Annotated in this window: 51 protein-coding genes, 1 tRNA gene and 1 pseudogene (1 of these 53 running past the window's edge); 29 read left to right on the forward strand and 24 right to left on the reverse strand. The window is 67.5% G+C overall.

Annotation, left to right across the window (positions count from 1 at the left end):
* The first annotated feature begins 417 nt into the window (after positions 1–417).
* From LGY53_RS33345 to LGY53_RS33355, 3 genes are all read left to right on the forward strand, one after another.
* Positions 418–1,440: a hypothetical protein gene (locus tag LGY53_RS33345; protein ID WP_225730683.1), complete on the forward strand. Its 1,023-nt coding sequence runs from the start codon at positions 418–420 to the stop codon at positions 1,438–1,440.
* 76 nt (positions 1,441–1,516) lie between these two features.
* Positions 1,517–2,803: a hypothetical protein gene (locus LGY53_RS33350; RefSeq protein ID WP_225730684.1), complete on the forward strand. Its 1,287-nt coding sequence runs from the start codon at positions 1,517–1,519 to the stop codon at positions 2,801–2,803.
* An 85-nt stretch (positions 2,804–2,888) separates the two neighbouring features.
* Positions 2,889–4,064, forward strand: coding sequence for a PLP-dependent aminotransferase family protein (locus LGY53_RS33355; protein WP_225730685.1), 1,176 nt, complete (start codon positions 2,889–2,891; stop codon positions 4,062–4,064).
* Positions 4,065–4,223: 159 nt separating this feature from the next.
* On the opposite strand, the gene glpK is transcribed toward LGY53_RS33355, so the two are convergent.
* On the reverse strand, positions 4,224–5,723 hold the full coding sequence (glpK, locus tag LGY53_RS33360) for a glycerol kinase GlpK (RefSeq protein WP_225730686.1): 1,500 nt from the start codon (positions 5,721–5,723) through the stop codon (positions 4,224–4,226).
* Between the two features lie 153 nt (positions 5,724–5,876).
* Here glpK and glpD point away from each other — a divergent pair, with 153 nt between their 5' ends.
* Complete coding sequence (glpD, locus tag LGY53_RS33365; RefSeq protein WP_167472361.1) at positions 5,877–7,610, forward strand: glycerol-3-phosphate dehydrogenase; 1,734 nt, start codon at positions 5,877–5,879, stop codon at positions 7,608–7,610.
* Positions 7,611–7,613: 3 nt separating this feature from the next.
* Here the strand turns inward: glpD and LGY53_RS44275 are convergent, their stop codons facing one another.
* The 6 genes and pseudogenes from LGY53_RS44275 to LGY53_RS33395 form a co-directional block, all read right to left on the reverse strand.
* Positions 7,614–8,858 carry a HAMP domain-containing sensor histidine kinase gene (locus tag LGY53_RS44275; RefSeq protein ID WP_225730687.1) on the reverse strand — a complete coding sequence of 415 codons (1,245 nt, stop codon included), beginning with the start codon at positions 8,856–8,858 and terminating at the stop codon, positions 7,614–7,616.
* 41 nt (positions 8,859–8,899) lie between these two features.
* Positions 8,900–9,559 carry a response regulator transcription factor gene (locus tag LGY53_RS33375; protein WP_225730688.1) on the reverse strand — a complete coding sequence of 220 codons (660 nt, stop codon included), beginning with the start codon at positions 9,557–9,559 and terminating at the stop codon, positions 8,900–8,902.
* Between the two features lie 95 nt (positions 9,560–9,654).
* On the reverse strand, positions 9,655–9,861 hold the full coding sequence (locus LGY53_RS33380; protein WP_225730689.1) for a hypothetical protein: 207 nt from the start codon (positions 9,859–9,861) through the stop codon (positions 9,655–9,657).
* Between the two features lie 94 nt (positions 9,862–9,955).
* Positions 9,956–10,579 carry a helix-turn-helix domain-containing protein gene (locus LGY53_RS33385; RefSeq protein WP_308103031.1) on the reverse strand — a complete coding sequence of 208 codons (624 nt, stop codon included), beginning with the start codon at positions 10,577–10,579 and terminating at the stop codon, positions 9,956–9,958.
* Positions 10,576–11,943 (reverse strand): annotated as a pseudogene (gene hpnE / locus LGY53_RS33390) (hydroxysqualene dehydroxylase HpnE); the annotation flags it as partial. The gene LGY53_RS33385 and the pseudogene hpnE, both read right to left, overlap by 4 nt.
* Positions 11,944–12,079: 136 nt before the next feature.
* On the reverse strand, positions 12,080–12,250 hold the full coding sequence (locus LGY53_RS33395; RefSeq protein WP_225730691.1) for a hypothetical protein: 171 nt from the start codon (positions 12,248–12,250) through the stop codon (positions 12,080–12,082).
* Between the two features lie 182 nt (positions 12,251–12,432).
* Between LGY53_RS33395 and LGY53_RS33400 the strand changes: the two genes are divergently transcribed.
* Positions 12,433–13,005, forward strand: a complete 573-nt coding sequence (locus tag LGY53_RS33400; RefSeq protein ID WP_225730692.1) for a dihydrofolate reductase family protein — start codon at positions 12,433–12,435, stop codon at positions 13,003–13,005.
* A 50-nt stretch (positions 13,006–13,055) separates the two neighbouring features.
* Here the strand turns inward: LGY53_RS33400 and LGY53_RS33405 are convergent, their stop codons facing one another.
* Complete coding sequence (locus LGY53_RS33405) at positions 13,056–13,835, reverse strand: DNA-formamidopyrimidine glycosylase family protein (RefSeq protein WP_225730801.1); 780 nt, start codon at positions 13,833–13,835, stop codon at positions 13,056–13,058.
* 321 nt (positions 13,836–14,156) lie between these two features.
* A complete protein-coding gene (locus LGY53_RS33410; protein WP_225730693.1) occupies positions 14,157–18,977 on the reverse strand; it encodes an ATP-dependent helicase in 4,821 nt (1,606 codons plus the stop codon).
* 107 nt (positions 18,978–19,084) lie between these two features.
* Between LGY53_RS33410 and LGY53_RS33415 the strand changes: the two genes are divergently transcribed.
* Entirely contained in the window at positions 19,085–19,630 is a 546-nt protein-coding gene (locus LGY53_RS33415; protein WP_167472370.1) for a histidine phosphatase family protein, read from the forward strand.
* On the opposite strand, the gene LGY53_RS33420 is transcribed toward LGY53_RS33415, so the two are convergent.
* Entirely contained in the window at positions 19,625–20,266 is a 642-nt protein-coding gene (locus tag LGY53_RS33420; RefSeq protein ID WP_225730694.1) for a TetR/AcrR family transcriptional regulator, read from the reverse strand. The two genes, LGY53_RS33415 and LGY53_RS33420, sit on opposite strands and share 6 nt — an antisense overlap.
* Positions 20,267–20,334: 68 nt before the next feature.
* Between LGY53_RS33420 and LGY53_RS33425 the strand changes: the two genes are divergently transcribed.
* Entirely contained in the window at positions 20,335–21,282 is a 948-nt protein-coding gene (locus tag LGY53_RS33425; protein WP_225730695.1) for a patatin-like phospholipase family protein, read from the forward strand.
* Positions 21,279–22,115 (forward strand): SDR family oxidoreductase, encoded by an 837-nt coding sequence (locus LGY53_RS33430; RefSeq protein ID WP_225730696.1) that lies wholly within the window; start codon positions 21,279–21,281, stop codon positions 22,113–22,115. Before LGY53_RS33425 ends, LGY53_RS33430 begins: the two co-directional genes overlap by 4 nt.
* A 106-nt stretch (positions 22,116–22,221) precedes the next feature.
* Here LGY53_RS33430 and LGY53_RS33435 read toward each other — a convergent pair whose 3' ends face one another.
* Entirely contained in the window at positions 22,222–22,626 is a 405-nt protein-coding gene (locus LGY53_RS33435; protein ID WP_225730697.1) for a MerR family transcriptional regulator, read from the reverse strand.
* Positions 22,627–22,685: 59 nt separating this feature from the next.
* On the opposite strand from LGY53_RS33435, the gene LGY53_RS33440 reads away from it, so the two are divergent.
* Both LGY53_RS33440 and LGY53_RS33445 read left to right on the forward strand, forming a co-directional pair.
* Complete coding sequence (locus LGY53_RS33440) at positions 22,686–23,567, forward strand: NAD(P)-dependent oxidoreductase (protein WP_225730698.1); 882 nt, start codon at positions 22,686–22,688, stop codon at positions 23,565–23,567.
* 258 nt (positions 23,568–23,825) lie between these two features.
* Complete coding sequence (locus LGY53_RS33445) at positions 23,826–27,299, forward strand: indolepyruvate ferredoxin oxidoreductase family protein (protein ID WP_225730699.1); 3,474 nt, start codon at positions 23,826–23,828, stop codon at positions 27,297–27,299.
* 150 nt (positions 27,300–27,449) lie between these two features.
* Here the strand turns inward: LGY53_RS33445 and LGY53_RS33450 are convergent, their stop codons facing one another.
* Complete coding sequence (locus LGY53_RS33450; protein ID WP_225730700.1) at positions 27,450–29,105, reverse strand: hypothetical protein; 1,656 nt, start codon at positions 29,103–29,105, stop codon at positions 27,450–27,452.
* A gap of 17 nt (positions 29,106–29,122) precedes the next feature.
* Between LGY53_RS33450 and LGY53_RS33455 the strand changes: the two genes are divergently transcribed.
* The 5 genes from LGY53_RS33455 (at position 29,123) to LGY53_RS33475 (ending at position 32,990) form a co-directional block, all read left to right on the forward strand.
* On the forward strand, positions 29,123–29,503 hold the full coding sequence (locus tag LGY53_RS33455; protein WP_225730701.1) for a hypothetical protein: 381 nt from the start codon (positions 29,123–29,125) through the stop codon (positions 29,501–29,503).
* Positions 29,504–29,721: 218 nt separating this feature from the next.
* The gene (locus tag LGY53_RS33460) at positions 29,722–30,378 is read left to right on the forward strand and encodes a hypothetical protein (RefSeq protein ID WP_225730702.1); all 657 of its coding nucleotides are present in this window, start codon (positions 29,722–29,724) and stop codon (positions 30,376–30,378) included.
* 31 nt (positions 30,379–30,409) lie between these two features.
* Positions 30,410–30,658 (forward strand): DUF2283 domain-containing protein, encoded by a 249-nt coding sequence (locus LGY53_RS33465; protein ID WP_225730703.1) that lies wholly within the window; start codon positions 30,410–30,412, stop codon positions 30,656–30,658.
* Positions 30,659–30,816: 158 nt separating this feature from the next.
* Positions 30,817–31,128 carry a type VII secretion target gene (locus tag LGY53_RS33470; protein ID WP_225730704.1) on the forward strand — a complete coding sequence of 104 codons (312 nt, stop codon included), beginning with the start codon at positions 30,817–30,819 and terminating at the stop codon, positions 31,126–31,128.
* Positions 31,125–32,990 (forward strand): hypothetical protein, encoded by a 1,866-nt coding sequence (locus LGY53_RS33475; RefSeq protein ID WP_225730705.1) that lies wholly within the window; start codon positions 31,125–31,127, stop codon positions 32,988–32,990. Before LGY53_RS33470 ends, LGY53_RS33475 begins: the two co-directional genes overlap by 4 nt.
* Before the next feature lie 308 nt (positions 32,991–33,298).
* Here LGY53_RS33475 and LGY53_RS33480 read toward each other — a convergent pair.
* Positions 33,299–33,372, reverse strand: a tRNA-Met gene (locus LGY53_RS33480).
* 61 nt (positions 33,373–33,433) lie between these two features.
* On the reverse strand, positions 33,434–34,960 hold the full coding sequence (locus LGY53_RS33485) for an aldehyde dehydrogenase family protein (RefSeq protein ID WP_225730706.1): 1,527 nt from the start codon (positions 34,958–34,960) through the stop codon (positions 33,434–33,436).
* 85 nt (positions 34,961–35,045) lie between these two features.
* Between LGY53_RS33485 and LGY53_RS33490 the strand changes: the two genes are divergently transcribed.
* The 3 genes from LGY53_RS33490 (at position 35,046) to LGY53_RS33500 (ending at position 38,301) form a co-directional block, all read left to right on the forward strand.
* Positions 35,046–35,498 carry an Lrp/AsnC family transcriptional regulator gene (locus tag LGY53_RS33490; RefSeq protein ID WP_167472388.1) on the forward strand — a complete coding sequence of 151 codons (453 nt, stop codon included), beginning with the start codon at positions 35,046–35,048 and terminating at the stop codon, positions 35,496–35,498.
* Positions 35,499–35,564: 66 nt separating this feature from the next.
* Positions 35,565–36,914, forward strand: coding sequence for an L-lysine 6-transaminase (lat, locus tag LGY53_RS33495; protein ID WP_225730707.1), 1,350 nt, complete (start codon positions 35,565–35,567; stop codon positions 36,912–36,914).
* Between the two features lie 208 nt (positions 36,915–37,122).
* Positions 37,123–38,301, forward strand: coding sequence for a beta-propeller fold lactonase family protein (locus LGY53_RS33500; protein ID WP_225730708.1), 1,179 nt, complete (start codon positions 37,123–37,125; stop codon positions 38,299–38,301).
* A gap of 91 nt (positions 38,302–38,392) precedes the next feature.
* On the opposite strand, the gene LGY53_RS33505 is transcribed toward LGY53_RS33500, so the two are convergent.
* Positions 38,393–38,728 (reverse strand): hypothetical protein, encoded by a 336-nt coding sequence (locus tag LGY53_RS33505; RefSeq protein ID WP_225730709.1) that lies wholly within the window; start codon positions 38,726–38,728, stop codon positions 38,393–38,395.
* Positions 38,728–39,216, reverse strand: coding sequence for a DUF1707 domain-containing protein (locus LGY53_RS33510; protein WP_225730710.1), 489 nt, complete (start codon positions 39,214–39,216; stop codon positions 38,728–38,730). Before LGY53_RS33510 ends, LGY53_RS33505 begins: the two co-directional genes overlap by 1 nt.
* Positions 39,217–39,409: 193 nt before the next feature.
* Between LGY53_RS33510 and LGY53_RS33515 the strand changes: the two genes are divergently transcribed.
* On the forward strand, positions 39,410–41,062 hold the full coding sequence (locus tag LGY53_RS33515; protein ID WP_225730711.1) for a serine/threonine-protein kinase: 1,653 nt from the start codon (positions 39,410–39,412) through the stop codon (positions 41,060–41,062).
* 76 nt (positions 41,063–41,138) lie between these two features.
* On the opposite strand, the gene LGY53_RS33520 is transcribed toward LGY53_RS33515, so the two are convergent.
* From LGY53_RS33520 to LGY53_RS33530, 3 genes are all read right to left on the reverse strand, one after another.
* Positions 41,139–42,104: a patatin family protein gene (locus LGY53_RS33520; RefSeq protein WP_225730802.1), complete on the reverse strand. Its 966-nt coding sequence runs from the start codon at positions 42,102–42,104 to the stop codon at positions 41,139–41,141.
* 135 nt (positions 42,105–42,239) lie between these two features.
* On the reverse strand, positions 42,240–44,036 hold the full coding sequence (locus LGY53_RS33525; RefSeq protein WP_225730712.1) for an acetyl/propionyl/methylcrotonyl-CoA carboxylase subunit alpha: 1,797 nt from the start codon (positions 44,034–44,036) through the stop codon (positions 42,240–42,242).
* Between the two features lie 161 nt (positions 44,037–44,197).
* The gene (locus tag LGY53_RS33530; RefSeq protein ID WP_225730713.1) at positions 44,198–45,112 is read right to left on the reverse strand and encodes a sulfurtransferase; all 915 of its coding nucleotides are present in this window, start codon (positions 45,110–45,112) and stop codon (positions 44,198–44,200) included.
* Positions 45,113–45,278: 166 nt separating this feature from the next.
* On the opposite strand from LGY53_RS33530, the gene LGY53_RS33535 reads away from it, so the two are divergent.
* A complete protein-coding gene (locus LGY53_RS33535; protein ID WP_225730714.1) occupies positions 45,279–46,064 on the forward strand; it encodes a metalloregulator ArsR/SmtB family transcription factor in 786 nt (261 codons plus the stop codon).
* Here LGY53_RS33535 and LGY53_RS33540 read toward each other — a convergent pair.
* From LGY53_RS33540 to LGY53_RS33550, 3 genes are all read right to left on the reverse strand, one after another.
* Complete coding sequence (locus LGY53_RS33540) at positions 45,990–46,628, reverse strand: nucleoside triphosphate pyrophosphatase (RefSeq protein ID WP_225730715.1); 639 nt, start codon at positions 46,626–46,628, stop codon at positions 45,990–45,992. The genes LGY53_RS33535 and LGY53_RS33540 overlap by 75 nt on opposite strands.
* A 3-nt stretch (positions 46,629–46,631) precedes the next feature.
* On the reverse strand, positions 46,632–46,955 hold the full coding sequence (locus LGY53_RS33545; RefSeq protein WP_374111266.1) for an acyl-CoA carboxylase subunit epsilon: 324 nt from the start codon (positions 46,953–46,955) through the stop codon (positions 46,632–46,634).
* Between the two features lie 200 nt (positions 46,956–47,155).
* Positions 47,156–48,796 carry an acyl-CoA carboxylase subunit beta gene (locus tag LGY53_RS33550; RefSeq protein WP_225730717.1) on the reverse strand — a complete coding sequence of 547 codons (1,641 nt, stop codon included), beginning with the start codon at positions 48,794–48,796 and terminating at the stop codon, positions 47,156–47,158.
* 257 nt (positions 48,797–49,053) lie between these two features.
* Here LGY53_RS33550 and LGY53_RS33555 point away from each other — a divergent pair, with 257 nt between their 5' ends.
* Complete coding sequence (locus LGY53_RS33555) at positions 49,054–49,215, forward strand: hypothetical protein (protein ID WP_225730718.1); 162 nt, start codon at positions 49,054–49,056, stop codon at positions 49,213–49,215.
* A gap of 148 nt (positions 49,216–49,363) precedes the next feature.
* Positions 49,364–50,164, forward strand: coding sequence for a biotin--[acetyl-CoA-carboxylase] ligase (locus LGY53_RS33560; protein WP_225730719.1), 801 nt, complete (start codon positions 49,364–49,366; stop codon positions 50,162–50,164).
* Positions 50,165–50,314: 150 nt separating this feature from the next.
* Here the strand turns inward: LGY53_RS33560 and LGY53_RS33565 are convergent, their stop codons facing one another.
* Positions 50,315–51,268, reverse strand: coding sequence for an acyl-ACP desaturase (locus LGY53_RS33565; RefSeq protein ID WP_225730720.1), 954 nt, complete (start codon positions 51,266–51,268; stop codon positions 50,315–50,317).
* A gap of 170 nt (positions 51,269–51,438) precedes the next feature.
* On the opposite strand from LGY53_RS33565, the gene LGY53_RS33570 reads away from it, so the two are divergent.
* From LGY53_RS33570 to LGY53_RS33580, 3 genes are read left to right on the forward strand one after another with little or no spacing between them, the layout of a single operon-like run.
* Positions 51,439–51,987: a PH domain-containing protein gene (locus LGY53_RS33570; RefSeq protein WP_225730721.1), complete on the forward strand. Its 549-nt coding sequence runs from the start codon at positions 51,439–51,441 to the stop codon at positions 51,985–51,987.
* 40 nt (positions 51,988–52,027) lie between these two features.
* A complete protein-coding gene (locus LGY53_RS33575; RefSeq protein WP_167472401.1) occupies positions 52,028–52,705 on the forward strand; it encodes a response regulator transcription factor in 678 nt (225 codons plus the stop codon).
* A gap of 1 nt (position 52,706) precedes the next feature.
* Positions 52,707–54,014, forward strand: a complete 1,308-nt coding sequence (locus LGY53_RS33580; protein ID WP_225730722.1) for a HAMP domain-containing sensor histidine kinase — start codon at positions 52,707–52,709, stop codon at positions 54,012–54,014.
* A 1-nt stretch (position 54,015) separates the two neighbouring features.
* On the opposite strand, the gene LGY53_RS33585 is transcribed toward LGY53_RS33580, so the two are convergent.
* Entirely contained in the window at positions 54,016–54,555 is a 540-nt protein-coding gene (locus LGY53_RS33585; RefSeq protein ID WP_167472403.1) for a GtrA family protein, read from the reverse strand.
* A gap of 39 nt (positions 54,556–54,594) precedes the next feature.
* Here LGY53_RS33585 and LGY53_RS33590 point away from each other — a divergent pair, with 39 nt between their 5' ends.
* The 4 genes from LGY53_RS33590 to LGY53_RS33605 all read left to right on the forward strand — a co-directional run.
* Positions 54,595–55,815 carry a 5-(carboxyamino)imidazole ribonucleotide synthase gene (locus LGY53_RS33590; protein WP_374111267.1) on the forward strand — a complete coding sequence of 407 codons (1,221 nt, stop codon included), beginning with the start codon at positions 54,595–54,597 and terminating at the stop codon, positions 55,813–55,815.
* Positions 55,808–56,311 carry a 5-(carboxyamino)imidazole ribonucleotide mutase gene (gene purE / locus LGY53_RS33595; RefSeq protein ID WP_225730724.1) on the forward strand — a complete coding sequence of 168 codons (504 nt, stop codon included), beginning with the start codon at positions 55,808–55,810 and terminating at the stop codon, positions 56,309–56,311. The genes LGY53_RS33590 and purE overlap by 8 nt, the downstream gene beginning before the upstream one ends.
* Positions 56,312–56,356: 45 nt before the next feature.
* Entirely contained in the window at positions 56,357–57,022 is a 666-nt protein-coding gene (locus LGY53_RS33600; protein WP_225730725.1) for a TetR family transcriptional regulator, read from the forward strand.
* A gap of 137 nt (positions 57,023–57,159) precedes the next feature.
* Positions 57,160–57,671 carry the beginning of an acyl-CoA dehydrogenase gene (locus tag LGY53_RS33605; RefSeq protein WP_225730726.1) on the forward strand. Its footprint extends 646 nt past the window's final position, so 512 of the gene's 1,158 nt are visible here — the first part of the coding sequence; the start codon lies at positions 57,160–57,162; the stop codon falls past the right edge of the window.

Raw genomic sequence — 57,671 nt, forward strand, 5'->3', positions numbered from 1 at the left:
GCGTCTCAGCGGTCGAGACTCGCGCCTGCGGCGCATGCGCTTCGACCGCTGAGACGCGAGACGGGCCGCGAACGTCGTTCGTAAGACTCGCTCCCGACGACTTGGCCAATCATCGGACTGTGGCCTTGTTTTCGAGGGCTTGCGATCGAGTCCGATTGTAATTGAGTACGTTTCGTTCACATTGCCTATAAGACGTACTTGTGGTTCACTTCCCGCAGAGATGCGATCGGCGGGCGGTCGCGTAGTTGTCGTTTTGGGGGAGTCGTTCTTTTCCAATAACGGGAGCGCGGCGGCCCATGGGTCGCCCTGCGACCGAGCGTCTCGACAGGGACGACTGAGCGCGGCCGGTTCGGTCGCCGCTCGGGAAAGGGATAGCGAAAAGTGAAACATCGTAAGCCAACTCGGGTGGAGCGAGCGATGGCGAGCACATCGTTGCCACTGGCCACCGCGGCCGCCGTGGCCACCCTGTTCGCGGCGCCGGCGGGGGCGGCGCCGCAGGATACGCCGACCGTACCCCCGACCGTTCCGCCGACGCCCGCACCGCAGCAGCCGGGTAGCGATGTGCCGACCTCGGAGACGCCGGCGCCCAAGGCGGACAACACGCCGACGCCCGCACCGAGCCAGACGCCGAATCCGAGCCCCAGCCAGCCGGGCGTCACCACGCCGGATCCGAATCAGGTTCCGCCGAAGCCGCAGTCGCCGACTCAGCCGGGTGTGACCACGCCGCGCATCGCGCCGCTGCCGGTGCCGGGTCAGCAGGGCGGCGATATGCCCGCGGTGATGCCGGATCAGCCGGGCGTCCAGCAGCCGAAGCAGCCGGGCACCCAGCCGCAGCAGCCGGGCGGCACCCAGCCGCAGCAGCCGGGTCAGGCCAAGCCGCAGCAGCCGTCGGGCGACGCCAACAACGCCCAACCCAAGCCGCCGGCCGACACCCTGGTGCAGCCGCCGCAGCAGCCGCGCTGGCAGTCGCCGCACCTGGAGGCCGCCCCGCAGGCCCCGGTCGTGGAGATGACCGGACCGCATCTCGAGATCGGCGCGAACGTCGACGGTGGCGCGGTGCTGCCCGGATTCGTGGCGAACACCCACCACTTCAGCAATAAGGACGGTTACGTCGGCACCGTCGGCTACCACACCCCGACCGGTCAGGGTGAGGCCGGCATCTCGGTGGAGTTCGTCGACATCAACACCGTCAAGGTCACCAGCTACACCGGTGGCGAGGGCCTGGCCGACAGCAAGAACACCACGGTCATCGACACTACACAGGCGAATATCGCCAAGGCGGCGGTCGAGCACTGGATCGAATCCCAGCCGGGCGGCGCCGCGGCGCTGGAGGCGGCGAGGCATGCGGTCCCGCCGGTGCTGCCGCCGGGCGACATCGCACCGCAGACGGCCGATGTGGGTGGCGTCACCACCCAGTGGGGTGGTTCACTCCAGTACTGACACGTGCTGGTTCCATGGGTGGGGCGGTCGTTCGCGACCGCCCCACCCGTGTGTCCCGGGGAGAAAGGATGTGGGCTTGGCCACCGAGGGTGACGCGAAGGGTGACGAGCCGGATCGGCCCGCGTCGGCATTCGGTCCGCCCGTCTCCGACTCCACCGGTTCGGCTCCCGGATCGACCGGTCCGGAGGGCGAATTCGGTCCGCCCGTAGGCGAATTCGGTCCGCCGGTGAGCGAGTTCGGGCCACCGGTCGGTGAATTCGGTCCGCCGATGGGTGAATTCGGTCCGCCGGTCGGCGAGTTCAGGCCGCCGGTCGGCGAGTTCGGTCCGCCGATGGGTGACTTCGGCCGACCCATGGCTGAATTCGGCCCGCCCGCAACCGAATTCGGGCGACCCATGGCCGAGTTCGGCCCGCCCGCAACCGCATCCGGCCCATCCGCAACCGAATCCGGCCCGTCCGCAGCCGAATCAGGGCACCCGACAACGGAATCCGGCCAGCCCGGAGCCGAGTTCGGGCCGCCCACCGCGGAATTCGGCGCCCCGGTGGCCGAATCCGGTGCCGCCGAACATCCCGAGCTCATCTGGCGGCCCGCCGACGGTACGCCCGCGCCGCCGCCGCAGTACCGCGCTCCGGATTCGTCCGGGTATCCGACGCCGCCGCAGGATCAACCCGACGAGACCGAGCGGGAGCGGTGGTGGCAGAGCTCGACCGATTCGGGTGGTGTGCCGGTTCCGCCGCCGCCCGCTGCGCCGCAGTCGGGGCTGTCCTGGTCCGATGATCCGATCGCGCAGCGGCTCGCGCCCGGTTTTCAGAAGCCGCCCCCGGCTCAGCAGCGGCCGAAGAAGCGCACCTGGTTGATCGTGCTCGGCACCGCCGCCGCGCTGGCGGTGATCGTCGGCCTCGCCTTCACCATCGTCGCGGTGACCCGCAGCGGCGGCGGCACCGAGACGACCGCCGCTCTCGTGCCGACCAGCACCAAGGCCGAGCTGAGCTGCCCGCCGATCAAGGACGGCAAGGTGACGCAGAGCAACGGTCCCGGCGATACCGCCTCCGGTCCCGGCGCCATCCTCGGCTTCCAGTACGCGTTCTACGTGCAGCGCAGCGGGGAGCAGGCCAGGAAGTTCGTCGCGCCGGACAATGTGAACGTTTCGACGGCCGACATCATCCAGAAGGCCATCGACGAGCAGATCCCGGTCGGCACCACGCACTGTCTGCGGATCGTGGAGACCGCGCCGGAGACCTACGACGTCGACCTCACCGAACATCGGCCGGACGGCGCGACCCGGGTATATCTGCAGACGGTGAATACGGCGAACCGGGACGGCAAGGAGCTGGTCTACTCGATCAAGAACCGGGGCGAGTGACCGTTCCCAACATTTGGGAAATTGATTTCATATCCTGGTAGCGGTGTGCCAAAGTGGAGTATTCGCGTCTCCCTCGGAGGTACCCATGTCGCCGACCATCCCATCGCTCGCGGGCAAGCTCGGCGGACTACAGAGCTCGGCGATTCGTGACCTGCTGAAGCTCACCGTCCGCCCCGACATCATCGGGCTGGCCGGTGGCCTGCCGGATGCGGAACTGATGCCGAGGGAACGGATCGCCGTCGCGGCGGATGCGGCGCTGCGCGACAGCGCCTGCCTGCAGTACACCGAATCGCCGGGGTGGGCGCCGCTGCGCGCGGTGCTCGCGGAGCGGGAGTCGGCGCGGCTCGGGCGCACGGTCGAGCTGTCCGAGGTTTTCGTGACCCACGGTTCGCAGCAGGCGCTTTCGCTGCTCGCCGAGGTGCTGCTCGATCCGGAGGCGCTGGTGATCGTCGAGGATCCGGCGTATGTCGGTGCGCTGCAAGTGTTCCGGGCCGCTGGGGCGCGGATCGTCGCGGTGCCGCTCGACCGCGAAGGCATGCGGATCGACGCGCTGACCGAGCTGCTCGAGCGCGGGGAACGCCCGGCGCTCGTGCACACGGTCAGCAATTTCCACAACCCCGGTGGGGTGACGATGGCCGAGCACCGCAGGCGTGAACTCGCCGAACTCGCACAGCGGTACGGCTTTTGGGTGATCGAGGACGATCCGTACGGCGAGCTGTGGTTCGACCGGCCCGCCCCGGCACCGATCGCGTCCTACTCGCACAACGTGATTCGACTATCCAGTGCGTCCAAGATCCTCTCGCCCGCGCTGCGCGTCGGCTGGTTGATCGCGCCGGACGCGGTGTGCCGCGGCGTCGAGTTGCTGAAACAGGGCGCCGATCTTTGTGGTTCGGCGCTCACCCACCAGATCGCCGCCGATCTGCTTGCCGACGAGAGCTGGCTGGCCGGACACGTCGACTCGGTGCGCACCGCCTACGGCGCCCGCGCCAAGGCGCTGGTGCACGCGTTCCGCGCGACCTTCGGCGACCGGGCGAGCTGTACCGATGCCGCGGGCGGGATGTTCGTCTGGGCCGATTTCACCGACGGCACCGATACGGCAGACCTGCTGCCGCGCGCGCTGGAGCACGGCGTCGCATATGTGCCCGGTTCGGCCTTCGCCGTCGATGGCGGCTACCGGAATTCGCTGCGCATGTGCTTCACCACCTCCGACGAGGCGACGCTCACCGAGGCGATCGACCGGATGGCTCGCGCCGTCGGCTGAGGGGCGTGCCGCGCGCGGGAATTCGGCTCGGCGCGGGCAGAGGTCGGCTGCGCCCAAAAGCGGCCATGGTGAGTGCCGGGCGACCGAGCTCGACCCGGCGCAAGGCACGGGCGGCAGCGCTTATCGGGCGTGAAAGCCCTTGTCGCGCAACAGGTTTGCTCAGTCGACCCAGTTGTAGGTGCGTTCGACGGCCTTGTTCCATGCGGTCAGGTAGTTGTACCGGTCGGCCTCGGACATGGTCGGCTCCCATGTTTTGTCGGCGGTCCAGTTGGCGCGGATGTCGTCGGTGCCGGACCAGTAGCCCACCGCGAGCCCGGCGGCGTAGGCGGCGCCGAGCGCGGTGGTCTCGTTGACCACCGGGCGCACCACCGGCACGTCGAGGATGTCGGACTGGAACTGCATGAGCAGTTCGTTGCCGACCATGCCGCCGTCCACCTTCAGCGTGGTCAATTCCAGTCCGAGGTGCTGGGATTCGGCGTCGGCGCGCATCGCGTCGACCACCTCGCGGGTCTGGAACGCGGTGGATTCCAGCACCGCCCGCGCCAGGTGCGCCTTGTTCACGAACCGGGTGAGTCCGGCGATCACGCCGCGCGCGTCCGGACGCCAGCGCGGCGCGAACAGGCCGGAGAACGCGGGCACGATGTACGCGCCGCCGTTATCGGCGACACTGCTTGCCAGCGGCTCGATTTCGTCCGCGGACCCGATGAGGCCGAGGTTGTCGCGGAACCACTGCACCAGTGATCCGGTGACCGCGATGGAACCCTCCAGCGCGTAGACGGCCGGTTCGTAGCCGAGCCGGTAGCACACGGTGGTGAGCAGTCCGTGGCTGCTCGGCACGGGCGTGGTCCCCGTATTCAACAGCATGAAATTGCCTGTGCCGTAAGTATTCTTGGCTTCCCCGGGGGTGAGGCAGGCCTGGCCGAAGGTGGCCGCCTGCTGGTCGCCGAGTATGCCCGCGACCGGAATGCCGGCCAGCGGTCCCGAGTTGATCTCCGCGTATACCTCGGAGGAACTGCGAATCTGCGGCAGTATCGAGGACGGCACCCCGAATTCCGCGCACAGCTCCGAATCCCATTGCAGCGTACGAAGATTCATCAACATGGTGCGTGAGGCATTGGTGACGTCGGTGATGTGCTGCCCGGTGAGATTCCACAGCACCCAGCTGTCCATGGTGCCGAAGCACAGCTCGCCCGCCTCGGCGCGCTCCTTGGCGCCGTCGACGTGGTCCAGGATCCAGCGCAGCTTCGGCCCGGCGAAGTAGGTGGACAGCGGCAGCCCGGTGCGCTCCTGGTAGCGGTTCGGGCCGTATTCGCCGCCGAGCTCGATGGCCAGCCGGTCGGTGCGGGTGTCCTGCCAGACGATGGCGTTGTGAATCGGCTTGCCGGACTTGCGATCCCACACCACGGTGGTCTCGCGCTGATTGGTGACGCCGACCGCGGCGATCTCGTCGGCCCGCACGCCCGCGCGCTCCAGGACCTCGCCGAGCACCGATTCGGTGTTGCGCCAGATGCTTTCGGGATCGTGCTCGACCCAACCCGGGCGCGGGAAGATCTGCTCGTGCTCCCGCTGGGCGACGCCGACGAGGTGTCCACGCCGGTCGAAGACGATGCACCGGCTCGAAGTCGTGCCCTGATCGATGGCGGCCACATAGCGACGCATTCGTGCAGGTTACTAAACCGGATGCGCCGAAGACGGCATATCGGGCCGCCCCGCGCCGGGCGACACGGCCCGGACGCGGTCGGGGCGAAACGCGGCGTTTCGCATAGCCTGTACCAGAAAGCTCGATCACACACCCGGCTGGAGGAGTCGAGCATGACCAAGAAACCGGAATCGCAGGCGCTCGGTCCGGAGCAGCGGCGGGCGGCGTGGGAACGGTTCGGTAAGGATCACTTCGACGTGGTCGTCATCGGGGGCGGCGTGGTCGGCGCGGGTATCGCCCTCGACGCGGCCACCCGTGGCTTGCAGGTGGCCCTGGTCGAGGCCCGCGATCTGGCCTCCGGGACGTCCAGCCGGTCGTCGAAGATGTTCCACGGCGGCCTGCGGTATCTGGAACAGCTGGAGTTCGGGCTGGTGCGCGAGGCGCTGCGGGAGCGCGAACTGGCGCTGTCGATGCTGGCCCCGCACTTGGTGAAGCCGCTGCGTTTCCTCTACCCGCTCACCCACCGGGTGTGGGAGCGGCCGTACGTCGCCTCCGGGCTGGTGCTCTACGACACCATGGGCGGCGCGAAATCCGTTCCCGGACAACATCATCTGAGTCGGCACGGGGCGCTTCGGCTGGCCCCCGGGCTCAAGCGGAGCGCGCTGATCGGCGGCGTCACCTACTACGACACCGTCGTCGACGATGCCAGGCACACCATGACCGTCGCCCGCACCGCGGCGCACTACGGCGCGGTGATCCGCACCTCCACCCAGGTGGTCGGCTTCCTGCGCGAGGCGGACCGGGTGGTCGGGGTGAAGATCCGCGACAGCGAGGACGGCCGCACCGGCGAGGTCCGCGCGCATGTGGTGATCAACGCGACCGGCGTGTGGACCGACGAGGTGCAGGCGTTGTCGAACAATCGGGGCCGGTTCCACGTGCGCGCCTCCAAGGGTGTGCACATCGTGGTGCCGCGCGACCGCATCGTCAGCGATGCGGCGATCATCCTGCGCACCCCCACCTCGGTGCTGTTCGTCATCCCGTGGGGCGCGCACTGGATCATCGGCACCACCGACACCGACTGGAATCTGGACCTCGCGCATCCGGCGGCGACCAAGGCCGATATCGACTACCTGCTGGACCGGGTGAACCAGGTGCTGGTCACCCCGCTCACCCACGACGATATCGACGGCGTCTACGCGGGCCTGCGCCCCCTGCTGGCCGGTGAGAGCGACGAGACCTCCAAACTGTCCCGCGAGCACGCGGTGGCCAGGGTCGCGCCCGGACTGGTCGGCATCGCGGGCGGTAAGTACACCACCTATCGGGTGATGGCCTACGACGCGATGGACGAAGCGGCGCAAGACATTCCGGCCCGGGTCTCGCCATCGATCACCGAGAAGGTGCCGCTGCTCGGCGCCGACGGCTATTTCGCGCTGGTCAACCAGACCGTGCAGCTGGCCGAGGCGTACGGCGTGCACCCCTACCGGATCAAGCATCTGCTCGACCGCTACGGTTCGCTGATCGACGAGGTGATGGCCATGGCGGCGGGCAAACCCGAACTGCTGCAACCGATTACCGACGCCCCGTCGTATCTGCAGGTGGAGGTGGTGTACGCGGCGGCGGCCGAGGGCGCGCTGCACCTGGACGACATCCTGGCCCGCCGCACCCGCATCTCGATCGAATACTCGCACCGCGGCTCGCACTGCGCCGAGCAGGTCGCGCAGTTGGTCGCGCCGGTGCTCGGCTGGGACGAGGACGAAATCGACCGCGAGGTAAGGACTTATCAGGCGCGGGTGGACGCCGAGGTGCGCTCGCAGACCCAGCCCGACGACGCCTCCGCCGACGCGCTGCGCATCGCCGCGCCCGAACCGCGCCCGGAGATCCTGGAACCGGTGCGGGCCGAGGGCTGAGGTTCAGCCGCCGAGCCCGGGCGGCGGGAGGGTGATGGTCGCGATGGTGCCGCCGCCCGGCGCTGGCTCCATTGTCGCTGTGCCGCCGTGCAATTCGGCGATCCAGGCGACCAACGACAGCCCGATGCCGCTGCCGCGTCCGCTGGTGACGCCGCGCTGGAACGGATTGCTGGACAGCTGCGGGTTCAGCCCGGCGCCGTGGTCGCGCACGCTGACCCGGCCCTCGGCCACGTAAACCTCCACCGGCGCATGCGGATTCACCGCGCCGTGGGTGATGGCGTTCTCGATCAGATTGCGAATGGCCAGGCTCAGCAGCGCCGGATCGCCGACGATCACCGACGGATTGGCTTGTACCACAACGTTTTTGCCGGTGAATTCGTCGGCGACCGATTCGGTGAGCTGGTCGAGCAGCAGCTGCACCCGCTCCATGGTGGTGACGCCCGCCTGCATCCTGGCCCTGGCCAGCAGCCCGGCCACGATCCGCTCCATCCGGTCACCGAGTGCGCGGGCATCGGCCAGCGCCCGCTCCAATTCGTGCGGGTTGCGCCGCCGTGGCTCGCTGACCAGCCGCAGCGTCGCCAGCGGCGTGCGCAGCTCGTGCGCGGCATCGCCGAGGAAGCGTTCTTGCTCGTCCACCATTACGACGGCCTGCCGGATGCTGCGCCCGGAAAGCAGGTGCGCGGCGATCGCGGCCAGCGTGACGAGTACCAGCCCGCCGACGATCAGACCCCACAGCAGCAGCGCCCGATCACGGTCGTGCGCACCGGGATTGGTGCCGACGATGATCGCCGCCTGCACCTGCGAATCGGGCCAGCTGACCGGCGCGACCGCCAACCGCACCGGCCTGCCGACGCTGTCGGTGCCGCTCTTGAAATGGGTGCCCTGGGTGCCGGGTACGGAGATATCGTCGGCGAGCGCCCTGATGCCGTCCTTCTTCGGCAGCCAGGAGTTCAGGTGCTCGTACACCGTTTTCCATTTGCCGTCGCTGGTGTCGGTGAGCACCATGACGGCCATCTCGCCGTTGGCCAGGTCGTCGCCCTGCAGTGCGCTGGCATCGATGGTGTCGTCCTGCAGCACCAGGGCGCGCTGCACCCCGGCCACCACCCGGTCCAGCGCGTCGTCCACGGCTTGGTCGCGGGAGCGCGCGTCGATGGTCGCCGCGACGGCGCCGAGGATGATCAGGCTCAGCGCGGCGATCGTGGTGATGAGCGCGGTCAGTTGCCAGCGGGTGCGCCGGAGCCGGGCCACCGCGGGACGCGCGTCGGATGAGGACAGTCTGGTGGAAATCTTCAGGTTCCGATCATGAAGCCGGTGCCGCGAATGGTTTCGATCACCGGGGGAGCTCCGAGCTTGCGGCGCAGCTGCGCGATCACGGCGTCGACAACGTTGGACGCCGGCTCGGCCATTTCGTCCCAACAACATTCGATGAGTTCGGTGCGGGAGACGACGCTGCCCGCGCGGGCGGCGAGCAGTTCGAGCACGGCGAATTCCTTCGGGGTCAGCGACCGCAGGATTCCGGCGCGCATGACACGGCGGCGGGGTAGATCGATATCGATATCGCCGAGTACGAGCCGCGACGGCGCGGGCTGTTCCCGGCGGCGGCACAGCGCGCGCACCCTGGCCGCGAGTTCGGCCAGGGCGAACGGTTTGACCAGGTAGTCGTCGGCGCCGTTCTCGAAGCCGGCGATCCGGTCGGCCAGGCCGTCGCGGGCGGTGAGCATGAGCACCGGAACGCGCTGTCCGGCCTGACGTTTGGCCGCGACCAGCTGCAGGCCGTCGCCGTCGGGCAGGCCGCGGTCGACGACAAGGCAGTCGTAGGTGTTGACGGAGATCTTCAGATCTGCGTCGGCAACATGATGGGCGAGGTCCACCGCGAACCCGGCCGAACGCAATCCCGCCGCTACCTCGTTGCCAAGGCCTTCGTCGTCCTCAACTACCAGAACTCGCACGAGGTCTGAGAATAAGGTATTCCACTGTTGGTGTGCAGTTCGGCAACCGGTGAGTGGCCCTGATGGGCGGGGCCACTCGATGCCGCGGACTCGAATCAGAAGGTGTACAGGTCGAAGCTCACGCCGTCCGGGGCGTACCGGCATTCCCACTGGGTGCCACCGGTCTTCGGCGAATTGCCATCGGCCTGGCAAGCCTCGAGCGTCGCGTAATTGCCGACGTAATCGGCGTGCGCGATCCCGGTGCCCGCGGCGAGCGCGGCGACGGCGAGCGCGGAGGCGGCGATGGCGGACTTGAGCTGCATGGTGTTCTTTCCCTTTCGTCGGGCGCCTCGAGCGGCGCGGGACAAGAAAACCAATGCCTCCGTGAGAATTTCGTGATGTACCCGAAAGAGCTGGTCAGCGCGGCCTGCGGGCCTCGACGCCGGCCGCCCAGCCCACCAGCTCGCGGATGTAGTGCAGCACCACCTCGTCGGGATAGCGCTGCGGGTTGTCCAGGTGCAGCCGGGCCAGTTCCTCCAGGGCCGCCAGCAGGATTCGCTCGGTGGGTCCGTTCGGATCCACTTCGACACCGGCGAACCGGGACAGGTGCCTGGCCCCGACCGCGCGCGCATAGGAGCGCCCGAGCTCCAGCCGGGCACGCAGATTCGGCGGTCCACCGTCCGGCGGGCTGAGCATGATCTGCCAGCTGGTCGGCGCGGCGTGCAGATAGGCGAGGATGCCTTCGGCCACCTGATCGATGGTGTCGGCGGCCCAGTCGACGCTGCTGACGCCGGATAGCGCGATACCCGTTTCGCGGTCGAGCAGCGCGGTCATCAGCCCGTTCAGATCGGTGAACTGCTGATACACCAGTGCCCGCGCCACGTCGGCCTCGCGGGCGACGCGCTCGATGGTCACCGCGCCGAAACCGTCGGCGCCGACGATATCCCTTGCCACGTCCAGTAATTGGGCCCGTCGATCGGTCGCCGACATGCGGCGCTTCGGTGCTGTCGACTCCGGGCCGGTCCGCCCCGCAGTGTTCACGAATGAGACGGTAGCGCAAGCAGTAGATCCACCGCCCTGGCGGCGCTCTGCACCGCGCTCTCCATGGTGGCCGACCAGTCGGTCGCGGTCCAGTCGCCGGCCAGCACCAGCGTCGGCACCGAGGTGCGCTGGTCCGGGCGCAACCCATGGGTGCCGACCACTTGGGAGAAGGTGGCGCGCGGCATTTTGACCACCTGTGCCGCAACGACTTTCGCGTCGCGGGCGGCCGGGTAGTAGCGGCGCAGCAGCTCGACCTGTTCGGTGACGATCTCCTCGTTGGACTTGTGGATCTGCTCGTACGCACCGCTGGTGGTCAGGCAGTAGAGCCAGGCCCGCTCGGTATCGCGGCCGGTCATCCGCTGCCGGTCGAAGACCTCGTCGATCACGCCCGTGCCGCCGATCAGTGCCTCGAATTCGGATTTGGTGCCGAGCGGCCGGTCCAGGTACAGGTTGGTGCTGACGATCGGGGTGTGGCCGAGTTTGTCGGCGGCCGCGTACAACTCGGCGTGTTCGGGCAGGTCGTCGAGCAGTCCGCCGACGGCCGAATTGGGCACCGCGCAGACCACCGCGTCGGCGGGCAGCACCGAGCCGTCGGCGAGCGCGACGCCGGTGACCCGCCCGTCGGCGATCTGGATGCGCCGGGCCACCGCGCGATAGCGCACCTCTACACCGTGCTTTTCGAAGTAGCGCAGTGCGCCGGTGATGTAGAGGGTGTCCAGATCGGTGGTCGGATAGCCGATGGTCGCGGGTCGGCGATGTTTGACGCCGAGCCGGATGCCGGTGGCCATCACATCGGCGAGCACCTTCGCCGACTCCTGCCGCACCGGCTCCGCCGCGACCCCGAGCGCAATCCAATCCCAAAGTGCCTCACGGGCTTTCGCGGGCATGCCGATCCGCTGAAACCACTGCTCGGTGGTCAGGTCGGCGAGGTCGGCCGGTTGATGCAGGCACTGCCAGCCCAGGCGCAGCGTGGCCAGCAGTGCGCGGGCCCGCTCGACCGGGCTCGCGTCCGGATGCGCGCCGGACAGTGTGCGCAGCGCGCCGAGGCCCTTGGTATGCATGGTGACGGCGCGGCCGTCGGGCCAGCGCAGCGTGCCCTGGTGCGGGAACTTGACGTACTGCCTGGTGCCGATGGTTTTCAGATAGCGGAACAGGTGGTCGTAGCCGCTGGCGATCACGTGCTGGCCGTTGTCGGGCGGATCGTCGACGGCGTCGACCGCCATCGCGTGGGTGCGTCCGCCGAGCCTGCCGCGGCGTTCCAGCAGCGTCACCCGCTTACCCGCCTCGGCCAGCCAGACGGCGGCCGCGAGACCGGCCAGACCGCCGCCGATGACGACGTATTGTCGGGGATCGTTCATCGCCGCACTCCCTTTGGTGCTCGCGCGCGGTCGCCTTCGGACTGGTGGCTGTGCACCGAGCTACTGTGCGCGGCTATGCCGGTGCGGATGGGGACAGCGCTTAACTTACAATTCGTAAGTTAAGCGCGATTCCGGCGGCGGGTCAAGGGTGGACCGACAGTGACGGCGGCGTGGTATTCCGGTGCTCCGGCGAATCCTGATGCAGCAGAAGATAACCGAAGACCGCCGTGACGACGGCGGCGAACGCGGCGGCGAGCAGCTGCGCCGCGATCGCGAGCAGCATGCGCCTGCCCGTCCGCGATGTAGCCACCATTTCTCACTCCCGCATCGTGTGCCCGTTATGTGCCGCAAGGGGTGTCGGCCGCGGGTCGCCCGGTGTTAGCAACTGTGCGGCAACTTGCATTGTGTGCGATATTCGACATGAGATGTCGCAGGCGCGGCGGTAACCCATGTTTGCTATGCCCTGTTCGACGGATTGTCGGTACGCTGCCCGCCATGCGCACCCTGATCAGCACCGCCTTCATTTCCCTCGACGGCGTCATGGAGGCTCCGGGCGGCGAACCCGGCTACCGCAATTCCGGATGGACCTTCAAGAACATCGATTTCGTGCCCGAGGCATACGAGATCAAGCAGCGCGAGCAGGATGAATCCACCGCGATCCTGCTGGGCCGGGTCAGCTACCAGGCCTTCAGCCCGGTGTGGCCGCAGATGGCGGAGTTCAGCGGCTACAAGGCCATGCCGAAATACGTCGTCTCGACCACCCTGACCGACCAGGACCTGGTCGCCGACTGGGGGCAGACCACTATCCTGCGCACGCTCGACGAGGTCGCCGCACTCAAGCAGACCGAAGGCGGCCCGATCATCGTCCACGGCAGCGCCACGCTGAACCACGGCCTCGCCGACGCGGGCCTCATCGACCGCTACCACCTGCTCGTCTTCCCGCTGCTGCTCGGTGCGGGCAAGCGACTGTTCCCCGCGACGGACAAAGACGCCCAGCAGTTGAAGTTGGTCGAATCCGAGGTCTACTCGAATGGGTTGCAGAAGAACGTCTTCGACGTCATCCACTGACCTTTGGATTGCGGGTAGCGATCGGCGCCGCGCGTATGGGAAGCCGGAATCTATGCGGGGGCGGATTGGCAGCGCGGGCAGAAGTAGATGCCGCGTTCGCGTTGGGTGATTCGGTCGTTATCGGGGAAAGTTTCGCCTAATAGCCGAACCACCAGCGCGGTGCCGCAGCGTTGGCATGGTCTGCGCTGGCGGCCGTAGGCGAGTGGGCGCCAGGGTGGTTCGTGTGCGGCCTTGGTCAGTACCCGGTGTGCCTCGTGCACCAGTGCGGGCAGATCGGGCACGTCCGCCACCGGCGTCGCCGGATGGACTCGGCGCAGATAGCAGACCTCGCTCCGGTAGATATTGCCGATGCCCGCCAGATTCCGCTGATCCAGCAGCGCCAGCCCGATCGGCTGATCCGGATGCTCCGCCAGCCGCCGAACCGCCTCGGCCGCATCCCAGTTCGGCCCGAGCAGATCCGGGCCCAGATGGTCGGTGGCGGTATGTTCCTCATCCGCCCGCAGCACCTCGACGAGGCCGAGCGAGAACCCGACCGCCTCTATCTCATCCGTGCCGAGCACCACCCGCGCCTGCACCCGCGGCCTCGTCCACCGCTGCCCGCAGTGGAACACCCGCCACTCACCCTCCATCTTCAGATGGGTATGCACGCTCACCGTCGGCGTCCGGATGAACAGGTGTTTCCCGTAACTGCCGACGCTTTCCACCGCCTGCCCGACCAAATCCACCGTCGCATACCGAGGCACCCGAAAATCACTGCGCGCCAACACTTTCCCCTCCAATTCCGCGCGCAGTCGAGCGGCAGTGCGAAACACCGTGTCACCCTCGGGCATCACACCCCACATCTCGGCACCCAACCGCCGGACCGTGTCGGCTGATGGTGTTGCCCAAGCCTGCCGGGCTGGGTCGGAGGATGGTCCTGCCCGAGTCTGCTGGGCCGGGCTGGCTGATGGTGTTACCCAAGCCTGCCGGGCTGGGTCGGAGGATGGTGCTCCCCGAGTCTGCTGGGCCGGGCTGGCTGATGGCGCTGTCCGGGCACACTGGGCCGTGCTGGCTGGCGGTGCTGCCCGAGTCTGCTGTGCTCGATCGGCTGATGGCGATACCCGGATGCGCTGGGCAGGCTCTACTGGGTGCCTTGATTCCGCTGTGCGCGTTCATATTTGACGCCTGAGGCGGAGGCCGCGTGGGGTGTTGGCGAATCCGGCCGCGGTGAGGAAGGCGGCGAAGGTGTTGCCGTGCACGGAATCTCCGTCGACCTTGTCGATGACGATGGAGTCGACTCGGCGGCTGTGCACGAGATCGGCGAGCGCGGTGGCGGCGGCGTTGCGGATATCCGGGTCCTCGGTGAAGGTGAGCAGGGTTTTGCCGCCGCGTTCCAGGTAGAGGACTAGTTCACCGCCGACCAACACCACCAGTGCACCCGCCTTGCGGCCGGGGCGGTGGCCGCTGTCCGCGTCACCCTTCGGCCACGGCAGCGCCGCGCCGTATGGATTGGCCGGATCGCAGGCGGCAAGGGCCAGCGCCTTGGTTGCCGCGTCCTTCTGCTCGGTGCCGGCGCGGGCGCGTTCGGTGTCGAAGGAACGCAGGCGATCCACCACATCGGTGGTGGAGAATTGCGCGCCGCCGAGGGAATCGACGAAATAGCCGCGGCGGCAGCGGCCCCGGTCCTCGAATTCGGTGAGCACCCGGTACATCAGGGCGAATCCACCGGGCACGCCCTCGTTCTGTACCGAGCCCCGGGTCAGCACGCCGTACCGCTCCAGCAGCAGGTCGGCCGTCGCATGTGCGCGAACGGTGTTGTCCGCCACCCGATCCGGCAGCAGCGACCAGCGCCCCGCCACCGCGGGCGGCCCGGTCCGGCTCGGCATATTCGGTCTGGGCAGGTAGGCCCGGCCGCGTGGTGTTCGGCGCGGCGTGCGATGCGCCGTCGTGGTCCTCGACGTGCCGGACAGCAGCGCCCGCACCGGCGCGAAGGTGTCGCCGGCCACCAACCCGGCCCACACCAGATCCCACAGCGCCGCAGCCACTTTCGCGTCATCGAGCAAACCGCTGGCGTCGGATAGCTGGCGGAAGAAGTACGCCCCGCCGCCGTGCAAGATGGGCGGCGGCAGCGGCGTCGACGCACGGGTGATCGACTTCCCCTCTGCCGCAACACTGCTCGGCTTCTTATCCCGCGCGGTAGTGCCGCCTGAGCGCACACCATCGCTCGAATCGACCTCCGGCGCATCGTCGGTCCATGGCGCGCCGCCGCGTTGTCCGGACCGGCGGCCTACCGGCGAATCCGGCTGCGCCTCAACGTCACCCGGCAGATCGTCGAGCGAAACCGGCGGCCGGATCGCGGGCAGAGCGTCGGATTCCGGCACCGGGGTCCATGCGGCGATCGACGCGCCGAGCGCGGTGAGCAGGCGCAGGTGCAGCTCGGTCAGCTCGATCTCGTCCGGCGGCGGCAAGGTGAAGGGGGCCTGGTCGGCCAGGTGCAGTGCGATCCAGCCGTCCTTGGCGGTGATCGAGCCGTGCCCGGACCAGATGACCTCGCCGGTGGCCATGAGCTCGTCCAGCATGGCGGGGGAGTAGTCGCGGACCCGGGCGGGCAGGATCAGCGATTCCCACGCGGAGGCCGGAATCGGCACGCCGGCAAGCTGTTCCACCACCGCGGCGACACCGTCGGCGCCGCGCAGCTCACCGGTGCCGACATGCTGCCAGGCCGGAAGGAAGCGACCGAGGGCGGCGGTGGCCACCGGTTCCACCTCGTGCCGGGCCGCGGCCAGCGAGCGGCGGCGCAGCCTGCGCAGCACCTGTACATCGCACCATTCGGTGCCGCCGGCCGACGGCGTGAATTCGCCCTCCACCACCCGTTTCTCGGCCACCAGCTGATGCAGTGCCGCAGCGGCGACGGCGGTGCCGAGCCCGAACCGCTCGGCCACCGCCTCGGTGGCGAACGGGCCGTGCGTGCGGGCGTAGCGGCCGACGAGATCGCCGAGCGGATCGGCGACCGGCTCGATGAACGCGGCCGGTGTGCCGATCGGCAGCGGCACCCCCAGCGCATCACGCAGCCGGGCGGCATCCTCCACCGCGGCCCACCAGCGTCGTCCGGCGAACGAAACCTCCAGTGCCCGGCGCGATTTCATCAGCTCGGCGAACCAGGGCGCCGGATCGTCCACGCAACGGTCGCGCGCTTCGGCGGCGGTGAGCGGGCCGAGTAACCGCAGCAGATCCGCGAGCCCCTCCAGATCGCGCGCCTGCCGGTCGGGTGTGAGCCGCTGCAGTTCCCGTTCGGTGAGTTCCAGTACCGACGCGTCGAGCAGTTCGCGCAATTCGACCCGGCCGAGCAGTTCGGCGAGCAGCCCGGAATCCAAGGACAAGGCCGCGGCGCGGCGTTCGGCGAGCGGGCTGTCCCCGTCGTACATGAACTGGCCGATGTAGGCGAACAGCAGCGAGTTCGCGAACGGTGACGGTGTCGCGGTCTCCACCTCGACCAGGCGCAGCTGCCTGCGCGCCACCCGGCCGAGCAGATCCCGCAGCGCGGGCAGATCGTAGACGTCGCGCAGGCATTCCCGCACCGTCTCCAACAGGATCGGGAATTCGGGGAACTTGCGCGCGACATCGAGCAGCTGGGCCGAGCGCTGCCGCTGCTGCCACAGCGGCGCGCGTTTACCCGGATCCCGGCGCGGCAGCAGCAACGCCCGCGCCGCGCATTCGCGGAACCGGGACGCGAAAAGCGCTGAGCCGCCGACCTGCTCGGTGACGATATCGTCGATTTCGTCCGGTTCGAAGACGAACAGTTCCGCGCCGGGCGGATCGTCGGTGGTGTCGGGCAGCCGCACCACGATGCCGTCGTCGGAGGCGTTGGGCGCGGCGTCGACCCCGAACCGCTCACGCAGCCGCGCGCCGACGGCCAGCGCCCACGCCGCGTGCACCGGTAGCCCGTACGGCGAATGCAGCACCAGCCGCCAGTCGCCGAGTTCGTCGCGGAACCGCTCGACCACCAGGGTCCGGTCGGTGGGGAGGTGTCCGGTGGCGGTGCGCTGCTCGTCCAGCAGCGCACTCAGATTCGACCGGGCGAAATCGTCCAATCCGGCTGCGGCGGTGAGCTTTTCCAGAGTTTCCTGGCTGCCGCCCGCCTTGCGCACGAATTCGCCGAGCGCGGCGCCGAGTTCGGCGGGACGGCCGAGCCCGTCACCATGCCAGAACGGCAACCGGCCGGGCTGGCCGAACGCGGGTGTCACCAGCACCCGATCGAAGGTGATCTCCTCGATCCGCCAGCTGGTGGCGCCGAGCGCGAACACATCGCCGACCCGCGATTCGTAGACCATCTCCTCGTCGAGTTCGCCCACCCGCGAAGCCTTTTCGCCGACCATGAACACCGCGAACATGCCGCGGTCCGGGATCGCCCCGCCCGAGGTGACCGCCAGCCGCTGCGCGCCGGGCCGTCCGGTGAGCGTGCCGGCGTCCCGGTCCCACACCAGTCGCGGCCGCAGCTCGGCGAATTCGTCGGAGGGGTAGCGCCCGGCCAGCAGATCGAGCACCGACTCGTAGGCGGAACGCGGCAGCGCCGCGTAACTGCCGGTGCCCCTTACCGTTTCGAACCAGGCGTCGACGTCGATCGGCTCCAGCGCGCAGGCCGCGACGGTCTGCTGGGCCAGGATGTCCAGCGGATGCGCGGGCAGCCGCAACTCCTCGATCCGGCCCTCCGTCATCCGCTGGGCGGTGACAGCGCAATGAATCACGTCGGTGCGGTGTTTGGGAAAAAGCACGCCGCGCGAGATCTCGCCGACCTGATGTCCGGCGCGGCCGATGCGTTGCAGCCCGCTCGCCACCGACGGCGGCGCCTCGACCTGGACGACGAGATCGACCGCGCCCATATCGATGCCGAGTTCGAGGCTGCTGGTGGCGACGACGCAGCGCAACCGCCCGCTCTTCAGATCGTCCTCGATCAGCGCCCGCTGCTCCTTGCTCACCGACCCGTGGTGCGCGCGGGCCAACAGCTCACCCGCGCCGTGGATCACATCGGTGGACGGGCCGAGTAGTGCGGGGGGCGGGTGTGCGGTGTCCACCGGATCGCCGATGCGCGCCGCATACGCCTCGTTGAGCCGCGCGGTGAGTCGTTCGGCCAGCCTGCGCGAGTTGGCGAACACGATCGATGACCGGTGTCGCAGAACGAGATCCACGATGGCCTCGTCGACGTGCGGCCAGATCGAGCCCGGTTGGTCGGATTCCTCGCCCGGTTCGGTCATATCCGGGATCGGTACGCGGACCGACAGGTCGAAGGTTTTGGGTGCGGGCGGCGCGACGACGGTGATCGGCGCATTGCCGACCAGGAACCGGCCCACCTCCTCGGGCGGGCGCACGGTCGCCGACAGGCCGATACGCTGAGCCGGGCGTGCCCGCCCGCCCTCCGACGCTGTTGTCAACTGATCCAGTCGGGCCAGCGAAAGCGCAAGGTGCGCACCGCGTTTGGAGCCCGCGATGGCATGCACCTCATCGACGATCACGGTTCGCACCGTGCGCAAGGTCTCCCGGGCGGCCGAGGTCAGCATGAGGAACAGCGACTCGGGCGTGGTGATGAGGATGTCGGGCGGGGTGCGCTGCATGGCCCGGCGCTCGGCCGCGCCGGTATCGCCGGAGCGGACCCCGACGGTGATGTCGGGTGGTTCGAGTCCGAGCCGTTTCGCGGTCTGGGTGATGCCGACCAACGGTGCGCGCAGGTTGCGTTCCACGTCTACGGCCAGCGCCTTCAGTGGCGAAACGTATAGCACGGTCGTACCGACAGGGGACTTGACAGTCGGTTTGTCCCGAATGGCCAATTGATCTATCGCCCACAGGAATGCCGACAGCGTCTTGCCCGATCCGGTCGGCGCGATGACCAGCGTGTGCTCACCCGCCGCGATCGCGCGCCACGCGCCCAACTGAGCGGGCGTCGGCGCCGGAAAAGCGCCGTCGAACCACTCTCGGGTCGCGGTGGAGAACGGGGTCATGGCATCAGTGTGCCTCGCGGCACCGACAAGATCGCCCGCCGTCCGCGCACAGCGAAGCGGGAGCAATCGGATTACGGCTGGCATTCGCGCGCCGTAGGCTTCCATCCGTGCACAAGGTGCTGAGACTCGACCTGGTCAGCCATGGCATGACCGAGGCGATGCGAAAGGCACGTTTTCCAGTCGATGAATCGCTGACCGAGGCCGGTCGCCGTTCGATCGCCGCCGCGGGTCCGCTCACCGCGGCACGGGTGCTCACCGGGCCCGAGCGCCGGACCGTCGAAACCGCCGCGCTGATGGGGTTACCCGGTGAAGAGGACACCCGGCTACGCGATCTGGACGCGGGTGCGTGGCGCGGCGGTGAGCTGATGTCCGTCCCGCAGGACGAGCTCTACGCGTGGCTCACCGACCCGAAGTTCCGCGGGCACGGCGGCGAATCCGTCATGGACGTGATCGAGCGGACCCGCTACTGGATGGCCGAGATCGCCTCCGACGGCATGTCGACGGTGGCGGTGACCCATCCGGCGGTGATCAGGTCGGCGTTGCTGGTGACGCTGGACGCACCGCCGAAATCGTTCTGGCGGATAGATATTCCGCCGGGCAGCGTCACCCGGCTGCACTATCGCGGCGAGTGGTCGCTGCACTTCACCTCATGACGCGTTCTCGGTCGAGAGCGCGGCGGCATAGGCGCGCAGCGGTCCGTCACCCGTCGTCAACAGCAGTCGCAGCGCGTCGGTGACCAGCCGCGCGGGCAGTGCCGGGTCGATGGCGCGCTGCATGCCGAGCCCGATGCCCATGCTGAGGATCGCGGTCGCGGCGTCTTCCACGGATACCGGCAGGTCGACGCCCCTGTCGTCGGCGAGGCGCTGTACCTGGGCGGCGACGGCGCCGCGCACCATGGCGAGGCTGGACCGCAGCGCGGCCTGCAACTCCGGATCGTCGCGGGCGACCGTGGCGAATTCGAATTCCAGCAGGGTCCATCCGACATCGCCGATCGTGTGCTCGGCCCATGCCTGGAAGCGCTCGAGTTGCTCGTCGAGCGTGCCTCCGTCCTCGATCAGGGCGGTGATCTCCTCGAATTTGGTCGTGTGAATCAGCTGCAGCACCTCGAGGCCGAGTTCCTTCTTGGTGCGGAAATTCGAGTAGACGGCGCCTTTGGAGTATCCGGTCTCCTCGGCCACCCGCTCCAGGCTGGTCTTCGCGTAACCCTCGGCAAGGAATAGATCGCGGGCGGTGGCGATCAGCTCGGCCCTGGTGCGGGCCTGACTCTCGGACCGGGTCAGTCGTGCCATTTCACGATTCTACGAACCGGAAGATTTCGGATACCGTTGGTATCTGAAGGCTGTTACTGTGTGAAACCATGGGTAACAACAACGGGTCCCGACGGCGCGGCCTGGCCATCGGCTGCGGTGGCACGCTGGGCGCCGCCTGGACCGTCGCGGCTCTCGCCGCGGTCCGCGACGTGTTGAACTGGGATCCGCGCGAGGCCGACGTGCTGATCGGCACCTCGGCGGGCGCTGAGCTGGTGACCGTGCTCGGCAGCGGCGTCGCGGTGGACGAACTGGTCGCGATGCAGCGCGGTGAATCGGCGAATCCTGTTCTGGCCGAGCACATTCGCAACGATCCGGGACGTTTCCCACCGCTGCCGAGGCCGCGGCTCGGCGCACCCAGGCTGACCGTGCGCGGCCTCGGCTCGGGGCAGGCCGCGCTCACCGCAGGTGCGGGCCTGCTGCCGCGCGGCGGTGGCGACGCGTCCTGGCTGCAGCGGCTCGCCGACGGATTGAATCCCGGACGGACCTGGGTGCCGCACCCGGCCACCTGGTTGGTCTCCGTCGACACCACCACTGGACAGCGGATCCCGTTCGGCGCGCCGGACGCGCCGAGCGCACCGCTCGGTGCGGCGCTGCGGGCATCGTGGGCGGTGCCCGGCTGGTTCCCGCCGGTCGAGATCGGCACGCGGACATACGTCGACGGCGGCGCGGCGTCCACGGCGTCGGTGGATCTGCTTGCGGCGCAACGGCTCGACGAACTCGTCGTACTCGCGCCGATGGCCTCCGCCGAACGGATCCCGGCGCGCTCGATCGGCCATCTCCTCGAACGGCAGCTGCGAAATCGCATGAGCGCCAGGCTTTCCACCGAAATCGGTCAGTTGCGCGCCGCGGGCACCCGGGTGCTGTTCCTCGGCGTGACCGCGGCCGATCTCGCGGTGATGGGACCCAACTTCATGGACGGCCGCCGCCGTCGCGACACCTTCGAACATAGCCTGCGCAGCACCCGCTCGGTGCTCGAACAAGGAGCCTTCGCATGAGAATTCTCGGTCACGGTTATCCGGAAATCGACCTGACGGGCGCGCGGGTGCTGATCACCGGCGCCGGGCGCGGTATCGGCGCCGCGACCGCGGAGTTGTTCGCGGCCAAGGGATCCGAGGTCGTCATCGCCGACGTCGATGGCGCGGCGGCCGAGGCGTGCGCCGCCGCACTCGGTGCGAAAGCCGTTGAGCTGGACGTGCGTTCGCGCGGGCAGTGGGACGATGCTGTCACCGGAATCGGCCCGGTCGACATCCTGGTGAACAATGCGGGCGTCATGCCCGCCGGCGCCTTCCTCGACGAGCCGGATGTGGTGGGGCAAGCCACGATCGATATCAATGTCTGGGGTCTCATCCACGGTATGCGCGCCGTCGCGCCCGGCATGATCGAGCGCGGGCGCGGCCACATCGTCAATGTCGCCTCGCTGGCGGGCAAGATTCCGATCCCCGGGCTCGCGGTGTACAACGCGAGCAAGTTCGCGGCCGTAGGACTCAGCGCCGCAACACGTTTGGAGTTCGCGGAGCGCGGCGTCAGCGTCAGCTGCGTCATGCCGTCGGCCGTGCGCACCCGCCTCTCCGCCGGATTCGCCCTCGGCCACGGCATGCCGACCGTCGACCCGGAGGATGTGGCCGCCGCCATCGTCCGCACCTGCGCCACCCGCAAGGCGGAGGTCGCCGTGCCGAACTACCTCGGCGCCATCGACGTAGCCATCGCCGCAACCCCCGAACGCGCGATCCGCCTGTTCCGCAAGCTCATCGACGGCGACCGCGCCCTCCACCCTGCCGACGCCACCGCCCGCGCGAAATACGAGGAGCAGGTCCGCGAGATCAGCTGATATGCCGGATTCGGTTGTCCCCGTCGCTTTCTGGGCGGCGGGGGCGCTGCACCGAGTTAATTCCGGATAGTCCGTCACCGGGAAGATATCTGTCCGGCAGGCGGATTCACCGACTCGCGCCGAGTAACTCCAGGCAGGCTTCCAAATCGTCGGCTCCGGCGGCCGTGGTACGCGCGGCGATCGCGTCCAGGGCATCGCGGGCCGACAGCAGATCGGCGATGGCATTGTTCAATCGCTCGCGCTCGCGGCCCAGGTCGGGCAGTATGCCCGCGCAGGCTGGCTCCAGCAGTTGTCCATCCGCCACCATGCACGGCAGCAATTCGGCGATGGTCGCGGTGTTCAACCCGGCGGCGAGTAACTGTCGGATGGCCCGCACCGTCGCGACGTCGGCTGCGGCGTACTCGCGATACCCGCTCGGAAGGCGCGCCGGGGACAGCAACCCCTGTTCCTCGTAGTAGCGCAGCAGTCGCTGGCTGACTCCGGTCCGCTGGGAGAACTCTCCTATCCGCATGTGACGACCACCACCCTCGGTTGACTCTCACACTGATGTGAGGCTCCAGGCTAATTCGTATGACGAATCAGCGAAACACTTCGGTCGGTGTCATCGGTCTCGGACCGATGGGGCGGACCATTGCGAAAACCCTGCTCGCCGAGGGGAATACGGTCACGGTCTGGAACCGGACGCCGGATAAAGCCGACGATCTCGTGCAAAAGGGCGCTCGCCGTGCGGCATCCGCCGCGGAGGTGATCGCGGCGAGCCCGATCACGCTCATCTGCATCAATGATTACCCGGCCGTGCACGCCGTACTCGTGTCGGCCGATGACGCGCTATCCGGCCGCGCTCTGGTCAATCTCACCTCGGGTACGCCGAAAGAGGCTCGCGTGCAGCGTGATTGGGTAACCGGGCGAGGCGCCGACTATCTCGACGGCGTGATCCTGGTGCCGCCCCCGCTGGTCGGCAAACCCGAATCGGTGTTTCTCTACAGCGGCGCCCGCGAGGTCTTCGATGCACATCGTCCGACGCTCACCGTCCTGGGCGAGCCGCGTTACCTGGGCGGCGATCCAGGCTCAGCGGTGCTGTACAACGTCGCGCTGCTCGACCTCATGTACGCGACCATGAACGGCTTCCTGCACGCCACGGCACTGATCGACACGGCGGACGCGAACCGGGCCGAATTCATCGATCTCGCGTTGAAGTGGTTCATGCCGGATGTCGTCGTCGGCACACTCGCCGAGTATGCGCCCGCACTCGGCAGCGGCAGCTATCCCGGTGATCTCGGCACCATGCACGTGAATCGAAACGCGTTGGACCACATCACCAGAACCAGCGCCGAGCAGGGGATCCACACGGATCAACCGGCATTGATGCGCACGATCGCCGATCGGGCGATCGCGGCGGGTCGCGGCGGGGAGAACTATCTGGCCGTCTATGAGGTCTTCAAGAAGCCGTAGCGCGTAGAGGTATCCGCGAAGTTGCTCTGGATTCACATGCGGATGACGTGGCCGATGTGATCGGCGTCGCGTGGCCGGGGTCACATTCGGGCTAGCATCTTGCGAAGCGGGTGCCCATTACAGACCGGCTGGATTGAGCAGATTGCGCAAGTTTGTGAACCACGGTTGTTCACTTCGCGCAGAGAATGCAGGATGGCGGCACCAAGTGCTCAACGATGCGAGGCGCCGGACCGGCGCCGAGCGGACGGGTGGATCTGTATGACCGAGCTCGCTGACCGCGAACTGGCCCCAGCGCCCTATGACCTCGCCGATCGCTACCGGGTCGGCGCCGGAACCGTTGTGCTCACCGGCGTGCAGGCGATCGCCCGGCAGCTGGTCGAGCAGCATGTCCGCGATCTGCGGGCCGGCCGCCGGGTCGGTACGTTCGTGTCCGGATATCAGGGCAGTCCACTCGGCGGCGTCGACAGAATGCTCGCCGGTATGCCGAATGTGCTTGCCGAGCACGATATTTCGTTCATACCCGGGCTGAACGAGGAACTCGCCGCCACCTCGGTGTGGGGCAGCCAGGGCCAATTGCCCTCGGACACCGCGACGCACGATGGTGTCGTCGGTGTTTGGTACGGCAAGGGGCCCGGCCTCGACCGCGCCACCGACGCGCTGCGACACGCGAACATGTACGGCGCGAACCCGAACGGCGGGGTGCTGCTGCTGGTCGGCGACGATCCGGCCTCGAAATCCTCCACCGTGCCCGCGGTCAGCGAACGGTCGCTGGCCGCGATGGGCATTCCGGTGCTGTTCCCGCGCAACGCCCGCGAGATCATCACGATGGGCCTGCACGGGGTCGCGCTCTCCCGGGCCTCCGGTTGCCTGGTCGCGCTGAAGATCGTCGCCGACGTCGCCGACGGTGCGTGGACGGTCGACGGCAATGTCGGCGACATCGACATCACCGTCCCCGAAATCGAGTGGGAGGGTAGGCCGTTCACCTATCTGCAGCGGCCGATGGCGGCCCCGGCCGACAGCGTGATCGCCGAGGCCGATCTCTACGGCCCGCGCTGGGAGACGGTCAAGGCGTACAGCACGCTCAACGAGCTGGATGTCATCGAGGTGAATCCGGCCCAGGCCACCGTCGGAATCGCGGCCACCGGAACCACATTCGACGCGGTGCGGCAGGCACTGATCGATCTCGGCGCCGACGATGCGGCGCTCGCGCGCGCCGGTATCCGGCTGCTGCGCATCGGCATGCCGTATCCGATAGCGCCGCAACGCATCCGACAATTCGCCGACGGCCTGACCGAGCTGATCGTGGTGGAGGACAAGACCGCCTTCATCGAGACGCAGATCCGCGAAATCCTTTACGGCGCACCGGGTGCACCGCGCATCATCGGCAAGCGCGACGCCGCCGACCGTCCGCTGTTCGCCCAGGACGGCGAGCTCACCACCGGACGCATCATCGGGCCGCTGCGCCGGGCCCTCGACGGCCGTCTCGAGCTGAAACGACCACTGCCGCAGCCACTCTCACTTTCCGTGCTGCCCGCCAAGCGGGCCGCCTACTTCTGCAGCGGCTGTCCGCACAACCGCTCGACCGCCGTGCCCGACGGTTCGCTGGCCGGCGGCGGTATCGGCTGCCACACCATGGTCACCCTGTCCGGCCGCGAAGACAGCAAGGTGCTGGGGCTGACCCAGATGGGCGGTGAGGGCGCGCAGTGGATCGGTATGGCCCCGTTCACCAAGGTGCCGCACCTTTTCCAGAACATCGGCGACGGAACCTATTTCCACTCAGGGCAATTGGCGGTGCAGGCCTGTGTCGCCGCCGGGGTGAACATCACCTTCAAACTGCTCTACAACGACGTCGTCGCGATGACCGGCGCACAGGATGCCGAGGGCGCCCTCGCGGTTCCGATGCTGACGCACAAGCTCGCCGTCGAGGGCGTGCGGCAGATCATCATCTGCGCCGACGACATGAAGAAGTACCGCAGGCGCGATCTGGCCGCCGGAACCCTGCTGTGGCACCGGGACCGGCTCGACGAGGCGCAACGCACCCTGCGCGAAATCCCCGGCGTCACAGTGCTGATCTACGACCAGCACTGCGCCGCCGACGCGCGCCGTCAGCGCAAGCGCGGCACGCTGCCGGCGCGGCGCACCCGCGTCGTCATCAACGAGGCGGTGTGCGAGGGCTGCGGTGACTGCGGCGTGAAGAGCAACTGTCTCTCGGTCCAGCCGGTGGACACCGAATTCGGTCGTAAGACCCGAATCGACCAGACCTCGTGCAATACCGATTACAGCTGCATGGACGGCGACTGCCCGTCGTTCGTCACGGTCGAGCTGCCGGATCCGGCGAAGGCGAAGAAGCGCAAGGCGGTTCGGCGTCCGGAACCGCCTCGTCTGCCCGAATTGCCTTATGTGCCGGTGACTTCCACGCAGAACGTCTTCCTGGCCGGTATCGGCGGCACCGGCATCGTCACCGTCAACCAGGTGCTCGCGACCGCCGCGCTGCGGGCCGGATACGAGGTGGCGAGCCTGGACCAGATCGGCCTCAGCCAGAAGGCGGGCCCGGTGGTTTCCCACTTGCGTTTCGCCGCAGGCGAATTGGAGCCGGCGAACCGGCTGACACCCGGATCGGCCGACTGCATCGTCGCCTTCGATCTGCTCGCCGCCGCCGACAACAAGAATCTGGCCTACGGCTCCAAGGAGACCACCGTCGCGGTGGCCTCGACCAGCAAGACCCCGACCGGCGACATGGTCTACGACAAGTCGGTGTCGTACCCGGAGACCGAGCTGCTGCTGTCCCGGCTGGATCGGGTATCGCGGTCGATCCACTCGTTCGACGCGCTCGCCGCCGCGGAGCTGCTGTTCGGTAACACCGCCCCCGCGAACTTCCTGCTGGTGGGCGCCGCCTACCAGTTGGGCGGGCTGCGGTTGCCCGCGGCGTCGATCGAGGAGGCCATCGAGATCAACGGCGTTGCCGTCGCGGCGAATATCGCGGCCTTCCGCTGGGGCCGGGTCGCGATCGCGCGGCCGGACGACTTCGCCGCCGTCACCACCAGAGAGCAGGCGAAGACGGCCGAAATCGCCGTCCCTGCAGACCTTTTCGCGGGTCTGACGGCCACCGGCGAGACCCGTCGCCTGGTCGAGTTGCGGGCCAAGGAGCTGATCGGCTTCCAGGACGTGCGGACCGCTCGCGAGTATGTGCGCACCATGCAGGACATCTGGGACGCCCAGTGCCGGGTGACCAGCCGCACCGAGTTCAGCGAGCAGGTCGCCCGCGGCCTGTACAAGTTCACCGCGTACAAGGATGAATACGAGGTGGCTCGTCAGCTGACGAATCCCGCCTTCCTGGACGAGGTTTCGGCGCAGCTGCCGGACGGTGCGAACCTCACCTACAAGCTGCATCCGCCGGTGCTGCGCGCGATGGGCCGCAAGAAGAAGATCGGCTTCGGGCCGCGCACCCACCTCGTGCTGAAGGTGCTGGCCAAGGGTAAGCGGTTGCGCGGCACCAAACTCGATCCCTTCGGCTACGCGCATGTGCGCCGCGTCGAGCGAGAGCTGTTGGCGCACTACACCGACATGGTGACCACCCTGGCGAACCATCTCGACCCGGAGAACTACGACCGCGCCGTCGAGGCCGCCGCACTGGCCGATGTGGTTCGCGGTTACGAGGGCGTGAAACTAGCCAACGTCGAGGAATACCGGAACTGCCTGCGCGAGTTGGATATCGAACCGCCGCGCGGCTGAAAAGCGTGGCTCGGGCCGTGACGCCCCCGAGCCACATCGAGAAAATGGCCCGGAGCGATCCGGGCCATTTTCGTTGTGCCCTGGCGACGCAGAACGGCCCGGAACCAGCGGGTTCCGGGCCGTGCCCGAGCGCGCGTGGCGCCGCGCGGCTCAGTTCGCGGGCAGCTGCGTCGTCGTCGGCTTGCCCTTGTCCGTGACGGTCAGGGCGATCGACTTGCCGCCGCCGTCCCAGCCGTCGAAATCGAATGCTGCGGTACCGGATGCGGCAACCGCGACACCGTCCTTCTTGAAGGTGCGCTTGCCGTGGTCGTCGATCCGCTCCATGGTGATGCCGTAGGAGCCAGGCGCTGCGGACTTGGCCGCGTCGATGGTGAAGACGTTGCGGTCCAACGGAAGCGACACGCTCACCGTGCCATTGGGCCCGACCGCCGCCTTGCTGACCGCGAAGGCGTAATCGGAATGTTCGTAGCTCTCGCCGATTTCGATATCCGGCGCCTGCGCGTCGGTGGAGCCGTAGGTGACCCGGTCACCGTCGGCGCTCATGTCGATGGTCGATTTCGCGTTGGGCGCCAGGTTGATTCCGCGCACCGAAACGTCGAAGGCGTCGCCGAGGATCACCACGTCGGTCTTGTCCGGCTTGGTGAGTCCGGTGCCGTCGACGGTGATGGTGAAGTGGGTGTCGGCGGGAATTTGGTATTCGGGTTCGTACCGGTGGGTGGAGTTGTTCGATTTGATGTCGACGAACCGCGCACCGGGAATCTCGTTGACCCGCTCGCCGTTCAGATAGCCGATGCGCTTGCCCTTGTCATCGGTGATGAGCAGGTGCCCGTGCCGGACCGGATCGCCGTCCAGGTAGATCGTCAGGGCCGGACCGCCCTTCGGTCCACCGGTTTTGCTGCCCTTGGTGTCGTGCGCGGTGTAGGGGAACTGCTGTTTCTGTTGTGCGGGCATCGTCGGATCCAGTTGTAGCGTCGCGGTTGTCGCGTCGCCCTCGTACGGTTCGCTCGGGTTCGCCGGGTTGGCCGCCGTCTCGTAGCGCCAGGTGTCGGTATTGCGGTCGACGTCGATGTGCCGGGTTACGCCGGGATAGTTGTTGTCGTAGATGAGGATCGCGACCTTGCCGTCGCCCTTGTCCTCCACCGCGTACGGGGTCACCTCGTGGCCGCCGGTCCGGTCCCGTTTGTAGAAGCCGACCGAATAGGTTTCGGGCGCACCGGGTTTGAGTACTTGGACAAGTTTGTCGACGATCTGCTTCGGGGTCCCGTTGACCTGCCCGGCCAGCACGCCCGGAAAAGTCTGCCCGATGAACTGCCGGGCGATCATCGACTGCAATTCGACATTGCCCGCCAGGTCGAGCTTGTCGGCGCCCGCCGCACCGTATTTGGCCGGATCCAGTTGGTGCGCGGCCAGCAGCAGGCTGGTCACCGACATGCCGTAGCAGTGCCCGCCCGCCATGGCTTTGTTGGCCTCTTCCAGATAGGCCTGGGCCTGTGGAATGAGTTCACAGCCGCCGACGGTGCTCGCGCACACCGAATCGCCGAACAGGGCATGCATGGTGTCCGGCGTCAGATTCGTCGGGTTGTCGTCGTTACCGTAGTTCTGGAAGCGGAAACCGTTGGCCGCGGGCCGGAATCCGGAGTCGGCCAGCAGTTTGCCGGTGGGTGTGTAATCCGGTTCACTGCCGCCTTCCGTCGACCCTTTAGTCGCGTTTTTGTTCGCCGCGGGCGGATTCGAGCCGCAGCCCGCCAAGGCCGCCGCGATCAGCAAGATCGCGGCGCAGGCACGGAGTCCGGATTTGTCACGCATGTGCCGAGCATCGCAGAGTGACGATCACCGACCGATCATCTAAAAATCTCTCCGTCATGGCCGAAATGGGCGTGCCCGCAAGGGTTCTGCCCATGCGCAAGGACTGCCCCGATCTGGACGAGAGCACGGTCGTGCCGCTGGGGCAGCATTACACCCTGCCCCAGCAGAATGCGGACGGATCGGTCACGCTGTGTCCGGAGACCGCACCGCCGGGCTACGTCATGCTGCTGGGGGCTCGCCGGTATGCCAGGAGGTCACCGTGTGGGCCTGTCGTTCACCGCCCCGGTGCGGCAGCCGGGACTCGCCTGCCTGTTGCCACCTGGCACCCTCGAACAGCCGCGCTGATCGAGCCGGTGCCCGACGCGCCGAAAACCGTCCGGACGCGCTACTCCGCCTGACCCTCGAAAACTATCCGCAAACTTTATGGAACCGATCGCGCCGTTGTCCCGTCCAAACATTCAGCAGGACAACAGAAGACACGGACCGCTGGACAGCGGCGGTCCGTGTGGACGATCGGGGGTAGTAGGTGGTCACTACGCATGCGAGCCGGCCGACCCGGGTTCGGGGTGGTCGCAACCAGGCCGGATCGGCTCCAGATCTCAACGGGCCCCTGGTATTGGCGCATCCCAGCCTGCGGGAGTACCTCTGCTCACGAAATCCGTTGTGGGGCAACCCGGTCGCCACCGGCATCAAGGTCGAATTCGTCGATTACGAGGGCCTGAACACCCGTGACGACCTGGACGGCGCATCGATCATGCTGCCGGTCAATACCGAATATCAGGCCCAGAACCTGCAGACCGTGCGCGCACGGCACGCGATGGAGCTGATCGTCGCGGTCACCAACGATGTCACCGGCCACTCGACATACTTCGCCATCCGCGCAGGCGCCAACTTCGTCATCAATCTCGCGATCTCCGGCGAGCAGCAGGCCGAGATCTTCCGGGCGCGGCTGCGCGAGCACGCCCGCTCGACTCGGCCCGCCTCGGTGGACACGGTACCGCGCGGTGGGGGGTCCGAGGTGCGGCACATGAGCGTCCGGCGCGGCGCCGGGGCGCATCCAGCACCGCTGGACGAATCCGACCAGCGCCTGCTGCATATGCTGCGTTCACCGATGACCGTCGCCGAAATCGCGCGCCGGAACTACATGTCCGAGCGATCCATGTACCGGCGTATTCGCCATCTCTATGACGCGCTCGGTGTGGTCGGCCGCGCCGAGTTGGTCGAATGTACCGATCAGGGCGCGGGCCGGTCGCCCGTCGCGCTGTATGCCTGATCGAAATCGTCAATGACGCAAAGGATTCGAGATGCAAGCCGACTTCATCGACTACCTGACCTGGGACGTGCGCAACGACGTCGCCTACCTCGCGCTGCGGCAGAACCGTCCCGGTGACCGGCACGCCGCACGCACCATGCAGGTCACCGACGACACCGGCGCGGTGGTCGCGCTGCTCGACTTCGGCGCGGACGGCGAGCTCATCGGCATCGAATTCTTGGCTGCGCAAGTGCAATTGAGCGACGCGTTGAAGGCGGCCGCACGAGTGGCGAACGACTGACCGCGCACCGCTGAACCGACCTATCCGAGGAGAACCATGGCCAACAGCTTGTTGCGCTTGGCCATTCGCAATATTCAGAGGCAAGTTTGCCCGCCCGAGTGCCGAGGCTCGTCGGCTTCGGCATTCGATGCGCCCGACCGCGTCGAGCGGGAATCTCCATGGCAGAGGGGGACGAAATGCAGGTAGATCCGGTGGAGTTGCGCGCGCTGGCAACATCGATGGACAGCATCGGCGCGGAGATCAAGGCGCTGAAGGTGCAGTCGGTGGCCGAGGACGCCTCCAGCGCGCTGCCCGGTTCGGCGCTGGCGCAGATGTATGCGTCCGCCGGTGCGCTGGTGGAGGACGCTTGGGCGCGAATGGCCGCGCGGTGCGCGCAGGTCTCGGTCATCGCCAAGGGTGGCGCCGAAAACTATGTCGTCACCGATGACGAATTCCGTGACAAGATCAACGCGTTGGGCAGCAGGCAATGAAAAGCAATTCCGGAGACCAACCGACGCTGAGCCAGGTCCGCTCCTGGCAACCCTGGAAGCTGCGCGAGGTCGGCGAGGAGATGAACAAGCGCAGCGCCGATTTCAGCAGCCTGCTCGAAAGTATGGTCACGCAGATCAGGGATGCCGGTAAGCACTGGCAGGGCGACGCCTATTACTCCGCATACGATCGAATCGCGGGTGACCGCGACACCGGCTCCAAAATCGCCCAGGAGACCGGCGAACTCGCGCAAACCCTGATCGACGGCGGTAACAGCCTCACCGGATACCGGCAGGCATTGCTGGACAAGGTCGACGAGGCCGAGCGCGCCGGATTCCAGATATCCGAAGACTGGCAGGTGACGGCCGGAACCGCCACCGACACCTCCGACCTGCACACCTATCAGAGCGCCATCACCACGTCGCTGAACGAAATGATCGGCGTCCAAACCGATTTCACCACCAAGGCGGAGGCGGCCGACACCGGTCTGCGCACCCGGACCGATCAGCTGGGTTCGACCGACCAACCCTCCGATAAATCGACACAATCCGATGACAAGTCGACGCTGACCGGCTCGCCCAAAGCCGATCCGAGCGCCGCCGCCCCCACCGACGATTCGACCAAAACCGTGCCGACCACGACGAGCCCGCAGAACGTCGACACCACCAAGCAGACACCGGTCGAAACGCAGCCGCAAACCCAGAACCCGTCGAACGGTAATCCATCACAGACACAGGACCCGTCGCTGACGCAGAATCCGGCGCCGACGCAGAGCCCGACCAAGAAAGACCAAGGCAATCCGTCGAATGGGAACCCATCCAACGGGAACCCATCGAATGGCAATCCCTCCAACGGGAATCCGTCCGATGGGAATCCGTCGAACGGTAATCCCTCGAATGGGAACCCCTCGAATGGGAATCCGTCCAACGGGAACCCCTCCAACGGAAACCCGTCGAATGGCAACCCGTCCAACGGAAACCCGTCGAACGCGAACCCCTCGAACAGCAATCCCTCCAACGAAAATCCGTCGAACGGGAATCCGTCCGATGAAAATCCGTCGAACGGAAATCCGTCCGACGGCAACCCATCCGACGGAAACCCCTCGAACGGCAACCCGTCCGACCCCAACACTCCGGCGACGACAACCGACAAGGGCAAGGCGGGCGAGTGGCGCCCCGGCGACATCTCCGAACTCGTCAGCTCGGTCAGCAAGATTACCGGCAGTGTCCCCGACCTCATCAAGGCAGGCGGCGAATTCCTCAAGGACGCAGGCGAATTCGGCGGTGAAATCATCAAGGACGGCGCCAGCGCGATCTCGACGGTCACCGATTCGGTGACGAAGGTGGTCTCGGCGATCGATACCGCGATCAACCACACCGGAACCCCCGACGGCACACCGATCAGCGACCCGAATACCCCCGCCCCGACCAACGACGGCTCAGGCGCCCCAACCGATCCGAGCAAAACCGCCGCCCCAACCGACACCGGCTCCGGTTCCCCCGACCACAAGCCCGACGCCGGTGCCCCAACCGATCACAGGAACGGCTCCGACACTCCACCGGACAAGTCCGCCGCACCAACGGATCACAACTCCGGCGCCCAGCACGACAAGGCCGCCCCACCTCCACCGCAGGACCAGGCCCCAACCAAACCCACAACCCTGACCGCCGCCGACTCCACCGCAACACCCACCCAGCCCACCTCCACCCAAACCGCGACCCAGCCCACCTTCCTGAGCGGTCTGATGGGCGCCGCCGCCTCCCGCGGCGACACCGACCACGAACACACCCCGCGCCGTTTCGACCCCGAACCGGCCCCGACCCCCGAAGAGGACGACTTCGACGAGGAATACAAACCTTCCTGAAATCCCGGCTCACCCGCGCCCGACTGGGTCGGCGGGCCAGGTTACCGACGGCCCCATCCGAGCGCTCGCGGCGACCCAAATCTCGCCTCGAATACTCGGAGGGGTGGAAACTATTGTCATCACCTCTCCGCAAGAGGAGCAGAGGGTTTCCGATCCGAGCATCGTGACCGGTCAGGTGCGGACATTCGAAAACAATGGGCGGTGGCGCGCCCGGGATCCGGCTGCACGACAACCTCCGGCGACGGAAGACCAGTCACCCCAAAACAGTGGAGGCCAGAGGGTTTAGCACCCTCTGGCCTCCACTTTCGTAGCGGGGACAGGATTTGAACCTGCGACCTCTGGGTTATGAGCCCAGCGAGCTACCGAGCTGCTCCACCCCGCGTCGGTATTTACAACACTACACGTGCGGGGTGGAGGTACCAAAACGCCCGGTCAGGGGTGGTTCAGCCGAACTGAATACCTTGGGCGAGGGGGAGTTCGGCGGAGTAGTTGACGGTGTTGGTGGCGCGGCGCATATAGGCCTTCCACGAGTCGGAGCCGGATTCGCGGCCGCCGCCGGTCTGCTTCTCGCCGCCGAACGCACCGCCGATCTCGGCGCCGGAGGTACCGATGTTGACGTTGGCGATGCCGCAGTCGGAGCCGTCGGCGGCCAGGAAGCGTTCGGCCTCGCGCTGGTCGCCGGTGAAGATGGCGGACGAAAGTCCTTGCGGCACAGCGTTGTGCAGTTCGATGGCGGCGTCGAGATCGTGGTAGTCGAGCACGTAGAGGATGGGTGCGAAGGTTTCCTCGCGCACCACGGCGGTCTGCGCGGGCATCCGCACGATGGCCGGGCGCACGTAGTAGGCGTCGGCGCCGAATCCGTCGACTCGCTCACCGCCGCATACCAATTCGCCGCCGTCGGCGATGGCCCGCTGCAGTGCGTCACGCATCGCCGTGTAGCCGCGCTCGTTGATCAGCGGGCCCACCAGCACCCCTTCGTCGAGCGGATTGCCAACGCGCAGTTGGCTGTACGCCTTCTCCACCTGTTCGATCAGCGGGCCGACCACGTCCGCGTGCACGATCAGCCGCCGCAGTGTGGTGCAGCGTTGTCCGGCGGTGCCTGCCGCGGCGAAGACGATGCCCCGCGCCGCCAGCGCCAAATCCGCTGTGGGCGTGACGATCGCGGCATTGTTGCCGCCGAGTTCGAGCAGGCAGCGGCCGAAGCGCGCGGCCACCCGCGGCGCGACCAACTGTCCCATCCGCACCGAACCGGTGGCGCTCACCAGCGCGACGCGCGCATCGTCGACCAGCTTTTCGCCGACCGTCGAATCGCCCTGAATCAGTTGGTGCACTTCGGGATCCGCGCCGACGTCGGTCGCGGCCCTGCGCAGCAGCGCGTGGCAGGCGAGCGCGGTCAGCGGCGTCGTCTCCGACGGTTTCCACACCACGGTGTCACCGCAGACCAGTGCGACGGCGGTATTCCACGCCCACACCGCGACCGGGAAGTTGAATGCCGAGATGACGCCGACCACGCCCAGCGGATGCCAGGTCTCCATCAGTCGGTGCCCCGGCCGCTCCGAAGGCATCGTCCGCCCGTACAGCTGCCGGGAAAGACCGATGGCGAATTCGCAGATATCGATCATCTCCTGCACTTCACCGAGCGCCTCCGGGCCGATCTTGCCCGCCTCCAGCGTCACCAGCTCGGCCAGTTCCGCCTTGTGCGTGACGAGCAGTTCGGCCAGCCTGCGCACGAGTGCCGCCCGCACCGGCGCCGGCACCGTGCGCCAGGACCGGAAAGCCGTTGCCGCGCGGCCGATCGCCGCGTCGACCTCGTCGAGTGAACTGGGCGCCAGGCTCATGAGCCGCTCGCCGGTGATGGGCGTGCGGGCGAGCAGCGCCCCCGGTTCCGGCTGCCGGGCGCCGAGCGCGCGCAGCAATCGCGCCGCACGCCGGGCCAGTTCGGTGGTCTGATCGCCGAGTACATCCGTCATGTGTTGGTCCGCCATACCTTTCGACCGATGGGTGGTGTATCGAGGTTTCCGCACCGAGGTGGGCTTGCTGAGTTATCTTTCGCTGATGGCGGATACACCGGCACGACCTGTGCTCGACGACATCGATCGGCTACTGATTCGGGAACTGATGGCCGATGGTCGCGCCACCCTGTCCAACTTGGCCGAGAAGGCGAGTCTGTCGGTATCCGCGGTGCAGTCGCGGGTGCGCAGGTTAGAGGCGCGCGGGGTGATCCGGGGCTATACGGCGCATGTCGACCCCGAGGCGCTCGGGCAGTTGCTGTCGGCATTCGTCGCGATCACTCCTCTCGACCCCTCGCAGCCCGACGACGCGCCCGCACTCCTGCAGCACATCCCGGGCATCGAGGCATGCCATTCGGTGGCGGGCGACGAAAGTTACATGCTGCTGGTCCGGGTGGCCTCGCCGCGGCATCTCGAGCAGCTGCTGCAGGAGATCAGGGCGACGGCCAACGTCCGGACGCGGAGCACGATCATTCTGCAGACATTCTATGACAGGTAGTCGTTACGTGGAGTAATTACCGCGGATCTGTAGAGATTTCGTAAATCTTTCCGTACCCTCGCTGGTGTGACCCTCGAACTGGAGCGCACCCGCGCGGGTGGTGACATCACCTCGGTCACCCCCGCCGACCGGGTGCATGAGATCTTGTCCGCGAACATCCTCGCCGACGGGTTCGACCTTGTGCTGGATCTACGGCAATCCCGTGGCTGCCGGCTGGTCGATGAACGCGACGGCACGTCCTATCTGGACATGTTCGGCTTCTTCGCGTCCAATGCGCTGGGTATGAACCACCCGGCGCTGGCCGACGACGAGGAGTTCCGCGCCGAACTGGCCACCGCCGCACTCAACAAACCGAGTAATTCCGATATCTACACCGTCGAGATGGCGAGGTTCGTGGAAACCTTCGCCCGGGTACTCGGCGATCCGCGCCTGCCGCACCTGTTCTTCATCGACGGCGGCGCGCTGGCCGTGGAAAATGCGCTCAAGGTCGCCTTCGACTGGAAGAGCAGGCATAACGAAATCCACGGCCGCCCAGCCGAACTCGGCACCAAGGTGCTGCACCTCACCGGGGCGTTCCACGGCCGCACCGGTTACACCCTCTCGCTCACCAACACCGATCCGACGAAGACGGCGCGCTTCCCCAAATTCGACTGGCCGCGCATCGACGCGCCGGTACTCGGCGACGGCGTCGACATCGAGGCGGCCGAGGCGAAAGCGCTCGACCAGGCGCGTCGCGCCTTCGCCGAAAGCCCGCACGACATAGCGTGTTTCATCGCCGAACCGATTCAGGGCGAGGGCGGCGACCGGCATATGCGGCCGGAATTCTTACGGTCCATCCAACGGCTGTGCCACGATAACGACGCGTTGTTCATCCTCGACGAGGTGCAGACCGGCGTCGGCATGACCGGAACCACCTGGGCCTACCAGCAACTGGGCCTGGAGCCCGACGTGGTGGCCTTCGGGAAGAAGACCCAGGTGTGCGGCATCATGGCCGGCGGTCGCGTCGACGAGGTGCCGGACAATGTGTTCCGGGTCAGCTCGCGGATCAACTCCACCTGGGGCGGCAACCTCACCGATATGGTGCGCACCCGGCGGATCCTCGAGGTTCTGGAGGCCGACGGGTTGGTCGAGCGGTCCCGCCCGCTCGGCGCGCACCTGCTGGACCGGTTGGGTGTGCTCGCCGACGAGCATTCGAGCGTCAGCGAACCGCGCGGGCGCGGGCTGATGTGCGCGATCACGCTGGCCACACCGGAACTGCGCGACCGGGTGCTCACCGCGCTGCGCGAGCAGGAACATGTGCTGATCCTCGGCACCGGTGAGCGCGGTATCCGGTTCCGGCCGCCGCTCACCGTCACCGCGGCCGAAATCGACGCCGCGGTGGACGCATTGGCGCGCGTGCTCGAGACGCTCGGTTAGGCCCGCCCGAGGGCAACCGCCGAACGCCGCGCAATGTCGATTGCGCGGCGTTTGCCATATTTCTGGACTATGCCAACAGACCCGAGATGACCTGGTAATTCGGATGATTCGGGCGGGCGGCGCGGATTAACCAATAATCAGCTGGCCACCGCATAGGCTTCGCAGCCATGTCCTCTCGTCCTCACCACTTCCCGGCACGGTGCAGCGCGTGAACCGACGTCTGGCACCAATTGTCGTGACGATCGTCCTGGCGGCCGCGGGCTGCTCCTCGACCAGCGAGGCGGGTTCGGTGGTCGGCCGATCGACGACCCCGGCGGCGCCCGCGCCGCCGCCACACCTGACGAACCTGCTACCCGGCATGCCGCCGCCGCTATCGCCCACCGATGTCTACGCGGCGGATCGGGAGCTCAGCCCGGCCGTCGCCGAGCATCGGCCGCTGGTCTACGTGCCCAACAGCGAATCGCATTCGGTATCGGTGATCGACCCGAACACCTTCGAGGTGATCGACACCTTCCCGGCGGGTGGGCGGGAACCGCAGCATGTGGTCCCCGCCTACGACCTGCAGACCCTCTACGTCACCAACGATCTGCCGATCGGCAGCGGCAGCCTGCTCCCGATCGACCCGCGCACCGGCAAACCCGGCGACCCGCTGCCGGTCCGCGACCCGTACAACATGTACTTCACCCCGGACGGCAAATTCGCGTTGGTCGTCGCCGAGGCGGACAAATCGCTGGACTTCTACGATCCGCACACCTGGCAGCGGGTGGACGCCATGGCGGTGCCCGACTGCGCGGGCATCGATCACATGGACTTCACCGCCGACGGCCGATTCGCCCTCGCCAGCTGCGAATTCTCCGGGCGCATGCTGGTTTTCGACGTCGCCGAGCACAAACAGGTCAAGCTGATCGACCTCCCGAGCGGCAGCACCGGCATGCCGCAGGACGTGAAGCTGGCACCCGACGGACGCACCTTCTACGTCGCCGACATGATGGCCGACGGCGTCTACACCATCGACGCGCTGACCTTCGAGAACACCGGATTCATCGCGACAGGCAAAGGGGCGCACGGACTTTACGTCACCCGCGATTCGAAGCAGATGATCATCACCAACCGCGGCGAGGGCACCATCTCGGTCTGGGATTTCGCGACCAACCAACTGGTGCGCAAATGGGAAATCCCCGGCGGCGGCAGCCCCGACATGGGAAACATCTCCGCCGACGGCCGCACCTTCTGGGTATCCGGCCGGCACCACGGCGAGGTCTACGCGATCGACATCGTCAACTGGAACCTGTTGGCCCGCATACCCGTCGGCCGCGGCGCACACGGGCTGACAGTCTGGCCCCAACCGGGCCGCTACTCGACCGGACACACGGGCGTCATGCGCTGACCCAACCGGCCGCACCCAATCCTGTTGTGCGGGATAGCAACTGGGTACGGCCGGTCAGTCGGTAGTCGAGTTCTAGGCAGTGGGCATGGCCTCAGGTTATTCGAAGTCCAAGTGCGCCTTCGACGAAACGGCGGACTGCGGCTTGCCCGCTCTTCAGGGCGGGTTCGTGGCCGGGGCGTGCCCAGCCGGTGAGTTCGGCCGTTTCGCCGGTGGGGGTCACGACGATTTCGGCGACCAGTTCTGCGGTGGTGGGGTCGCAGACGGCCCAGGAGAAGTGGGTTTCGTCGGTCCATTGGGTGGTGCGGGTGGCGACATAGTTCGGGTCGGTGATGCCGCCTGCGGCGAGGGCCGGGCGGTCGTCGATGCGGTCGTCGGCGCGTAGGGCGCGCAGGTACCAGGTGCCCGCGTTGATCTCCACCGGCTCCATCAGGCGCGGTCCTCGTCGTCGCGGCGGCCCTCGAGGCTGTCCCGGCGGCCTTCGAGGCGGTCGCGGCGGCGGTCGAGCCGGTCTTGATGGCGGTCGAGATGTTCGCGGCGCCGCTCGTCCCGGCGGGGGTTGTGGCGTCCGCCGTAGAGCAGGGCGCCCGCCAGCGGGATCGCCAGGAAGAACCACCAGTGGCCGGTGGCGAGGAACAGGATGAGCGCCAGAATCGGGATGACCGCCATGATCCGATCCGGCCAATCGGACAGGAATTTATGCTCCGATTTCGCGGGCGCGGGTTTCTCGGCCACCGGCTGCGGCAGATCGGTGAACACCTGTTCCAGATCGCCGCGGGTCAGCGCCGCCGCCACGATCGCACTGCGCTCGTCGAACTCCGCGACGCTCAGCCTGCCCGCCGCGAAATGATCGGAAAGCCGCTGCAGCGCCTCTTCTCGTTCGGCGGTGCCGATGCGGATTTCCGGGACCTCACTCATAGAGGAAAGGGTAATAGGCGCGGGTCGCGCGGGGTCCGCGATACGGCGGTTGCCCATGGTCGGAGAGGTCACACTGTCGCCCGGTCTGCTCCGGGACTACCCTGCAAGGTAAGCTCGGCGCTTGACATCTGGACCGTGAGCTGCGCTTTCGGTATTCGCGGCGAGATGTCAACGGCGACACGGAGGTTTGCGGATGGGGGAGGAGCGGTTCGGGAGATATCGGCTGGAGCGGTTGCTCGGCAAGGGTGGGATGGGCCAGGTCTGGCTGGCCTACGACACCGTCGTCGAGCGCAGGGTCGCGCTCAAGCTGTTGCCCGCCGAACTCGCCACCGACGCGAAGTATCGCAAGCGCTTCGAGCGCGAGGCCGAAGTCATTGCGGCGCTGCGCGATCCGCATGTGGTGCCGATCCACACGCACGGTGAGATCGATGGACGGCTGTTCATCGATATGGAATTCATCGAGGGCATCGATCTGGGGGTCCGGTTGCAGACCGACGGGCCGATCCCGCCCGCCGTCTCCGTCGCCGTCATCGAGCAGGTCGCCTCCGCGCTGGACGCCGCGCACCGGGTCGGCCTGGTGCACCGCGATGTGAAGCCGTCCAATATCGTGCTGCGCGCCGACGGTGCGGCCTATCTGATCGATTTCGGGCTGGCCCACAGTCGCGGCCAGACCGCGCTCACCGCAACCGGTTTCGCCATGGGCACCTGGGCCTATATGGCCCCGGAACGCTACACCGGCAACACCGACGGCCGGTCCGACGTGTACTCGCTGGCCTGCGTGCTCTACGAATGTCTCACCGCGCGACGCCCTTACGGCGACACCGACCCGCCCCAGCAGATGCACGCCCACCTGATGTCCGCACCGCCCCGCGCGAGCTCGCTGAATCCGGTCATCCCGCCGACATTGGACGGTGTCATCGCGCGGGGCTTGGCGAAGGATCCGGTGCAGCGCTATCAGTCGGCGGGCGAATTCGCGCGCAATGCCCGCGCGGCGCTGGAGGCCGGTAAACCGCCGACGAAACTGCTTGCGAATCAGGACATTCCGCAGACCAGGATCGAGACCCGCATCGCGCCGATGTATCCGCATCCCGGATTCGCGCAGCCGGTTCCGGCGGGAGCGCCGATCCCGCAGCCGAATCCGCGGCGCGGACGTCAGCGCAGCCATCCGGTGACACCGCACCTCCCGCACAACCAAACGGCCATGCCGCGCGCGGGAGCCGTTGCGCCCCAAGTCAATGCGCCCCAAGTCAATGCGCCGCAGCCACCTGGACATCAGTCGACCGGGCACCAGCCACCTGTGCATCAGTCGCCTGCGCCCCAGCCAACTCCGCAGCAACCGAATGCGAATATGCTCCCGCCGACGGCGCATCAGACGCATGTGCTCCAGCCCAATGCGCCCCAGCCGAACGCATACCCGTCCAATCAGTACCCCGCCGCGCCGCCGCGTCGCCAATGGCACCTGCGTCGCCAGCCCGCCCGTCCCACCGCCACGCCGTGGCCCGTCCGGCCCCCCGTGCCCGCGCCGCGCAGACGTAAGAGCCTCACCAGACGCTTCCTCATCGCGATCATCCTGATCCTGCTCTCCCCGTTCCTGCTTCTCGCGGGCTGCGCGGTGCTCGTGCTGCTGGCCGACGGTGACGGTGGCGGCAGCCCGGCGCCTTCACCGGCCAGCGTCAACGAAACCGATACGGTGACACCGGAAATCCGGCCGACCAAACCCCCGCCGCTACAGATCCCCGGCGGCGATCCGAAAACCGATCCGGGCCCGGTGCTGCGGATACCGGGACTGGAGGACGACCCCGCCCCGTCGACACCGCCGACGAAGGTTCCGCCGGGACGAGGCTGACAGGTTTGCGCGTAGCAATTGGCTTCTCGCACAGGCAATTGCGAGCGCGAGAAGCCGAAACCCGCTCGGGACCAACCTAAGCCGCACGCACCACGCTTGCCAGCGCGGAATGTACTGCCTGACGACCGATTTCGAGCGCCTCGGACAGCAGCTCGGTATTCCGGCTCGCGCTGTCCACGCTGGGTGAGCCCGCAGGCGGGTGGATCTGGTATGCCGCGTCACCGAGCCCGGCGAGGAAGTTGTCCTCGACGGACTGCTGTTGCGGGCGTTCCAGCCAGGCGCGGTAGGCGCCGGGGGCGATCATCCGCATGTAGCCGCCGCCGACTACCCGGTGCAGACGCGGTGCGGGCGGGCGCTTTTCGTCGGTGCGACGGGTCCGCAGCACCAGTGCGTGCGTCGCGCCCGCGCGGACGGCGGTGCGGATGGGCACCGTTTCGGAGAGGCCGCCGTCGAAGTATTGGGAGTCACCGAGCGTGACGGGCGGTCCGGCGAGGATGGGCAGGCCCGCGGAGGCGCGCAGCGCGATCATCAGCGTCCGTTTGTCGACGATGTAGCGGTGCAGATCCACCGCGAGCCCGGTGCGCACATCGGTGGCGATGGGGTGAAAGGTGGTCGGGTTGGCCAGGATCGCGGGGAAGTCCATCGGCTCGATCCCGTCGTACACCTGATGCACCAGGTAGCGCAGGTCGAAGGCGGGTTTGCCGCGCAGCAGGCGGATCGGGTCGATGGCCCGGCGCATGATCTCCGGATCGGTCCATGAGCGCATGCCTGGCGTAGCGCGCCCGCACAGCAGCCAGGCCCCGTTGATGGCACCCGCCGACGTCCCGTAGACGGCGTCGAATACGCCTGCCAAACCCAGTTCCTCGATGGCCTGCACCATGCCGCTGGAGTACACGCCGCGACTGCCGCCGCCCTCGATGACGAGCACCAGCCGCTGTCCGTCGGCGCGGCTCCCGCCGGCGTGACGAGCGCGGATCAGCTCGGTGACCGTGCGCCGATCGGCGGCATCCCCGCTATCCTCCGCCCGATCCTCATACCGCAAACTGGTCACCGGACCACGATACGGCAGCCCTATCGGCCCCGCCCGCGGCGCGGAAAGCTTGTTCGCCAGCTGTTTACCCCGGATACGACGGTGGCCCACCCGCACGAGCGAATGGGCCACCGTCGCGAAAATCGCCTACTTGATCTCGGCGAGTACCGTCCCCTGCGTGATGGCCGCACCGGCCTCGACGGCAAGTCCGGTCACCACACCGGCCTTGTGCGCGTTGACCGGATTCTCCATCTTCATGGCCTCGAGCACGACGATCAGATCGCCCGCCTCCACGGTCTGGCCCTCCTCGACGGCGACCTTGACCACGGTGCCCTGCATCGGCGCGGTGACCGCGTCACCGGATGCGGCGCCGCCGCCCGCGCCACCGCGCTTGCGCGGCTTCGGCTTCTTGCGGACAACGCCGTTACCCGCGGCGGCGCCGGGCGCGCCGACGCTGAAGTTGCCCGGCAGCGACACCTCGACGCGCCGCCCGCCGACCTCGACGACGACCTTCTGCCGCGGCTGGTCCTCGTCCTCCTCGGCCTGGACACCGGAGCCGGTGTACGGCTCGACGGTGTTGACCCACTCGTTCTCGATCCACTTGGTGTAGACGTCGAACTTGGCGCCGTCGCCGATGAAGGCCGGATCGCTGACGATGGCCCGGTGGAACGGGATGACCGTGGCCAGGCCCTCGACCTCGTATTCGGCGAGCGCGCGACGCGCCCGCTCCAGCGCCTGGGTGCGGGTTTCGCCGGTGACGATCAGCTTGGCCAGCATCGAGTCGAACTGTCCGCCGATCACCGAACCCTGCACGACGCCGGAATCGACGCGCACACCCGGGCCCGTCGGCTCCTTGTAGACGGTGACCGGGCCGGGGGCGGGCAGGAAGTTGCGGCCCGCGTCCTCACCGTTGATCCGGAATTCGATGGCGTGCCCGCGCGGCTTCGGATCCTCCTTGATCGTCAGCTCGTGGCCCTCGGCGATCCGGAACTGCTGGCGCACCAGGTCGATTCCGGCGGTCTCCTCGGTGACCGGGTGCTCGACCTGCAGGCGGGTGTTGACCTCGAGGAACGAAACGGTCTCGCCCTGCACCAGATATTCGACGGTGCCCGCGCCGTAGTAGCCGGCCTCCCGGCAGATGCGCTTGGCGGATTCGTGGATCTTGGCGCGCACCTCGTCGGACAGGAACGGCGCGGGCGCCTCCTCGACCAATTTCTGGAACCGGCGCTGCAGCGAGCAGTCGCGGGTGCCCGCGACGACCACGTTGCCGTGCTGGTCGGCGATCACCTGCGCCTCGACGTGGCGGGCCTTGTCCAGGTACTGCTCGACGAAGCATTCGCCGCGGCCGAACGCCGCGGTGGCCTCGCGGGTCGCGGATTCGAACAGATGCGGGATCTCCTCGATGGAGTGCGCGACCTTCATGCCGCGACCGCCGCCGCCGAACGCGGCCTTGATCGCGACGGGAACGCCGTACTGCTTGGCGAATTCGACGACCTCGTCGGCGTTCTTGACCGGATCCTTGGTGCCCGCGGCCATCGGGGCCTTCGCGCGTTCGGCGATATGCCGCGCGGTGACCTTGTCGCCGAGATCGCGGATCGACTGGGGCGACGGGCCGATCCAGATCAGGCCCGCGTCGATGACCGCCTGGGCGAAGTCGGCGTTCTCGGAAAGGAATCCGTACCCGGGGTGGATGGCGTCGGCGCCGGATTTGGCCGCCGCGTCCAGGATCTTGTCGAACACCAGGTACGACTCGGCCGAGGTCTGTCCGCCGAGGGCGAAGGCCTCGTCGGCGAGCTTGACGAATGGGGCGTCCGCATCGGGTTCGGCGTAGACGGCGACGCTGCCGATCCCGGCGTCCTTGGCGGCCCTGATCACGCGCACGGCGATCTCGCCGCGGTTAGCTACGAGTACCTTCGTGATCCGCGCGCTGGCATGGCTGGGCACTGAGCCTCCTGTGTGCAATCTTCTGGTCGCCCCGTGGTCGACATAATTTACGTCTCGGGCGAGTGTAGGCAGTCTGCCAACAGACGCCGAACTCGCATAGTCCTACCAGACAGTAGGTCGCGGATCGGGTCGTAGACGTTTCTTCGCTGCTACGAAGGACCTTACTTACCCCGCCCGCGCCGGGTGGAAGTGGTTGGGGCTTCGCCTGGTTCGTCACCCTTGGCGATCGGCATGCGGACCGAGTTGCCCCATTCGGTCCACGAACCGTCGTAGTTGCGTACCCGCTGATGGCCGAGCAGATAGGTGAGTACGAACCAGGTGTGGCTGGATCGTTCGCCAACCCGGCTATACACGACTACATCGTCACGTGCGGGCAGCGCGGCGTACACCTCGTCCAGCTCGGCGCGGCTGCGGAAGCGGCTGTCGGCGGTGCTCGCCGCGGTCCACGGGATGTTGAGCGCGGTGGGGATGTGCCCGCCGCGCAGCGCGGCGTCCTCGGGGTTGAGCGGTTCGGGCACCAGCTCGCCCGAATATTCCTTCGGCGAGCGCACATCGAGGATCGGTTTGCCGAGGTGGGCGAGCACATCCTCGCGGAAGGCGCGGGCGGTGGTGTCGTCGCGGCGCACGGTCGGATAGTCGCTGACGCCGACGTAGGGCGTATCGAAGGTGGTTTCGCGCGCCTCGGAGATCCAGGCGTCCCGGCCGCCGTCGAGCAACCGCACGTCCTCGTGTCCGAAGAGGGTGAACAGCCAGAGCGTGTGCGCCGCCTGAGCATTTCCTCGATCGCCGTAGATCACCACCGTGTCGTCGCGTTCGATTCCTTTCGAGCGCATAAGTTCGGTGAATCGGGTTCCGTCGATATAGTCGCGCGTGACCTGATCGTTGAGGTCGCCCCGCCAGTTGATCTTGATTGCCCCCGGAACGTGCCCGATGTCATACAGCAATACGTCCTCGTTGGACTCCACGATCTTCAGTCCCGGCGCGCCTATGTTTGCCGACAGCCACTCTGTGGTTACTAGTCGGTGAGGATGTGCGTAGGGGCCGAAAGCGGCATGTGGATCCGGGGCAACGGGCACTGGCGTGGTCCTTCGCGCGAGGTAGACGGCGGTTACGGCGGTTCTGGTCTCACTGCGATGGTATGCGTGAGGCGGTTGTGCAACTCGTTTCAGATCACAAATCGGCTGAATGAGCGAATAAATCGCACCTACATCCGATAAAGTCTCCCGGGAGGAGGGGTGAGCTATGTCCGATTCTTGGCCGCGACGGCGACTGCTCGCGATCCTACGTGGCGCAAGCGAGCCCCTCGATGCCCAGGAACTGGCCAGAATCACCGGGCAGCATGTAACCACGGTCCGATTTCATTTGGACGTCCTCACCAAAGAATCACTGGTGCGGCAATTCCAGCAACCACCGCGCGGCCGAGGCCGTCCACGCATCGGTTATGCGGCGGTGCAGCGATCGATCGGTTATCAGGAGCTGGCCCAGGTGCTCGCCGACCAACTGGGCCCGGATCCCCGGCGCAGGCAGGAGGCCGCCATCGCGGCCGGTCGCGCCTGGGGCGCGCGGCTCGACGTCGCGGCGCGGCGGGTCGAATCGCTGGACGACGCCAAGGATGTCGTGATGGCGCTGTCCTCCGAACTGGGCTTCGCGCCGGAGCGCGACCCGTCGTCGGAGACCTCCGAACAGGCGATGGTCCGGCTCACCGCCTGCCCGCTGCGCGAATTGGCGCGCACCCACTCCGAGGTGGTGTGCGGTGTGCACCTGGGGCAGATCAAGGAGGCGCTGGAACGCAACGGCGCCCGCGACGATGTGAACGTGCGGCTGCACCCATTCGTCGAACCCGAATTGTGCGTGGTGCGTTTGGAATTGCTGGCCCGGCGGGAGCAGCAGGCGCCGGTCGCCCCCGTGGTGGTCGCCGCGGACAACGGCGCCGAACCGCAGCTCGTGCCGCCCTCAGGCCTGCGAGTGGCGCCACAGCTGCGCAATGGTGACCCCAACATCGCCAAGCAGCCGTCGCAGCAGTGGTAATCCGATCCCGATGACGCTCGATGGATCGCCGTCGATCCGGTCGACGAACCAGCCGCCCAATCCGTCCAGCGTGAACGCGCCCGCCACCTGGAGCGGTTCGCCCGTGGCGATGTAGGCGTCCAGCTCGGCGGGCTCGGGTTTCGCGAAATGCACTGTGGTGGAACTACAGTCGACCGATTCGGCGGTCACGACGCCGCCGCTGAGCCGCAGCACGCAGTGTCCGGTGACGAGATCGGCGCTGCGCCCGGCGATTTCGGCCCAGCGCTGCCGGGCGACCTCGGGTGTGTGCGGCTTGCCCTGCAGTGTGCCGTCCACCAGCAGCATCGAATCACAGCCCACCACAACGCATTCGGCGGGAAGGTCGGCGGTCGCCGCGACATGCCGGGCCTTTGCCCGGGCCAGTTCGATCACCACCGTCTGCGGTGGTGTGTCCGCGGGGAGCGCGGCGGCGACGGCGTCCTCGTCCACCTCGGATACGTGGACGAGCGGATCGATACCCGCGGAGCGGAGCACCGCTCGGCGGGCCGGTGACGCGGAGGCGAGTACCAGGCGCGGTTCCGGCACGGGTCAGTCGCGCAGGTGCGACAGCTGCGGGAAGGCGTAGGGCGAGAAGGGTGTGGTGCCCCGGTGCATCATCGTCGGACGGCCCCACATATCGATCGGGCCGGACGCGCCGGCCTGCTCGCCGCCGGCGGCGGCCGCGGTGAGCACACAAACCAGTGCGGCGATCTCCAGATCGCTCGGGTTGCCCTTCACGATCTTGATGAACGGCTGCCCGTCGACGGTCGGCACGACCGACTCCAGATCGGCAACGGTCGGCACGATCTCGTCGGTGATCGGGTCGACTGTGAGATCCAGTTCGGCGGCGGTCAACACATCTTCTTCTGCCACGGCTGTCACAGTGCCAGATCCTCTCTATAGCCTTACTCGATGGCGGCGCTCGCCGGGCCCGTCACCTCGGGACCCTCGGCTCACACCGCGCTCGGGCGTGTTCTCGGACTGATGTCGAAAACCTGATGAGATCACCCTCTGACCCACTCATGGTCTCTGTCAACCATTGCCGGGTGTGGGATATCCGGGTTATCGCCTCATCACAGCGGGATGTTGCCATGCTTCTTGGCCGGCAGGGTCACCATCTTGCGTTCCAGCAGCCGCAGCGCGGAAACGATCTGACCGCGGGTGTGCGACGGCGGGATCACCGCGTCGACATAGCCACGCTCGGCCGCGACATACGGATTGACGAGGGTGTCCTCGTACTCATTCTGCAGCTCGAGGCGCAGCGCGTCGACATCCGCGCCGTCCTTGGCGGCCTGCTGCAACTGCTTGCGATAGACGAAACCGACCGCCCCGGACGCACCCATGACCGCGATCTGGGCGGTCGGCCAGGCCAGGTTCACATCGGCGCCCATGTGCTTGGACCCCATGACGTCATACGCGCCGCCATAGGCCTTGCGGGTGATGACGGTGATCTTTCCCACAGTGGCCTCGCCGTAGGCGTACAGCAGCTTCGCGCCGCGGCGAATGATGCCGTTGTACTCCTGACCGGTGCCCGGCAGGAAGCCCGGCACGTCGACCAGGGTGAGGATCGGGATGTTGAACGCGTCGCAGGTGCGCACGAACCGCGCGGCCTTCTCCGAGGCGTCGATATCCAGACAGCCGGCGAACTGGGTGGGCTGGTTGGCCACGATGCCGACGCTGCGGCCATCGATGCGCCCGAAGCCGACGATGATGTTCATCGCGCGCTCGGCCTGCACCTCGAGGAATTCGTCGTCGTCGAGCAGACGGAGGATCACCTCGTGCATATCGTACGGCTGGTTCGGCGAATCCGGGATGATCGTGTCCAGCTCGAGGTCCTCGTCGGTGAGCGATTCCTCGATTGCACCATCGATCGGATCGGTCGCCGGGTAGCGCGGCGGCTCGGCACGGTTGTTGCTGGGCAGGTAGGACAGCAGATCCTTGACGTAGTCCAGCGCGTCCTGCTCGCCCGAGGCGACATAGTGCGCCACACCGGATTTCACCATATGCGTGTGCGCGCCGCCCAGGTCCTCCATGGTGACCTCTTCACCGGTCACCGTCTTGATGACATCCGGTCCGGTGACGAACATCTGGCTGGTCTGGTCGACCATGACGACGAAGTCCGTGAGCGCGGGCGAGTACACGTGGCCACCCGCGGCCGGGCCCATGATCAGCGAGATCTGGGGAATTACCCCAGACGCCTGCACATTACGATGGAAGATTTCACCATAGAGGCCCAGCGAGACGACGCCCTCCTGGATGCGCGCACCCGCGCCCTCGTTGATGCCGATCAGCGGGCGGCCGGTCTTGAGTGCCAGATCCATGACCTTGACGATCTTTTCGCCATACACCTCGCCGAGGCTGCCGCCGAAGACGGTGACGTCCTGGGAGAAGATGCAGACGTCGCGGCCGTCGATGGTGCCGTATCCGGTGACGACGCCGTCGCCGAGCGGGCGGTTGTGCTCCAGGCCGAAGTTGACGCTGCGGTGCTTGGCCAGCGCGTCCAATTCGACGAACGAACCCTCGTCCAGCAGGGCCAGGATGCGCTCGCGGGCGGTGAGCTTGCCCTTGGCGTGCACCTTGTCCACCGCGGCCTCACCCATCGGGTGCTTGGCCTCTTCCAGCCGATTCCGCAGATCAGCCAGTTTCCCGGCGGTGGTGTGGATATCGGGGGAGCCCGCCGGACCTGACGCGGGCTGCTGCTGGACACTCGTCATGGCTCCGGAGTGTAACCAGTGCCGCCGAATCGCTCGAACCGAGCATCCGCTACCGATGGGTAGAAAAGCCCAGCTAGATCATATTGCGCCGACGGTACTCGAACCGAAATCCGCTGGTGGGCAACAAACTCGTGCGACGGGTGGGTCGCGCGGAAAATCGGTATCGCCCGATATCCCGGTGCCGGTAGGGTTGTGGGCGTCCCGAGTTCGTGCTTCAGGGGAGTGGCCGACGTTCTGGGAAGGGGAGTGATTCGGTTATGTGGGAATGGAGCAGATCCGTCGCCGAACGTGCCGCTGCCGCGTCGTTCGTGAGCGGTCGAGCCGAGGTCGCCGAGCCGCGATTCCGCGATCCGGTGCCATGGCTGGAACGCGATCGCGAGGTGGCGGATCCGGGCGAGGATTACATGCTGGCCGGATAGAAATGCCGGGGAAATTCGGGTCGCGCGGTGCGGCGTGGCCCGGATATCCTGGGAGAGTCCCGTTTTCGTGCTTCAGGGGGGAGCTTCTATGTTCGATCGTTCCGACCAAGTCGGATAACGCGCCCGCGGCCCGGTAGCCTCTGCCCTCGTGCAAAGGCCACCGTTGGATGCAGAGCAGTTGCGGCGCAGCGTCGTCGAAACGCCCGAGTTGTCGTTCTTCTCCCACATCGACGTGGTGGAATCGACCGGGTCCACCAACGCGGACCTGATCGCGCGAGCCGGTGAACCGGATATCGATCGCGTGGTACTCCTTGCAGAGGCGCAGGAGCAGGGGCGCGGACGACACGCCCGCACCTGGATCAGCCCGCCGCGGGCCCAGATCTCGATGTCGATGCTGGTGCGATTGGGTGGGATCGCCCCGGAGTCGCTCGGCTGGCTGCCGCTGCTCACCGGGATCGCCGTGGTGGACGCGCTGCGTGCGACGGCCGGTGTCGCCGCGAACCTCAAATGGCCCAACGATGTGCTCATTGATGGCCGCAAGGTGGCGGGCATCCTCGCCGAGGTCGCGGCCGCCGGTCCCGCACCCGTCGTCGTCATCGGCATCGGGATGAACGTGAGCCTCACCGAGGCGGAATTGCCGGTGCCGCATGCTATTTCGCTGACGCTGGCGCAGGCGAAGGTGACAGATCGCACCGAGCTGGTGCGGTCGCTGCTCGCCGAATTCGCCGGGCGCTTCACCGCTTGGCGCGATTGTGGTTGGGACACAACCGATTTGGCCGCCGCGTACCGGGAACGCTGCTCGACCATCGGTGCGCGGGTTCGCGCCGAACTGCCGGGCGGGCAGACGCTCACGGGCGTCGCGACGGATGTCGACGCATCGGGGCGGTTGCTGATCGGCGATCAGCCGGTCTCCGCGGGCGATGTCACGCATCTGCGCGCGGAGTACTGACACCGGCCTGTAGGCCTTCGACTCCCGCAAAGCGTTCGGCTTCCCGCGCCGGTCAATTGCGGCGCGGGAGCCAAACGCTATGCGGGAACGGTGTTGTCCGGGTTCTGGCCGCTGGAAGCCTTGAGCCCCAATGCGACTCGTCGAATCGGCTCAGGCGGGCTGCAATCCGGCGCGGGCGGCCTCACGGGCCAGCAGCCGGTCGCGCTGCTCCTCGAACTTGATCACGTCCTGGGCCAGCTTCTCCAGGAACAGCCCGAGCTCCTCCCGAGCCCGCTCGCCGCGCGGCCCGAAATCGCTGCGGTCGAACACATTCCACTGCTTGAGCACCGGCTGCAGCACTTCCTCCAGATGCTGGCGCATGTCGTAGATGCCGTGCTTGGCCATGAGCACACCGTTGCGGCGGAAGTTCGGCATACCGGTGCCTGGCATGACGAAATGCGTGACGATCCTGGTGATGGCCTCCATCGCCTGGTCGGGCACCAGGTCCAGGGCCGCGCCGCACATGGTGCGGTAGAAGATCATGTGCAGATTCTCGTCCGCGGCGATGCGCTGCAGCATTCGGTCGGCGACGGGGTCGTCGCAGACCTTGCCGGTGTTGCGATGCGCGACGCGGGTGGCCAACTCCTGGAAGGTCACATAGGCGACGTTCAGGAGGAATCCGTGCCAATCGTCGGGCGAGTGCGCGCCGTTCGTCATGTGGATCATCCGGGCCTGCTCCAGGGCCACCGGATCGACGCCGCGGGTGACCACCAGATAGTCGCGGATCACGATGCCGTGCCGGTTCTCCTCGGCGGTCCACCGGCCGACCCAGGTGCCCCATGCGCCGTCGCGGGAGAAGTTCTCCGCGATCTCACGGTGGTAGGAGGGTAGGTTGTCCTCGGTGAGCAGGTTGGTGATCATCGCCGCCTTGGCGACCTCGCTCAGCTTGGATTGTGCTGGGTCCCAATCGATTCCACCCATCGCCGCGAAGTTGCGGCCGAGGTCCCACGGCACGTAGTCGTGCGGGTGCCAATCCTTGGCCATGGACAGGTGGCGGTTCAGGTTCTGTTCGGCGATCGGCTCCAGCTCGGTCAGGATTTCCAGCTGAGTCAGGTCCTTGGTCACACGGCCTCCAGGTATGCGGGCGTAATTGCGGGCAGGGCGTCGGTCATGCGAGCGGAGATGGGGCACGGCAGGATTCGTCGGCCTGCGGCACCCCTCGCAAAAGGATGATTGTGCAACACGATCCGGCTCGTGTCATCTGACACACCTCCCACACACGGTAGGGTGCGCTCATGGGTTATCCGGAGGATGTGCTCGCGCCGGACGAGCATCTGATACTCCATCGTCATCCGCACTGGAAGATGCTGTTCTGGCCGGTTGTCACGCTCGTCGTCGTGACGGCGCTGGCCGGCTTCGGCGAGGGGCTCGCATCCCGCAAGATCGAGGGCGCCGCCCGCATGCCGGTGTTGGTCGCGATATTCGCGGTGTGGTTGATCATCATCGTATGGCGTTGTGCCGCAAGGATTATCAGCTGGAAGTCGACGCACTTCATCATCACCGACCGACGGGTGCTCATCCGGCAGGGCGTGCTCACGCACACCGGAATCGATATCCCGATCAGCCGCATATCTAGTGTTCAGTTCCGGCACGGGCTGTTCGACCGGATGCTCGGCACCGGCACCCTGATCATCGAATCCGCCTCGGTCGAGCCGCTGGAGTACGACGACATCCCGAATGTGGAGAAGGTGCACGCGCTGCTCTACCACCAAGTCTTCGACACCGATCGGGCATATGACAACGGCGGCCGCCGGACGCACGACGACAACGGTGGATATCGGTGACCGCTACGGCAAATCCGGCACTCTTCACTAATCTGGGCATATGACCGCAGTGCTCCTGGCCGAAGACGACGAGGCAATCGCCGCGCCGCTGTCGCGTGCGCTGGGCCGCGAGGGCTACTCGGTCACCGTCGAACGCTTCGGCCCCGCCGTGCTGGAGCGTGCGCTGGAGGGCGACCACGACCTGCTCATCCTGGACCTGGGCCTGCCCGGGATGGACGGGCTGGAGGTGTGCCGCCAGGTGCGCGCCCGCGGGGCCGATCTGGCCGTGCTGATGCTCACCGCCCGCACCGACGAGGTGGATTTCGTGGTCGGGCTGGACGCGGGCGCCGACGACTATGTCGGCAAACCGTTCCGCCTGGCCGAACTGCTGGCCCGGGTGCGAGCGCTGTTGCGGCGCAGCGGAATCGGCGACGACACCGTCGAGGTCGGCGGGATCCGGCTGGAGCCGGCGGCGCGTCGGGTGCTGGTCAACGGCGTCGAGGTCGGATTGGCCAACAAGGAGTACGAGCTGCTCAAGGTGCTCATCGATCGGGCGGGCCAGGTGGTGCCGCGCGAGACGATCCTGCGCGAGGTGTGGGGCGACGCGGAACTGCGCGGCTCCAAGACACTGGACATGCACATGTCCTGGCTGCGCCGCAAGATCGGCGACGAGGGCCCGATGGCCGAGCGGCGCATCGTCACCGTGCGCGGTGTCGGCTTCCGGTTGAACACCGACTGACGTGCGGCGCAGAATCCTGCGATCAATACTCACCGTGCTCACCCTGACCACGGTGGTGCTCGGCCTTCCGCTGACGTATACGGCCTGGCTGTGGGTGGAGGACATCACCCGCACCGATCTGCGCAACCGGTTGGACTCCATCTCGCGGGTGATCATCGATCAGGAGCACGGTGACGGGACGGTGCCCGGCGTGCTCGATCTGCGTTCGATCAAGCCGCTGGTGCCGAGGGACGGCAAGCTGACGATCGTCTACCCGGCCTCGCAGGGCACGCCGTCGGAGATGTTCGTCGGCAGCGCGGATGTCGCCGATCCGCTCGTCGAATCGCTGTCGCTGGGCACCTCGGTCTCGCTGCGGCTGGAGATACCGTCCGCGCCGATGCACGCCATGCAGCGGCAGGCCGTCGCGGTGGTCGGGCTGGCGGTGCTGGCCTCGCTCGGCGCCGCGGTCTCGGTGGCGATGGTCACCGCGCGGCGGGTCGCCGATCCGCTGCGCGATGTCGCGGCCAGGGCGGCGCGGCTGGCGATGGGTGATTTCCGTCCCGATCCGCGCAGGCACGGCATCTCCGAGCTGGACCGGGTTTCCGATGTGCTGGATTCGGCGACGGTCGAGATCGCCGGGCGGTTGCAGCGCGAACACGCGCTGGTCGCCGACGTCTCGCATCAGCTGCGCAGCAGGCTGACCGCCGTGCGCTTGCGGCTGGACGAACTGTCCGCGCACGACGACCCGGATGTGGTGCACGAGGCCGAGGAGGCGATGGCGCAGGTCGACCGGCTCACCGACGCGATCGACGAGCTGGTCCGCGCCTCCCGCGACGAGGACGCCGCCGACCGTGACCCGGTGCCGGTGATGGCGGAGCTGCGCGGCGTCGTCGCCGAGTGGATGCATCCGTTCAACGAGGCGGGTCGGGCGTTGACGCTGATCGGTGACGAATCGCTCACCGCGCCGATCACCGGATCCCGGTTGCGCGAGGCGGTGGCCGTACTCGTCGACAACGCGCTGATGCACGGCGGCGGGACGTGCACGGTCTCGGTGCGGACCGTGGTGCCGGGCGGTGGCCGGGAACCGCTGGTGTGCGTCGAGGTCGCCGACGAGGGCGACGGCGTGCGCGACGAGCTGGCACCGCACATTTTCGATAGGGGTTTCTCGGCCGGTGGATCCACCGGTGTCGGGCTGGCGTTGGCCCGTGCGCTGGTCGAGGCCGACGGCGGGCGTCTCGAGCTGCAGCGGCGCCGCCCCGCGTCGTTCGCCGTCTTCCTGGGATCCTCGGCATCCCGGTCGACGAACTCCTGGGTCGCCGAGCCGAGGTGACTCAGCTGTGGCCGAGCTCTTCCTCGATGAGGTCCTTCAGCTCGGCCTCGATCTCGTTCATCTCGTCGGGGAAGACCCAGCGGCGCATCGCCCAGAAACGGAACGCCATCTGCAGCAGGTTGCCGATGATGTAGGCGCTGACGAAGTCGGCGATGTTCTCGACGGTGAAGCTGACGTTGGGCTGACGCAGGTCGAATACGTAGCTCGACACCCACAGCGGCAGGAAGCTCAGCACCACGCCGCCGCCGCTGACCACGAAGAACAGCAGCGCCTCGTGATGCTTCTCCCGGCCACCGCGGTGCTTGAAGGACCACTCGCGGTTCAGGATGTAGGACGCGATGACCGCGACGATGCCGGAGATGATCTTGGCGGTGACCGGCTTCTGCTGGAGCACGGTCCACTTGAGTATGTAGAAGATCCCGCTGTCGATCACGAAGGTCGTTGCGCCGACGATGGCGAACTTGATCAGCTCGTGATGGCGGTACGCGATCTCCCGGAGGGGTTTGGGGAGGACGTTGACCACGTCGTCGACGAATGACACAGGGTCCGAGTGTACCGGTACCGGTGATTGCCGCCCGACATGACAAGATTCCTCTACGTGACACCCCGCTCGTTCGATCCTTCAACCATGCCCACCGTGACGATGGTCGGTGGCGGTCAGTTGGCGCGCATGACGCATCAGGCGGCGATAGCGCTGGGGCAGCGGCTGCGCGTGCTCGCCGAGAATCCGGACGATCCGGCCGCGCAGGTGAGCCCGGATGTGGTGCTCGGCAGCCACACGGATCTGACCGCGCTGCGCAAGGCCGCGGTCGGCTCGCACGCGCTGACCTTCGATCACGAGCATGTGCCCGCCGAACATCTGGCGGCGCTGGTCGCGGAGGGCGTCAATGTGCAGCCGCCGCCCGAGGCGCTGATCTACGCGCAGGACAAGCTCGTGATGCGCACCAAGCTGGCCGAGCTGGGGCTGCCGGTGCCCGCGTTCACTGCGGTGACCGAGCCGGCCGACGCGGTGCGCTTCGGCGACGCGAACGGCTGGCCGACGGTGTTGAAGGCGGTGCGCGGCGGCTACGACGGGCGCGGCGTCTGGATGCCCGAATCCGCCGCTGCCGCAACGGAAATCGTCACCGATCAGCTGGCGCGCGGGGTCCAGCTGCTCGCGGAGGCGAAAGTGCCGCTGCGGCGCGAACTTTCGGCGATGGTCGCGCGTTCGCCGTACGGGCAGGCGGCGGCCTGGCCGGTGGTGGAGACGGTGCAGCGCAACGGCCAGTGCGCGGTGGTGATCGCGCCCGCGCCCGACCTGTCGGATGAACTCGCAACCGGCGCAGCGGCTTTGGCGTTGAACCTGGCCGAGGGGCTCGGCGTTGTCGGCGCGATGGCGGTGGAGCTGTTCGAGACCACCGACGGGCGGCTGCTGGTGAACGAGCTGGCCATGCGCCCGCACAATTCCGGGCACTGGGGGATGGACGGCGCCCGCACCGGGCAGTTCGAACAGCACCTGCGCGCGGTGCTCGACTATCCGCTCGGCGATACCACGCCGCTGGCTCCGGTCACCGTGATGGCGAATATCCTTGGCGCGCAACAGGCTCCGGCGATGTCGATGGACGAGCGGCTGCATCACCTGTTCGCCAGGATGCCGGAGGCGAAGGTGCACCTGTACGGCAAGGGCGAGCGCCCGGATCGCAAGATCGGGCATATCAACGTGCTCGGCGACGATGTCGCGGTGGTGCGGGAGAAGGCGGAGCGGGCGGCGCACTGGATGTCGCACGCGGTATGGACCGATGGATGGGATCCACATGACTGAACCGCAGGTCGGCCTGATCATGGGCAGCGACTCCGACTGGCCGACCATGGAGGCGGCGGCGGATGCGTTGGCGGAGTTCGGGATTCGCTTCGAGGTCGGGGTGGTTTCGGCGCACCGCACACCGCAGCGGATGCTCGACTACGCGCGGGCCGCTGCGGGCCGTGGCATCAAGGTGATCATCGCGGGCGCGGGCGGCGCCGCCCATCTGCCCGGCATGGTCGCCTCGGCGACCCCGCTGCCGGTGATCGGCGTCCCGGTGCCGCTGAAGTATCTCGACGGCATGGATTCGCTGCTGTCGATCGTGCAGATGCCCGCGGGCGTCCCGGTGGCGACGGTCTCGATCGGCGGCGCCCGCAACGCGGGCCTGCTCGCCGTCCGCATCCTGGCCGCCGCCGATCCGGACCTGCGCGTTCGGATGGAAGAGTTCCAGACGGGGCTGGAACAGCTGGTCCTGGAGAAGGACGACGCCCTCCGCCGCAAACTGCTGGGCTCGTAACCGTTGCCGCGCGGCAAGGCTCCCGCCTCGGGCTACGGTGCACGGATGACTTCGGAGGCCAGCGCTGATGCGGCCAGGTTCCGGTTGACCGTCGTCGATCAGGCGTTGCGGTTGTTCGCCGAGAAGGGGTATGAGGCGACGACCGTTGACGAGATCGCGGAGGCGGCCGGGATTTCGCGGCGCACCTTCTTCCGGCAGTTCCGGTCGAAGGAGGATGTGATCTTCGCCGACCACGAGTCGCAGCTGTCGCAGGCGGCGGCGTATCTGGCCGCGGCGCACGAGGATCCGTGGGAGGCGGTGTGCGCGGCGGTGGTTCAGGTCTTCGAGCGATTCACGCAGTGGCGCGAGATCGCGGCGCGGCGGTATCAGGTGGTGCGCCGGGTGCCCGCGCTGCGCGAGCGCGAGATCGTGACGGTGTTCCGGTACGAGCGGTTGTTCACCGACTATCTGCGCAGGCGGCTGCCCGATGTGCCGGATCTGGCGCGGGTGCAGTTCACGGCCGCGGTCACCGCGACGCACAACTATCTGCTGCGGCGGATGGTGCGCGGGGAATCGGATGCGGGTGCGACGGATCTGCGGGCGGAACTGGCCGCGATTCCGCGCGGGCCGGCGGCGCGTTCGTCCGATGAGGTGGTCGTCGCGGTCTTTCCCAGGGATATGCCGCCGCGGCAACTCGCCGAGCTGCTGAGCAGCAGGCTGGGTAATCTGTGAGCTGAATCATCACATCCCTGACACTCGGTGCCAATAAATAGGGCCAAGTAGGCACGTATACTCGGTCAGGATGTGGCACTGAGTGCCGATTAGCTGGACGGCAGCGATCACCACCGACGAACCCAGGAGCGTGCCCTATGGCGGGAAATCCGGATTTCGACCTGTTCAAACTCGAGGACTTCCACGAGGAACTGCGCGCGGCCATCCGCGGCCTGGCGGAGAAGGAAATCGCACCGCACGCCAAGGACGTCGACGGTAATTCCCGCTTCCCGGAGGAGGCGCTCACCGCGCTCAACGCCGCGGGCTTCAACGCTGTGCACGTGCCCGAGGCATACGGCGGCCAGGGCGCCGACTCGGTCGCCACCTGCATCGTGATCGAGGAGGTCGCCCGGGTCTGCGGTTCGTCCTCGCTGATCCCGGCGGTCAACAAGCTCGGCACCATGGGCCTGATCCTCAACGGCTCCGAGGAACTCAAGCAGAAGGTGCTGCCGGATATCGTCGGCGGGCAGATGGCCTCCTACGCGCTGTCCGAGCGCGAGGCCGGCTCCGATGCCGCCAGCATGCGCACCCGGGCCAAGCAGGAGGGTGACGACTGGATCATCAACGGCTCCAAGTGCTGGATCACCAACGGCGGCAAGTCTTCCTGGTA

The organism is Nocardia sp. JCM 34519.1, assembly GCF_020361265.1.
In the GTDB taxonomy this organism is placed as follows: domain Bacteria; phylum Actinomycetota; class Actinomycetes; order Mycobacteriales; family Mycobacteriaceae; genus Nocardia; species Nocardia arthritidis_A.

Excerpts from the sequence above, each read along its gene's own strand:
- LGY53_RS33345 (WP_225730683.1), top strand. The coding sequence starts at position 418 with ATGGCGAGCACATCGTTGCCACTGGCCACCGCGGCCGCCGTGGCCACC.
- LGY53_RS33355 (WP_225730685.1), top strand. The coding sequence starts at position 2,889 with ATGTCGCCGACCATCCCATCGCTCGCGGGCAAGCTCGGCGGACTACAG.
- glpK (WP_225730686.1), bottom strand. The coding sequence starts at position 5,723 with ATGCGTCGCTATGTGGCCGCCATCGATCAGGGCACGACTTCGAGCCGG.
- glpD (WP_167472361.1), top strand. The coding sequence starts at position 5,877 with ATGACCAAGAAACCGGAATCGCAGGCGCTCGGTCCGGAGCAGCGGCGG.
- LGY53_RS33380 (WP_225730689.1), bottom strand. The coding sequence starts at position 9,861 with ATGCAGCTCAAGTCCGCCATCGCCGCCTCCGCGCTCGCCGTCGCCGCG.
- LGY53_RS33395 (WP_225730691.1), bottom strand. The coding sequence starts at position 12,250 with ATGGTGGCTACATCGCGGACGGGCAGGCGCATGCTGCTCGCGATCGCG.
- LGY53_RS33400 (WP_225730692.1), top strand. The coding sequence starts at position 12,433 with ATGCGCACCCTGATCAGCACCGCCTTCATTTCCCTCGACGGCGTCATG.
- LGY53_RS33405 (WP_225730801.1), bottom strand. The coding sequence starts at position 13,835 with ATGCCCGAGGGTGACACGGTGTTTCGCACTGCCGCTCGACTGCGCGCG.
- LGY53_RS33410 (WP_225730693.1), bottom strand. The coding sequence starts at position 18,977 with ATGACCCCGTTCTCCACCGCGACCCGAGAGTGGTTCGACGGCGCTTTT.
- LGY53_RS33420 (WP_225730694.1), bottom strand. The coding sequence starts at position 20,266 with ATGGCACGACTGACCCGGTCCGAGAGTCAGGCCCGCACCAGGGCCGAG.
- LGY53_RS33425 (WP_225730695.1), top strand. The coding sequence starts at position 20,335 with ATGGGTAACAACAACGGGTCCCGACGGCGCGGCCTGGCCATCGGCTGC.
- LGY53_RS33430 (WP_225730696.1), top strand. The coding sequence starts at position 21,279 with ATGAGAATTCTCGGTCACGGTTATCCGGAAATCGACCTGACGGGCGCG.
- LGY53_RS33435 (WP_225730697.1), bottom strand. The coding sequence starts at position 22,626 with ATGCGGATAGGAGAGTTCTCCCAGCGGACCGGAGTCAGCCAGCGACTG.
- LGY53_RS33440 (WP_225730698.1), top strand. The coding sequence starts at position 22,686 with ATGACGAATCAGCGAAACACTTCGGTCGGTGTCATCGGTCTCGGACCG.
- LGY53_RS33445 (WP_225730699.1), top strand. The coding sequence starts at position 23,826 with ATGACCGAGCTCGCTGACCGCGAACTGGCCCCAGCGCCCTATGACCTC.
- LGY53_RS33450 (WP_225730700.1), bottom strand. The coding sequence starts at position 29,105 with ATGCGTGACAAATCCGGACTCCGTGCCTGCGCCGCGATCTTGCTGATC.
- LGY53_RS33465 (WP_225730703.1), top strand. The coding sequence starts at position 30,410 with ATGCAAGCCGACTTCATCGACTACCTGACCTGGGACGTGCGCAACGAC.
- LGY53_RS33470 (WP_225730704.1), top strand. The coding sequence starts at position 30,817 with ATGGCAGAGGGGGACGAAATGCAGGTAGATCCGGTGGAGTTGCGCGCG.
- LGY53_RS33475 (WP_225730705.1), top strand. The coding sequence starts at position 31,125 with ATGAAAAGCAATTCCGGAGACCAACCGACGCTGAGCCAGGTCCGCTCC.
- LGY53_RS33485 (WP_225730706.1), bottom strand. The coding sequence starts at position 34,960 with ATGACGGATGTACTCGGCGATCAGACCACCGAACTGGCCCGGCGTGCG.
- LGY53_RS33490 (WP_167472388.1), top strand. The coding sequence starts at position 35,046 with ATGGCGGATACACCGGCACGACCTGTGCTCGACGACATCGATCGGCTA.
- LGY53_RS33505 (WP_225730709.1), bottom strand. The coding sequence starts at position 38,728 with ATGGAGCCGGTGGAGATCAACGCGGGCACCTGGTACCTGCGCGCCCTA.
- LGY53_RS33510 (WP_225730710.1), bottom strand. The coding sequence starts at position 39,216 with ATGAGTGAGGTCCCGGAAATCCGCATCGGCACCGCCGAACGAGAAGAG.
- LGY53_RS33515 (WP_225730711.1), top strand. The coding sequence starts at position 39,410 with ATGGGGGAGGAGCGGTTCGGGAGATATCGGCTGGAGCGGTTGCTCGGC.
- LGY53_RS33535 (WP_225730714.1), top strand. The coding sequence starts at position 45,279 with ATGTCCGATTCTTGGCCGCGACGGCGACTGCTCGCGATCCTACGTGGC.
- LGY53_RS33550 (WP_225730717.1), bottom strand. The coding sequence starts at position 48,796 with ATGACGAGTGTCCAGCAGCAGCCCGCGTCAGGTCCGGCGGGCTCCCCC.
- LGY53_RS33555 (WP_225730718.1), top strand. The coding sequence starts at position 49,054 with ATGTGGGAATGGAGCAGATCCGTCGCCGAACGTGCCGCTGCCGCGTCG.
- LGY53_RS33570 (WP_225730721.1), top strand. The coding sequence starts at position 51,439 with ATGGGTTATCCGGAGGATGTGCTCGCGCCGGACGAGCATCTGATACTC.
- LGY53_RS33575 (WP_167472401.1), top strand. The coding sequence starts at position 52,028 with ATGACCGCAGTGCTCCTGGCCGAAGACGACGAGGCAATCGCCGCGCCG.
- LGY53_RS33590 (WP_374111267.1), top strand. The coding sequence starts at position 54,595 with ATGACAAGATTCCTCTACGTGACACCCCGCTCGTTCGATCCTTCAACC.
- purE (WP_225730724.1), top strand. The coding sequence starts at position 55,808 with ATGACTGAACCGCAGGTCGGCCTGATCATGGGCAGCGACTCCGACTGG.
- LGY53_RS33600 (WP_225730725.1), top strand. The coding sequence starts at position 56,357 with ATGACTTCGGAGGCCAGCGCTGATGCGGCCAGGTTCCGGTTGACCGTC.